The organism is Anaerofustis stercorihominis DSM 17244, from assembly GCF_000154825.1.
Lineage (GTDB): Bacteria > Bacillota > Clostridia > Eubacteriales > Anaerofustaceae > Anaerofustis > Anaerofustis stercorihominis.
In genome coordinates this window covers 1202896-1260566 of the sequence record NZ_DS560019.1, presented here as the reverse complement: position 1 = coordinate 1260566, position 57671 = coordinate 1202896, and the positions used below count along the sequence as shown (strand labels likewise).

Sequence of the window (57671 nt, the reverse complement as noted above, 5' to 3'; positions counted from 1 at the left end):
CTCAGCTTTAAGTACGCCGTCTATCACGATCCCAAAATGTTCGATAGATGTACCTTGAGACAATATAACGGTAGAATTTTTATATGTTTTTTGAACGAAATAAGATTTAAAATATGTATTATTCAAACATAAGTCGGCAAACTCTCTATCTCTGTATCCCATATTTTTAGAATTATTTATCTGCATTTCCGAAACCTCCCGATTTATAGAAAATATTTATATATAAATATTATAATACTTCATCAAGGAAATCACAAAGGTCATCGTAATCTCTTTCACCGTTAAAGCGCTTTATTTCTTCTCCGTTTTTAAATACCGCTACAACCGGTATCCCAGAAATGTTTAAAGACTTTATAATATCGGAATTTTCATCGACATTAACAAAACGGATTCCAAACAAATCTTTAAATTCTTCTTCCAAAGCTTCTTCCAAAATAGGATGAAGCGCCTTACAGTGAGTACCTCTTTCAGCCCCGAAAAGAACCAAAACAGGTTTAGATTTAATATTCAGCACTTTATCATACCATTCACTTATACTGTTAACGGGCTTAAATAAATCAGTATCGACTGTAAAAATCTTTTCTTTATTGTAAACGACGCCTTCGTCATCGGTAGCGACACAAAGTGCAACGTCTTGATAATAAGGAAGAGTCCCTTCTATATCAATAATTTTCTTTGCCCCCAGTTTGCCTGCTCCGGGAACACGATAAGTGGTATTATCAATAGGCTTAATTTCAACTTCTTTAGGTCTTGGTTCCTGTGGCACATACTCATAAGGATAACGATAAGCTCTGTAAATCATATTATTTTTTGTCCCTCTTCATTATGAGTATAATAAGGAGATATCCATTCCCATACGATTTCATGATCTTTCGTCACTTCTATGAGCCTTCCGTCACTTCCTTCGTCTATAAGTGTATTCCCGTTTGGAAGTCTTTGTGCACTGGATACATACGGACTATAAAATTTACTTGCATCCGTAGGAATAGCATGACCAAGTTCTTTAGGAGTTACCTGCCATTCAATCTCCAATGTTACAGGGTTAAATTCTATGACCCTGCTGTAATCTCTGATAGCATTCTTAGAACCGTTTTTAGACCCCGGGTTCGGAACTCCGTAACCGGCCCAGCCGCCATTATCGAATACCAAAAGATTTCCTTCTCCGGGCAATCCCTTAGGTATCATATGCAAATGATGCTGACCTATTATCCAGCCCAGCTTTTTAAGTTCAGGAGTTTCATTAAAATCAGGACCTATCCTCCATACTATATGACTGCTTTTCTTATCTATTATGGCTAAAATATTTGCTTCACGGCAGTCAAATATAATATTGTCCGGATCAAATCTCTCATCACCCCCGTCGAACTATTTATTCGGTCCCAAATAGCTCATGCAGTTTACATGAAGATAATCACCGACTCCGCCGTCCGGAGTACGCATATTTGGGTCTCTCGACAAAATATTTTTAGCAGCTTCATCAAAACCAAGTTCATCAAAATGCTCGCTTACAGACCATTTCCATAAAATATTACCTTCCCAGTCTACTTCTATCATTGCATCATCAAGTAATTTTTTATCGCTTATTAACGGATTTTTAATAGTTTGATGAACGAGGATCAAAGTATTGCCTTCCAAAGCCTTAGCTTCCATTCCGGGAACATAATATCCCACGGGATTACCCTCCCTTTGATAGTCGTGATGCTGTCTCGCCATCCATCTATGGTCTCTTCCGGGGTCATTGATTTCTTCAAACTTATCAAATTCCCAAACTATATTCCCATCATAATCGATTTCGATCAAGTTTACACCGTCCTGCATACCATAATCGGGATGGCGATATCCACTGAGTCCCATTACATATCCGCCGGGTAATAGCTTTGGCGGCATTGCATGCATATTCCATCTTCTTATTTCATTTCCGTTCATATCAAACAATAATACCCCGTCATTTATCAACGGTACTATAGTATATCCGTTAAAACACTTTTTTGGATTATAAACCGTGACCCCATGAGGGAAAACTAGTGGCTGTCCCATAATTTCATTCCTCCGTTATATATTTAATTATTTTTTTTCACAAGTTTGCCGTCTTTAAAGAAAGCACTGGAAACAGTCTTTTCCATTCCCAACAATTTAAAAAGCAAGGACTGTCTCGTTACGTCCTGACGGTAAACTTTATATGTATTTTTAAGCTCTTCTTCAAGCTTTGTAACTTCATCTATTTGACTGGTTTCATAAGGATTATAAAATACAAAAGCAATATCTCCCGATTTGTCAGTCAATATATTATCAAGCTGACGTTTTTCACTGATATAACGCTCGCTTGCAGTAGCCGCTACAGCACCGTCCGCCGCAGATGTAACGACCTGACGAAGGAAAGTTTGCGTGCAATCCCCCACCGCATATATTCCCGCTACATTTGTTTCTTTCTTGTCATTGACAGGTATATATCCTTTAGGATCTAATTTTACTATGTCTTTGATAATATCGGTTTGAGGTACCATACCTACGAATGAAAATAATCCGTCCGTCTTAAATTCCGTTGTTTCTCTGGTTACAACATTTTTGATGACCACACTCTCCACATGTTCATTACCTTTGATTTCCTGAAGAGTCGAATTCCATACAAAATCAATTTTAGGATTTTTAAAAGCTTCGTTGGCTGCAATTTCATTGCAGTCAAGATGTCCCTCTTCATGTAGTACTATGACCGTGACCTTATTGGCAAACTCCGTTAAATAACAAGATTCTTCTATCGCCTGATCTCCGGCACCTAAAACAAATATTTCTTTTCCTTTGAAAAATTCCGCGTCACATGTTGCGCAGTATGCTACCCCATGTCCAACGAACTCTTCTTCTCCCGGAATTCCCAGCACTCTTGGCTTTGTCCCTACATCCAATATCACACATTCACACCCAAAATCACCTCTACGTTTTGTATGTACGGTAAAAGTGCCGTCATCTTCCTTTGTTATACTCGTAACAGTAGTACGTTTAAAAGAATTTGTCGGAAATGAACTTGCATGTTCTTTGAATTTTTCCATCAGTCCCGCTCCGCTGTCTGTTACAGTCCCAGGATAATTTCTTATCTCTAATGTATCTTTAACTCTTCCGCCGTAACTCCCTTTTTCAATCACTAAGGTTTTTCTTTCCGCTCTTCCTGCATATATAGCCGCAGAAAGCCCCGCAGGACCGCCTCCTATGATTATTACATCATACATATCTTTCATATCTAACCACTCCTTTACTTTTGTTAAACCGATATAGTATTTTTTTTATTTATGATTTTTCTGCCAAATCCGAAACCGACCCATAATATGCAGATAACTGTAAGTATCAAACAATAGTATGAAGATACAAATATCTTAATGGGTGTAGTTATCGGCAGATAACTGCTTTTTGCCGAAAGCTGATTTATTACAGTCATCGCTCCCATAACAAATGCACTGTTAATAGGGATTATAGCTGTAATATTTGTCGACATCGCGGTAAGAAGTATACTTCTTCTGCTTGCAGGTATACCTGCTTTTTGACCGATTGTATCCGCAACGTCTTTAAACATAAGTATCGACGGAAGGACACATCCCGCAAGCAATATATTTACAACGCCGACCCCGACAGCGATTACGGTTTCAGCTCCCTTTGCGGATTTGACAAATTTTCTGGATAAAATATAATCACAGCATTTATCCATCATTTTACCTTCCACTGCGATGGATATAAGTCCGTACAATAAAATCGTTGATACTATAATATCTATAACCGATGATAATCCATCCGATAAAATCCCGCTTAACTGAGGGATAGAAGAATTGATATTTACTATATCCGAAATTTCAAATAATCCTGTACATATACCGACAATCAAACCCGTTAGTATCCCAAAGGATACACCAACAAATAAATCACTGGTTTTAAAACATATGATAAGTAATACCACTATGGGAAGTAACATCCATAAACCTCTTATATCGGACATATTTACAAGTTCGCTGATATTCCCGCTGTTTCCGCCCCCGCCTGTTATATAAAACATAACTGCAGATAAAACTCCCGCAATTATTATATAAACCAGTCTCTCTTTCATAGTTTCGATCAGCTTGGCACTCTCCCCTGTAACAGGATCATGCTGAGACATTATAGTCGTATGTATTACCTGAGAGCTTGGAGACAAAGCATCCCCGAAAAAAATACCGCTCATCATTGCTCCTGTAAGGACTGCGGGGTTAGCACCAAGAAGAACTCCCGCAGGATAAAATATCGGCACTACTGCCAATAAGGCAGCTATAGGAGCACCCGCACCCATGGATATGATCGAAGAAACGATAAAACAAAAAACAACAAAACCGCCTCCTTTTATACCAAGGTGAAGGCTCAGCCATATAAACCCTGCTCCGATTTTCCCTGTAACCAAAAGATTTGAAAAAATACCTATTACCATAAATATTAAAATCAATCTCGCATTTGAATACTTTGCCAATCCTCTTACTATACTGTTCCAGTACTCACTCTTTGTCTTACATATTAAAAATCCTATAAAAATAGAAATAACTGCAGCAACAATAAGTGCTTTCATGGAATAATAATGAAAAAAAATCATGATTACGGCGCTAAGCACAACGTACAAAACAATGGGCAACATCGCAAATTCCTCACAAACATAAAACTCCAATGAAGAATTTACGTCTTTATTTTTCATTCTAACCACCTCTGTGTTTATCTTAATAATATCACTTGCATTTAACTATTACCTGTCGGATATCCAACAGGTAATGGTATTTACAATCAAAAATTATTAAAACGTTTAGATTGATTTTATTAAACAATAGTATGTATATGAATAATCAAAAAAATAAGAAGTCGTCTACTATAGGAAATAAAAATATTTAATATTACAGGATTTATTAAAATAAGTAAAATAATTATTTCAGACACAAAAAAAGCACCTTATTTAGGTGCTTTTCAATGTTTGATTATTAATGTTCATTATCCAATGCTTCCATCGTTTTAGTATCTAAATTACCTGTTACACTTAATCCTTTTTTAGTCTGATAACTTTTTACCGCAGCAGTAGTCTTAGAATCAAATGTTCCGTTGGCAGTACCCTTTAAATACCCTGTCCTTATCAAAATTTCCTGATAATCTTTAATAACATCGCCTTTATGTCCTTGTTTATAAGTCAAAGTTTCACTATCAAGACTTCTTCTCGTTTGAGGTGTCATAGTTCCCGTAACAGGAAGACTTTTTGCTTTTTGATAATTTTCACAAGCCACTTTTGTTTCGGCAGTATAAGTACTGTTTGGCTCTTTTGTTAAATATCCCAAATAATATAAAATATAATTATATTTCTTTATATCTTCGCTGGATTTACCGGTCTTATAATCGACAACTTCGTTATCCAGTGTCTGCATCGTTGTTTTATCAAGTTTAGATGTTTCTTTGATCCCTCTGCTCGTTTGATACTCTTTTACAGCTTTTGTCGTCGTAGAATCAAAGGTGTTATTAGGAGTATCTGAAAGATAATCCAAATAATAAAGAATCAATTTATAACTTAAAATCTCATCTCCGCTTTCACCTTCAGAAAAGGTCTTGGAATAATCTTTATCCACACTGTCTAAATTTAAATCATCATCGTCCGCAATTTTACCTTCCAAATAATCGGATAAATTACCAGCAAAAGCATAATAAAGCGTCTTAGACGACAAATTAACGGAATATGATTCATTTAAGTATTTCTCGCTGCAAAATGATGCACTGAGAAGTATAAAAAACATAAATGCTATTAAATATATTAAAAATGATTTGATTTGTTTCATTTAATTACCTCAATATTTGGACAATTTTTTATAAATATGTTATGATTATAACATAATATAGTATTAAAACAAAATATTTTATTGGAGATTTAAATGAAAATTTTAATGACTAATAATGATATAAATCGCAGCATTAAGAGAATTGCCTATGAGATAGTGGAAAAAAACCATGGAGTGGAAGACCTTGTCGTGGTGGGTGTAAAAAACGGAGGAGTTTCTCTTGCAAAAATGCTCGCAAATCATTTAAGCAGTATGGAAGACACTATCGTACCCGTCACTTTTGCGGATATAACTCCTTTCAGAGACGATAAAAAAAAGACGGATAAAATAGAACAGCTGGATATTGACATAAACGACAAATTGGTAGTCATTGTAGATGACGTTCTGTTTACAGGAAGGACAACAAGGGCAGCCCTGGAATGTATTTTCAGTTTCGGAAGACCTAAAAAAATACAGCTGGCTATTTTAGTGGACAGAGGACACAGACAGATACCTATAAGAGCGGATTATGTAGGTAAAAATATCCCCACATCCATAAAAGAAAATGTCAATGTCGTAATAAACGGAGAAAATTCTTTTGTCGAAATAAATTAAGGAGTACACATGAGTTTCTGCAGCGATATAAAAAATAACTTGTGCCATATAACTTTAAATAATCTATACGAAAAAGAATGTGAATTATATGGATATCTTCACTGTATAAGTTCTCTTTCTTTAAAAGGAAGAGGAAGGCTTAATTTAATATTCGAAACCGAAAACCCTTCTGTCGCAAGAAGGATTTTTGCGCTTATCAAGGATGTATTTTCTATAAATATCGAAATCGCAGCAAAGAAAAACAACTTGAGAAAAGGACACTTCTTATATAATTTAATCGTAATGGACAGTGCGGATTCCATGAATATACTGGATTATTTTAATATAATAGATTTCAGCGCCGGATTTGAAATAAACAACACCATCAAAGAAGATATACTGCCTACAATAAGCGAAATAAGACATTATTTAAGAGGTGTATTCTTATCCTCCGGATATGTAAGTGACCCGAAGAAAAAAGGATACCAAATAGAATTTGTATTTAATAAATTCGAATATGCAAAAAACCTCATCAGCTTACTTAAAAATATAGATATCAATTTAAAATATATAAAAAGAAAAGAACAGTATGTAATATATACAAAAGACTCTGCTACCATAACAGAATTATTGGGTAATATAGGAGCACATAATGCGGTCCTTGAAATAGAAAGTACAAAAGTAATCAAGGAAATGAGAAACAATGTAAACAGAAGACTCAACTGTGAAACAGCTAATATGGATAAAACCGTAAATACAGCTTTAAAACAAATAAACGCAATAAATAAGATAAATGACAGATACGGAATGGATTATTTGGATGAACCTATTCTTACCTTGGCAAAAATGAGGCTTAATAACCCTGACGCATCTTTGAATGAACTATCGGGGATGTTCGATCCGCCTATTAGCCGCTCGACCATAAATAACTGGTTTAAAAAGATCCTGAAAATAGCGGATGGTATATAAAAAGTTTATAAATTTATATGAAAGGCAAGCTGGAACAATGGGAAATTTTAACACAGAATTATTACTTAAACATCTAACAAATCTTAAAAACAATCCTATTAAAGAAGAACAAACAAAAGCTTTTTATGATAATTTAAAAAAGAAATATTTTACTAAACTGGATAAGATAAAAAACTCTTCATTCAGCGAAAGAGAATTAATTGCAAAAGAGTTTTTCAAGGAACTACAAAAATTCAAAGAAGACTATAAGACATTTAAAGAAAATATTTATGAACATTACAATACGAATAAAATAGAACTGGTTTGGTACTATAATGAAATTTTAAATATTTTACATCCACTGTCAGAAAACAGAAGTACCGATAAATTATATATCGAAATAAATAATCTTTATAAAGATTTATTTGTAAAATATTATTATAACAACTTAGGTAACAGGATATATGAAGTAAGTCCCATATCAGTATATTACATAACGTTGAATGATACCGAGTGGCAAATCGAAATAGGAAAGGATATTGAGTTTGAACTAGCTGAAGATCCGGATAAATATATAGAAATAACGAGAGAAGAAGCCGAAACATTCGAAGAATTCTTTATGCAGGATTTAAATATATGGTACACAAGCAGTATAAGACAGGCTGTAACGTATGCCACATTTTATTATCATGGTATGAAAAGAAAAATATCAGGAAAACCGTATATATCCCATGCACTTGAAACGCTCCTTATAACATCTTCTCTTACGAGTGAGGAAAGTGTGCTCATAACAAGTGTACTTCACGGACTTATAAAAAATACAAGAACAGATATCATAGAAGTAAAGAAATACTTTGGACTTGATGTTGCTAAAAGATTATTATACCTAACTCAGATGGAAGATAACTTAAACAACGATAAAGAGTGTAGCGAAGCAAAAAAGAACATATTATACAAACTGGATAACGCAAGTATCGGTATTAAAATAATAATCTTATCCAATGAGCTCTCCAAACTCAGAGAAACAGACAGGGATTTTCAAATTTATAAAGACAGTATATGGCAGCATTTCAGCGAAACCGATAAAAAGAAACATAGGTGGTATCACGAAGAAGTATTAAGAAGATTATATGAATTAAGAGTAAGCCGTGCATATGAAGAATATCAAAAATTGATATACATACATCTTACCAATATATTTAATTAAAGCACTTACAAAAGTAAGTGCTTTTTTATTACATAACCGACTTTATTAAATTCTTGACAAATTCGCTTCCCGGATTATTTAGTATTTCTTCTTTTGTTCCGTACTGCTCGATCTTACCTTTATCCATTATAAGAATTTTGGTACCAAGCTTAAAAGCTTCCTTTATATCATGAGTAATAAAAACTATAGTTATGTCAGTTTTATTATATACTTTTAGGATTTCATCCTGAAGCTTCATTCTTGTTATCTCATCTACCGCACCGAAAGGTTCATCCATGAGAAGGATTTCCGGGCTTGCGGCAAGGGATCTCGCAATGCTGACTCTTTGAGCTTCCCCTCCCGATAATTCATCGGGGTATCTTTCTCTGAATGAATCCTCAAGCCCTACTATATCCATCCACTTTGCCACAGCTTTTTTTGTTCTTTCTTTGTCTTTCTTATTAAGTAAATTAGGTACGTAAGCAATATTTTTTTCAACGTTCATATTTGGGAATAATACACTGCCCTGAATCGCATATCCTATATTTCTTCTAAGCTTGATCTTATCTACGTCTTTGTTATTTATCCCATTTACAAATATATCTCCGCCGCTAGGTTCAATCAAACTGTTTATCATTTTAAGCATGGTGGTTTTTCCAGAACCGGAAGTACCTATCACGGTCAAAAACTCACCTTTTTCTATATTTAAATTAAAATCTTTTAAGACGGTATTATCGTCATAAGTTTTGGATACGTTTTTAAACTCTATGATATTGCTCATTTACTTGTCCTCCAAAATGTGATTTTCAATCAAAAATTCATGTGAAACGGTTTTAGCATCTTTTCCGTTACCCTCTACATCGTAATTCATCTTTGCCATTTTATTATCATCAAGAACACCTTCAAGTTTTTCAAGCACGGTTTTGATTTCAGGGTATTCATTTAAGACTTCATTTCTTATAACCATCATACACATAGCGGAAGAAAAGAAATTTTTATCATCTTCAAGAACAACGACATCGCTGACGCTAAGCTGCCCGTCAGTCGTAAATATATCCATTACATCTACTTTCTTATTGTTTATTGCTTTATATTTAAGTCCTATATCAAGATCTGTGGTTTTACTAAAATTAAATCCGTACTCTTTACATAAAGCATCATAACCGTCAACTCTTTCAAAGAAATCATATTCAGCGCCGAAATTTAACTTATTTGAAACTTTAGCAAGATCGGAATAAGTCTTTAAATCATATTTTTCCGCTAAATCTTTTCTTACAGCCAGCCCGAAAGTATCATTAAATCCGAAATTACAGACCCATGAAAAATCAAATTTTTTATTATATTCTTTATTTAGTTTATTAAACATTTTTTCATCGTAAAAACCATCATGCTTTAACACCATGTTCCAGCCGGTAGAGGTATACTCGGGATACATATCAAATTCTTTACTTTCCATACCCGGCTGAATATTTGAAGTACCGCCCCCAACTCCCTGAGTTAAGTTTACTTTTAAATCTGTTTCGCTTTCTATTACTTCTTTTAACATTTCACTTATGATATATTGTTCGGTCATAGGTTTTGAGGCAATATTTATAGTCTTTTGATTAAAAGTATTAAACATTGAAGCTGCGAAGCAAAGGACTATTAAAACAGCAGTTATAGTAAACAGCTTTCTGCTTTTAACTTTATTTTTTCTTTTGGTAATACTTTTTTCTATTATACCAAGGATAAAATCAATCAAAACAGCCAAGAGAGCTATAAGGAAACTTCCTATTACAGTCATAGCAGTATTGTTCGTTGTTATACCTCTGTAAATACTTACCCCAAGACCTCCCGCACCTATAAATGAAGCAATACCCGCTAAAGCTATGGTCATTGTAGCCATGTTTCTAAGTCCGGAAATAATAACAGGCATAGCAAGAGGAAGTTTTATTTTATATAGTATTTGAAAGTCGGTACTGCCCATACCTTTTGCGGCTTCCAAAAGTTTTTCATCTATGTTTACTATACCCGTATAAGTATTTCTTACCATAGGAAGAAGAGCATATATACTAAGAGCAATGATCGCGGTTGTATTTCCTATTCCCGATAAAGGGATCAAAAATCCGAGCAGTGATATTGAAGGGATAGTATATATAAAATTTACCAATGAAAGGACGAATTTTGAACTCTTTCTATATTCGCTTATAAGTATCCCCAGGAATAAACCGATGACTCCTGCGACAACTATTGCAGTCATGGAAATCTTTAAATGTTCAAGAAGTAAACCCAGAAAAAAATATTTTCTCTCCGCAAATAGATTTATTATCTCACTCATTCTTTACCACCTTTCAACTGCCTTAACGGGACAGTTTTCATAACAAAGACCGCAGTGAAGACAATTTTCATTTTTTATATTCATTATACCATTTAATTCATAAATTGCACTCTGAGGGCATAAATTAAAACATTTTTTGCAGTTTATACATGTTTCATTAATAAAATATCCCTTATCTTTTATTTTTTCTCCGCCAAAAGATAGAGTTTGTCTGTAAATCGGATGTTTTGATAAATCGAAATATTCTATTATACCTTTATCTATACAAAAAACATCCAGGATATTCCTGCTGTCTCCCGGATAAACTTCATTCATAGCCGGATTACATTCAAATATTTTATCAAGATAATATTTATTATCTCCTACCTTGTTTGCTTTGCCTTCCAGTCTGATAGATTCGAAATTTTTTGTAAGAGCCGTAACGGCAACATGATTATTTTCCATTAATTCTCTGTAGAAATCTTTTCCCCTTGCAGTTAAAAAATATAAACGTTCATCTTCTATAAGCATAATATCTATTATTCTGCATTTCGGATTTCCGCTATTATCTACACTTGAAAAAGAAACGTCTTTTATTTCACGAAGAATAAGTAATAATTCCTTTGCGTTCATAGTATCCTCCCCGTTGACTTTTTATTTTATAATGATATAATATTCCACAAAGCTTCTTTTGTAAAGTAAGCACTTTTTGGTAACTAAAGTATAAAATAGATACTATTGAAATAAATAAAGGAAATAATAAACATATTATTTAGAAAGGAAGTTAACAAATGAGTAAAGATTTACCGGCTTGTCCCGTTGAAACTACCCTTATGCTAATAGGAAACAAATGGAAAGTATTAATTATAAGAGACTTGATAAACGGAACGAAAAGATTTGGAGAATTAAAAAAATCAATAGGTACCATATCACAAAAAGTATTGACTTCCAATTTAAGAGATATGGAAGAAAGCGGACTTATAAAAAGAAAGGTGTATGCAGAGGTACCGCCGAGAGTCGAATATTCCCTTACCAAAACAGGTAAAAGTTTAAAATCGGTAATCGACTCGATGATAAAATGGGGTAATACATATAAACAAAGCGTTAATAAAGAATAAATAAAACTATTTTAATTATCGGGCTTTACTAAAGAAAAAATATATTATATACTTTATAAAGATTATTTTAAGGAGAAACATATGAAAATCGGATTAGTAGGACTACCAAACGTAGGAAAAAGCACATTATTCAATGCACTTACAAAAGCTAATGCGGGAGCGGAAAACTACCCTTTCTGTACGATAGAACCGAATGTAGGAGTGGTAAATGTTCCCGATTATAGAATAGATAATTTAAGCAAACTTTACGATACTTTAAAGACGATTTATGCTACCGTTGAGTTTGTGGATATTGCGGGACTGGTAAAAAATGCGGGAAAAGGAGAAGGACTCGGAAATCAGTTCTTGTCAAATATAAGAAATGTACATGCGATACTTCAGGTAGTAAGATGTTTTGATGATGGTAACATAACTCATGTAGACGGAAGCATAGATCCCGTCAGAGACGCTGAAACGATAAATTACGAACTTATATTCTCTGACTTGGAACTTGTATACAAAAGGATTTCGACAGTTCAAAAAGCGGCTAAAAGCGGCAGAAAAGAAGAAAAACTTATGCTTGCAGCTTTAGAAAAAGCAAAGAAACTTCTTGAAGAAGGAAAGTTTATAAATCTTGATGAATTCGATGAAAATGAAAGCGAATACTTAAAGACACAGGATTTACTTACAACAAAACCTATCATGTACGCAGCAAACGTGAGCGAAGACGATTTACTTGAAGATAATGAGTATGTCAAAGCATTAAAAGAATACGTAAAGGGTGTAAATCCCAATATAGAAGTAATAAAAGTATGTGCAAAAATTGAAGCAGAATTAAGCGAGCTTGATGACGACGAAAAGAAAATGTTCCTTGAAGACCTTGGTATAAAGGAATCAGGACTTGACCAAATAATAAAAGAAGGATATAAAATCCTAGACCTTATCACATTCCTAACAGCCGGTAAACAGGAAGTAAAAGGATGGCAGATAAAAAAAGGAACAAAAGCTCCGGGAGCTGCAGGAAAAATCCATTCCGACTTCGAAAGAGGATTTATCAGAGCGGAAGTTACAAAATACGATAAACTCATGGAAGCAGGAAGCGACGTAAAAGCAAAAGAGCTTGCTTATACAAGAGTGGAAGGAAAAGATTACGTCGTTGAAGACGGAGATGTGATTTTCTTTAGATTTAATGTATAATTAAAAGAACCTATAAATAGGTTCTTTTTTAATGCCAAACAATACGGGGCACTACGCCTCACTTCGTGAGATTCCGCGCCCCTAAACAGCAAAAAAGACCATAAAGGTCTTTTTATTTTAAAAATTTCCTAAGTAATTTTTCATGTCTTTTCGTATAAGGCTGATATCTCATAGGTAAATCAATAAAATTACTCTTTTCGACTATACTTTTTTCATGAGTAAAAGTATCAAATCCGGTTTTCCCGTGATAACTTCCCATTCCGCTTGTCCCTACTCCGCCAAATCCCATTTGTTCCGTTGCCAGATGGATTATCGTATCATTTACACATCCTCCGCCGAAACTTACGTTATTCAATATATAATTCTTTAAATCGTCATCATCGGTAAAAATGTACAAAGCAAGAGGAGTAGGATTTATTTTTATTATATCGATTATATCTTCTCTGTTATTGAATGTCATTACGGGAAGTATCGGACCGAATATTTCTTCTTTCATGGAGGAGCTGTCCATTGTTACATTATCAATGACCGTCGGTTCTATCTTAAGCCTATCTTCATCGCAGAACCCGCCTATTATGACATCTTCATTTTCAATAAGTCCCCTGAGTCTTATAAAATGCTTCTCGTTTATTATTTTTCCGTAGTCTTTGTTACCAATAGGGTCTTTGCCAAACTGAATGAGGATCTCTTCCTTAAGGTATTTTATAAATTCCTCCTTCATATCCTCTTTTACAAGGACATAATCCGGAGCGACACATGTCTGACCGAGATTTAGATATTTACCGAAGACTATCCTCTTTGCGGCAAGTTTAAGGTCAGTGCTGCTGTCGACGATACAAGGGCTTTTTCCTCCAAGCTCCAAAGTCACGGGAGTTAAATTTTTACTCGCCTTTTCCATTACCAGCTTTCCTACACTGACACTTCCCGTAAAGAAAATATAATCATATTTCAAGTCAAGCAAATAACTGTTTACATCTCTGCCTCCCAAAGCTACGGTAACGACTTCTACAGGAAGATACTTTTCCAGCAGCTTCTTGATTATTTCGGAAGTATACTTGGAATACGCACTCGGCTTTACAACAGCAACGTTCCCGGCACTAATAGCATCCACGAGAGGAGATATAGTAAGCATAAAAGGATAGTTCCACGGGCTCATTATAAGTACAAGCCCATAAGGAGATTTTACCTTGTAGCTTTTACTTTTAAACTGAGAAAGAGGAGTCTTTACTCTTTCCTTTTTGGAAAACTTTCTTATGTGTTTTATCATATAGTTTATTTCACTTAAAACGAGCCCTATCTCACACATGTAGCTTTCAAATGAACTCTTTCCCAAATCCTTTTTAAGTGCGGAGGATATTTCCTCTTCCATTTCTATTATCCCGTTTCGAAGATATTTTAACATATCTATCCTATAATCAATATCCAAAGTCTTTCCTCTATTAAAAAAATCTCTTTGGAGCAATATTTTTTCTTTGATATCCATAATATATTTCCTTTAAATTTAATAAATCAATTATATTCTTTTATACGATTATTTACAATAAAAAAGAGATGTATAATACATCTCTTTAATAAAACTATTTGATTTTTACCATAACAGCATTTGAGGCATCTGATTTGAGTTTCTTACCCACTGCTTTTACTTTATAATAATAAGTCTTCTTTGATTTAAGTTTTGTATCTTTATAGCTTAAATTATTTGTAGTCTTTATTAGTTTATATTTTCCATTTGCCGATTTTCTGTAAATCTTATATTTATCCGCACCGCTTACTTTTTTATAACTTATAGCTGCTGTTTTCTTTTTTGTGCTTTTTACTTTTACACTTGGATATTTTAATTTTATCGCTTTAAACTTTATTTTATGCTTATTGGCATATTTTTGTGCTGTGGAATTATATAAACCATAAATCTTCATACTCCCTTTGCTATAATAAAAACACATATCTCCGATCTTTACATTAGGACTGTTAATAACGACCTTTTTTAGCTTATCATATATAAAATTATAAGCTCTGATTTTTGAAACATTTCTTCCTATTATCAATTCTTTTAAATATATATTGTCTTCAGCAGCAGATTCATCGATTATCTTAACACTATTTGGAACCGCAAATTTTTTAGCTTTTTTACCTATAGGATAACATAATAACACAGTCTTATTCTTATTATATAAAACTCCGTCCTTAGCTGAATAGGTCTTACTTCCTTTTTGAACGGAAATTGAATTCAATTTTTCCGAAAAAAGTACAAAGTAATATTCTTCCGCTAATAAACTTTTTGATAATGTTACTTTCTGTAAATAACTGCTAGATATATCGCTAACCTCTTTAACGGTTGACGGCATTACATAAGTCTTGTCTCTTTTATTACACGGATATATTATCAATACCGTTTTTGCTTTATTATAAAGCACACCATTTTGAGAAGAATATTTTTTGTTTTCGGATGATACATTTATCTTTTTTAAATTTTTTCCGATAGTAAAATCATAATCATCATAATTCGGTAAACTTTTTACACTTGACGATATATTTAAAGTAGAAATATAGTCATTTATAAAATTATCAATACTTTCTACACCATTAGGAACAGTATAATCATAAACTTTAAGTTTTTGAGGTATCCCGACCAATGATTTTAAATCTTTTGTGAAAAGAATGCCGTCCTTTACCAAATATTTTGCATTATTATTATCTACTTTGATCGAAGCTAAACTATTAAGCTGGCAAAACATACCCGAATCTATGTATTCTATACTTTTGGGTATGGATATGGATTTTATTTTTACTCCATATTTCTGAGACTTGAACATACCGTCTATGTACTTTACGGTGTACCCGCCTAAAGTTTCGGGAACAGTTATACTGCTTGAAGTACCCACATATGCGGTTACGGTAGCTCCGTCACTGTTTATGAAATATTTAAAATCATTTTCAATACCCAATGTACCTTTTTTATTTGATTTGTCATTTTTTGTATCTATTGATTTTGTAGTTTTTCTATCTGCTTTATTTGATTTGGTTAATTTTACATTTTCTTTAATATCAGTATCATCTTTTGTATTCGCCAAAATATTCGTCCCCGGTCCTACGGACAAAACTATCATCAAGGATACTAAAAGAAGCGAACAGCTTTTTATAAATTTCTTTTTCATATCAATTATCTCCTCTAAAATATGTAATTTCGATCATGTTATTTGATTTTTACTTTAACTGCTTTGGAAGCATCGGATTTAAGCTTATTTCCTATAGATTTTACTTTATAATAATAAGTCTTCTTTGATTTAAGCCCCTTATCTTTATAACTCGATTTATTTGTAGTCTTTATTAGTTTATATTTACCCTTGGCTGTTTTCCTGTAAATATTATATTTTTTTGCACCGCTCACTTTTTTATAACTTATTACTGCGGTTTTCTTTTTAGTGCTTTTTACCTTTACCGTAGGATATTTTAACTTGATTGCTTTGAAATAATAATTGTTTTTCTTGGCATACTTCTGTGTAGTTGAATTAAGCAGTCCGTAAAATTTGATTTTACCTTTGTTACCGTCAAAACAAAGATAACCAAATTTAACATTCGGACTGTGTACTATGACTTTCTTTAAACTACCTTCACTCAAATTGTCTTCACCGATTTTAGTCACATTCCTGCTTATTACCAATTCCTGCAAATATTTATTTGACATAGAACCAATAACTACTTTTTTTACACTGCTTGGTATAGTATATTTTTTAGACTTTTTACCCGCAGGATAATAAATAAGGGTATCTCTTTCTTTATTGAAAAGGACTCCGTTCTTGGAATAATAATTTTTAGATTTTTTTGATACCGAGACGGATTTTAATTTTTCTAAACTATTGAAAAAATAATAATATCCTTTTCCCAAGTTATCAGGCAGTGTGATGTTTTCGAGGTAATCATTAATAATAAAGGATAATTTATTTACCGTATTAGGTATCTTATAAGATTTATCTTTTTTAAAATTAGGATATACGATCAAATATGTCTTTGATTTATTGTATAAAACACCTCCGTAAGACGAATAGAACTTATTTGAAGAACTTACATTTATTTTTTCAAGACTGCCGAAAAAAGTAAAATCATCATCTTCATTTTCATAAGGCAAATATCTTACGGACGCAGGGATATTTAATACTTTCACATAAACATTATTAAAATTTTCAACACTTTCTACACCTGAGGGCACATTAAAAGTAGTTATTTTTTTACCTGAAGCAATACCCACCAAACTTTTCATATCTTTTGTATATAAAACTCCGCCTTTAGATATATATCTTTGGTTACCTGAGTCTACGGTAATATTTGTAAGTCCATAGAGCTGATCGAATATACTTGAATCTATATATACTAAATTCTTCGGTATGGATAAACTCTTTATATATAAGTCTTCTCTTTCCACTTCAAATGAATTATCTATAAATTTTACAGGGTACCCGCCCAAAGTATTTGGTATATTCAGACTGCCGGAAGAACCGACATATGCGGTCACCGTAGCACTGTTGTTATTTACTATATATCTAAAACCACTTTCGATTGCAGATACATTTTTTTTGCTTTCGGCTTTCTTTGATTTTTCTGTTTTGCTTTTGTCTGATTGGACAGATTTGTTTTCTTTTATGATTTTACTGTCATGACTTTCCTTGGCAAAAGAGCTCGTCCCTCCCATACAAGAAAAAAAGAAGGTCATGCACAAAAATAAACAAATCGCCTTCATTTTACTTAAATGTTTCATATTAAATTCCTCCTATAAAAATATGTATATAAGGATTATACCACACAAATGTAATCTTTTACATGCTTTTAATAAAAAAGAAGCAGTTTATCCTACTGCTTCTTACTTTTATGCTTCCTGAGGTAAAATTACTTCATTTTCCTTGGTTATATCATCGTCACTATCCGTCGTTATTTCTGATGTCCCATCACTGATCAAGTTATTTTCCTCTTCGTTTGGTGCTGATGTATCTATATCGGCTTTGTCGTTATCCGATTTTTTATTTTCCTTTTTATCATCTATTGTTTCACAAATGATAATCTCTTTATTATCAGTATCTTCTTTTGAGGATTTAGAACTGTCTTCTTTTGATTTCTTTTTCTTTCTGCCCTTTTTCCTTGGGTTTTCTGTATCAGAAACAATTTCTTCATTGTTTTCTTCTTCATTTTTTATTACATTTTCAGATTTTTCCTTCACTGACAATGATTTATTTTTTTTATCTTTTTCTTCCTTATCCTTAAGTTTCTCACGTTCCTTTTTCTTCCCTCTGTTCTCTTTTTCTTTTACTTCTTTTAAAGCCCTTTTTTCTTCTTTTTTATTTAAGCGTTCCTGTTTTTTATTTTTATAAGCTTCTATCTGCTTAGATGTAACGGATAAATGTTTCTTTATAAGCTTTTCATCATCTTCTTTATCGTAGCCAACAAAACCATCCAAAAGAGCATTTTTTAGATATATCCTATTATAAATAAAAGCAAAGATGATATTTGAAATAAAAGTAACGCCCAAAAATCCGTAAAGAGTACGAGCCGATGTTATTATAGGAAATTTACTTACTATATAATTCAAAACCATATGGAATATAAACATTATTCCCGTCCACAAAAAGTCAGCCCTGTATAAAGGGACAAAAGGTCCGAAAAACAACGTGGTAAAACTAAATCCCGCCTTGCATACCTTTACTCTGTCTTCCTTATTTTTTAGTCTGATTTTCATGTAACGTTCCTCCAACATTGTTTTCCCACCTTATAATATCATAAATTTGTCGTAATTTGCAGAAAAAATTGGATTTATACTCAATAAATCAAAATCATCCATAAAAGCTTGTTTACTTTAATATATATGTATCAAAATCAAAAAAATCATTAAGGCAGAAAAATATATAAATTATTTATAAACCAAATATTAAACCAACTATATATTACGATTATCATTCATATAGGTTAAAACTTTATTAAATTTGATTTAAGGGATAATTAAAAATCATTTATACAATCCATTTTATCAAACTTGATTTTTTCCTTTATGATTAAAATTATAAAACTTAGGATATTTAATACAATATAATTTCTATTAAGAAAATATTAAATTTTCATTTATATTCTTTACAAATAAAAAAAGACTATTTACATAGTCTTTTAATCGAAGAGTAATGATATGAATTCCTCATTTTTAATATTTGTTATATAATCATCGAGCTTGATGGTTTCGAGAAGAGATTTTATATCATCTTCTCTGTAATTAAACCCTTTTATCATATCCTCAAGTTCATCTGTCTCTTTAACGGAAAAATAATCCCCGCTTATCTTTATATCTTCAATGATACCGCTTTTGACATCGAGCATTACTTCGATAAGCCCCGAACTTTCAAATTTCTTTTTATTTTTTATGGAGAATTTAGGAGAATATCCGTAATTGAATTCCCAAGTACCGTACTTATCCTTGACAAGCTTTTCGATATTTTCATAGTCCTTATCGGTAAGCCTGTATTCTTCCATATCCATTTCGCTGAATATTTCATCTAAAATAAAATCTTTGAACTGGTAAATATCCATTTTGATATCAAGGACATCTTTGATATTTAGAACCCTGCTCTTTACCGATTTTATCGCCTTTGACTCTATCTTCATTTGACTGACGTTAAGAGAATTGACAAGAGATTCAACATCGACATTAAACATTAAAGTACCGTGATGAAGGACTTTATTCTTATTGAGCCCCTGAGCATTGCCGCTTATTTTTTTCCCGTCTACCAATATATCGTTCCTTCCGCTCAGATAAGCATCTACGCCGAGTTTTTTTAGTGCATTTATGATAGGAAGAGTATATTTCTTAAAATCGATTTCATTCTCGTCTTCTTTCTTTGTTGTTATGAAAGAAAAATTGAGGTTTCCTTCGTCGTGGTATACCGCACCGCCTCCGGTATTACGCCTTGCAACTATTATATCGTTTTCCTTTACATATTTGGAATTTATCTCTTCTATGGTATTTTGGTGTTTACCTACGATTATAGAAGGAGAATGTATGTAGAAAAATACGTAATCATCCTTAAAATCATCATTGTTCATTACGTAATTTTCAAAAGCCATGTTGTAATATGGTATATTCCACCTGGTCTTTATATACTTCATATACTATAAAACCTCTCCCGAAAACAATATATTGGTATATATCTCGTCATCGTATCCTTTTTTAGTATAGATGGTGATATTGCCCAGACAAGTATCATATCTCGCAAATTTATTAACCACACCGTTCGTCTCTATCATAGTATATTTAATAAGTGAATTCAAAACATCTTCCAAAAATTCATCGTTATACTTTTCAAGCTGAATGAAGATATCCTGACTGCAGCCTAAAATACCCAGCTTTTTATTTGCCATAAATATACCTTGTAAATAATCATCTTTCATTTTATACCTCCCCGGAAAACAATATAATAATATTCTTTCCCAAGATACTATTTTTTACTATTTAATTCTTCTAAAATTTTTCTTACGTTTTTTTGTGCGTCTTCCTGAATTTCAATGATTTTTGCACCTCTGCTTTTTGCAACCATCCTAAGGTCTCCTGCTATAGCGGTATGCATTGAAGCACCTATCACAAGGAATACATCACCGTTTTTCATACTGTCCACGAGTTCGTAAGCCTTTTGATAATTCGGTGCGGGGTCTCCGTACAAAACAGGCTTATTGTAGAGCGTATAAGCTATATCCATTTCATCGTCATCGGGAAGTCCTCCGTGTAGTTCCAAAGGATCGCTCCCTGCCAATCTGTGAAGCCCGTCAATATTCATTGTAATGATAGGTATATCATATTCTTTAAGTGCATAATGTGCATCATTTGGTTTTGCACCGTTCATATTGTTTTTTAATTCTTTTATCGTTTCATTATATTCTTTGGGATTGGAAATTGCAAAAGATCTGAACAACTTTTCCCTTACTTCCGGTCTTTCCATAAAAGTAGGGATATTGCTTTGCTTTGAAATGCCCGCTCCAGTAAATGCTATGATCATATTTATCATTCCTTTTTATTTTTTATTATAACATTATAAACCTTAGATAATATAATTTCAATAAATTGTATTTTATTTATAGTAATTGAATATAAATTCCTTTTGTTGTTTAATACAAATATATTTTAATAACTAAGAACATATAAAAAACTTAAATAAATAGTTAATTTTAACATCTACAAATTATCTTTAATAAATAACATATTTTTGATATAATAAATTAAAATAATAAGGAGACTAATATTAATGTCGAAGTATGTTTTAGAAAAAAAACTATTTCCAATCACGAAATACCCGGGGGGAAAAGAAAAAGAATTAACACATATTATCCCACATCTTCCCGATAAAATAAATAATTATTATGAACCTTTTGTAGGCGGAGGAGCTGTTTACTTTACTATAAAAGCTAATAAATATTTTATCAATGATAAATCAGATGAACTAATTTTATTATATAAAATGATAAAAACACAAAACAAAGAATTTATAGATAAGCTTGAAGCCATAGAGTATAACTGGCAAATTATAAGTAATATTGTAGATTTTCATAAAGAAGAATTAATAAATTTATACAAAAATTATAAAAATAATTTTTTAAATGAGCAACAACTTTCTGAGGAAATAACACAATTTGTATTATCAAACAAAGACGAGTTTAATGGTTTATTAGATAGAAGTTTCAATTATCAAATAGATAATTTTATAAATGAATTATTTAGAAATATAAAAAACAAAATGGTAAGAATGAACAAAATGGAAAAAGCTAAAGGAGATATTTCACATAATGATTTGATTTCTAATATTGAATGTTCTTTCAAATCTGCTTTTTATATGCATTTTAGATATTTAATAAATAATAAAAACTTACTAAATTTATCAGATGGCTTCTCCAGTGCTATTTATTTTTTCATACGTCAAACATGTTATTCATCAATGTTTAGATATAATAAGTCAGGTAAATTTAATGTACCATATGGAGGTATATCATATAATAGAAAATCTTTTAAAAATAAAATTAATTATTTTAAAGATAAAAATCTTATAAATCATTTAAATAAAACTATTATAGAAAATAAAGATTTCTACGATTTTATGAATAAATATGTCCCAAATGAAAATGATTTTATTTTTTTAGACCCTCCTTATGACACTGAATTCAGCACATATGCCAGAAATGAATTTAACAAAAGTGATCAAAAAAGACTTTCTGATTATTTAATTAACGAATGTAAAGCCAACTGGATGCTGATAATTAAAAATACTGAATATATTTCTGATTTATATAAAAAAGGAATTAAAACAGCTAATAATCAACAATTAAGTATATTTATGTTTGATAAAAAATATTTGGTAAGTTTTCAAGATAGAAATAATAAAGAAGCAAAACACTTACTTATTACAAATTATAAATTAAACGGAGAATAAAATGGATGAAATAAAGAAAAAAGCAATTCAACAAATCATTGATTCCAGCATAAAGAATTTTGTTGAAGGATTTGAATTACGCTATACCAGCGAAGTAAATGACCCTAAAGGCGTTATTAACAGAAAAAAGAACAACTGTTTTGTAGCTGAATTAGGAAAAGAGTTTATGTTTTACAGTGCATTTGTACGAAGTTTTGATAGTTCATTTGGTAAAGTATTAGAAAACATGGGTAACAGCATAGCCAAATTATCATATGATGTTAGAGGTAATATAGAATCTTTTTTACTTCCGCAACAATCTCAGCACATGGATTATATAGTTTTAGAATATGAAAGGCATACTAAGCCTCAAATATTAGATTATGATAATTTTTATTGTATCATACCCAGTGATATAAGAAGTTTTAAAAAATCACATGTAACAGACCATTATTTTTATAATAAGGAAAAGAAAGAACATTATTTGATTGAATTAAAATCAGGAGGAGATTTAGATAATAAAAAATCAAAAACAGAAAAATTAGCTCTACTTCAAGAATATTTTATATTAAAAAATTCATTAATAGATAAGCCCGATGAAAAAATAAAATTATTTTTAGCAACTGCATATAATATGTATGGAGAAGGTAATGAATGGAAACAGGAGAGAGTTAAACAATATTTTGCGGAAGAGGAATTACTCATTGGCAAAGATTATTGGAATTTTGTTTGCGACGATACCGAAGGCTTTAATGTAATATTTGAACAATATAAAGAAAGTGCTAATTACATAAAAAATGCATTATCAAGAATTAAACAATTATATTTTTGATAAAAAAACGAATCTAAATATTATATTAGATTCGTTTTTTACTTATTAAAATTCAATACTTATGGAAATATAAAGTTAAAAAGTTATACTTTAGTAATTTTTTAAAGTAGTGTATAATATATCTATATTTTATTTTAGGAGAACGGTTATGATCAAATATGGGATTTTAAGCACGGCATCAATTGTTCCGAGATTTGTAAAAGGAGTCAGAGAAAGCGGGAACGGTGAAGTCACAGCAATAGCTTCGAGAGGAGAAGCAAAAGCGAAACAAAAGGCGGAAGAATTAAACATCGAAAAATACTACGGAAGCTACGAAGAATTATATGAAGATAAAGATGTAGATGTTATTTATATCGCAACGATAAACTTCCTTCATTATCAAAATATAAAAGACGCTTTGAATGCGGGAAAGCATGTAGTATGCGAAAAGCCTATGGTTCTTAAAAAAGAAGAAGCCATTGAATTATTCGGATTAGCTAAAGAAAAAGGATTATTTTTGGTTGAAGCACAAAAGGAAATCTTCCTTCCTATAACCAATATGGTAAAAGACATAATCAAAAACAAGGAAATAGGAGATGTGGGACTTCTCGATTTTTCAACTTCATTCCCGGGAGACTACAATGCGTGGACACTCGATTTATCAAAGGGAGGCGGAGTGTTCTTCACGAATGCGGTATACTGCATAGAATACCTTGAATATATTTTCGGTAAACCTATTTCATTATATTCCGGGATGAGGCTTAAAAGCAAAGAGTTCGGCGGAGATAAAGAGTGTATACTAAACTTCAAGATAGACAACGAGGCACTGGCAACAAGCAAGATTTCCGGATATGTAAAGTTACTTAACAAATTATTTATCTACGGCAGCGAAGGATACATAGAAATGGATAACTTCTACAGAGCGGACAAAATGACTATACACTACTACGACGACAGAGTAGTAAAAGAAGTTTCCTATCCGATGTCATGTGAAATGACATTTGAAGTAAAGCACTTTAACGAATGTATAGAAAAAGGAATGCCGGAAAGCGATATAATGACAAAAGATATGACGATACATTCCGTGGAAATATTGGAAGAGATACAAAATTCATGGAAGTGCTGATATTTAAAATTTTAAAAAGCCCTTTAAAGGGCTTTTTTTATTTTTAAATATATTAAATAAAAATATTTTATTAATTATTATAATACAAACTTATCATTATTTTAAATAATAAATTATGTCAACTGATAAAAATAAAAAATATTCAAATAATAAAGATTATTCGCTCATAATACCTGCAAGGCTTTGAAATAAATATATGATTGAAGTTAGGAATACTCGCAAATTTTTCTTTGAAAAATCCGCTCATATTACCTGATGTGTTTCACACATATGAATTTTACATATGTAAAATTCACAAGACTTATTCGAAGTCTTCAGGTAATAAATAAAAACTCAATATTGTGTTAAAATATAGTAAGTAAATGTGATATTATAGACATACCGAGGTGAGATGATGTATTATAAAATAGCTAATGAACTTGAAGAGATAGAAAGCTTGGATAATGTGGGGGAAAAAGAGGACGTAGTGATCTTACTTACCCTGGAACAGTGGCACGAAGCCTGCCGTGATAAAGGCATACCGACGTACTATGCCGATTTTGACAATATCAACTTTTCAAAATCCGAAGTATACAGAGATGTCATAGTCGGGACTTTCTTTATACCTAAAATGGGAAAAGACTTAAAGCAGGGTAAGTTCGGGTATTATATAAAAGATCATAGGATATATTTTATCGACAGCGACAATGTGGTAAAGCCCATAATAGAAAGCATAAAAGAAAAGAGAGAATGGAAAAATCCTTCCGTATCCCATTTTTTATACGACTTTTTGGATATACTCATAAGCGGGGACCTTAATTATCTGGAGCATTTCGAAACGAACATAAACGAGATCGAAGACAGGGTATTAACGGGAGATTTGAAGAATTTCAACTATTTTATCGTAAATATGAAAAGACAGCTCCTTGTTTTGAGCAATTATTATGACCAGCTTATAGAAATGGGTATGGTCTTCGAAGAGAACGAAGAAGACATATTTATAAACGGATATAAGGGACTATTTAGGATATTTACCAATAAAGTCGTAAGGCTCAACGGCAAAGTGGATATGCTCATGGAGTATACTAGACATCTCAGAGACCTTTATCAGGCACAGGCGGATATAAAACAGAACAGGACCATGCAGACCCTTACCATAATCACCGCAGTGTTTTCTCCCCTTGCTCTTATTGCGGGGTGGTATGGTATGAACTTTAAATTTATGCCGGAGCTTACGTGGAAGTACGGATATTTGGGGGTCATCCTTTTGAGTCTTTCGGTAGTGGGTTTCAGTTTTTATTTGATGAGGAAGTATTTTAAGTAAGAGGAAGAATTAAAATAATATGAATGATATAAAGGATTTTGATTACAACGTAATAATAAACAGAAAAAATATTAAAAGTATCTATATAAGAGTAGACAAAGATTTGAATGTGATAATCAATGCCAACAAGAAGTTAAGTACACAGGGTGTTTATAATGTATTAAGGCTCAAAGACGACTGGATAAGAAAACAGATAAAGAAAATGGAAAAGCGGTATGCATCGGTGGATAGCTATGAAGGGCAGACCATAAGCATTCTAGGGAAGAGATATGAAATGGAGGTCGTAAAGTCCGATAAAGATGATATAGAAGTTACGTCTGACAAATTCATCTTATATTCCAAAGAAGATGACATGGGATATCAAACCAAACTCATAAATGATTATCTAAAAACAGTTTTCAGTGATATACTTAATAATAAACTCCTCCAAGAATGTAAAGAAATAGCGGAAGAGGTGGGTATCAGGAGAAAATTCTCTTTAAGGATAAGGCTGATGAAGACGAGGTTCGGCAGCTACTCGGTAAAGACCGAGAGTATATGCTTAAATCTGTGCCTTGTAAAATACTCCAATGAGGTAATAAAGAGTGTGTTGCTGCACGAAATATGTCATTTGAGACATTTAAATCATCAAAAGGGGTTTTACAGGACGTTACATAAGATGTTCCCCGATTACGACAGGTATGCCGACGAGCTGAGAAGTGATTTTGTATTCAAAGATACGTGGTTTTTGGTATAATGTAAAAAAATGAAAGAACAAATATAAGAAAAGGAGACGGATTTATGAACAAAACAGTGGGATTTATAGGATTCGGTAATATGGCGAAAGCCATGGCGGGAGGTATGATAGAGGGAGGTGTGACGGATAAAAAAAATATAATCGTCAGTGCTTCCACGGATAAAACTCTCAAAAATGCACAAGATACATATGGGATAAATGTCACGATGGACAACAAGGAAGTGGCAAAGAAAAGCGATATTTTATTCCTTGCGGTAAAGCCTAACGTGTATCATATAGTCATAAACGAAATAAAGGACTGCATAAGTAACGATACTTTGATAGTGACAATAGCGGCGGGTCAGACCATGGAAAACGTGGAAAAGATGTTTGGTAAGAAAATAAGGCTCATTAGGACGATGCCCAACACTCCCGCAATGGTAATGGCGGGTATGAGCCTTATATGTCCCAGCGGGAACGCCACTTTTGAGGATCTGGAAGATGTACTAAGGATATTCAACAGCTTCGGTAAGAGCGAAGTCGTGGAAGAAGCTTTGATAGATACCGCGGGAAGCTTAAGCGGCTGCGGACCTGCTTTTGTGTATGTATTCATCGAAGCTTTGGCGGATGCGGCGGTGGAAAGCGGAGTGAAGAGAGAAATGGCTTACAAGCTTGCGTCACAAACTGTCATGGGTTCCGCAAAGATGGTCCTTGAAACTAAGGAACATCCCGCAAAGCTCAAGGATAACGTATGTTCTCCGGGAGGAACGACCATAAAAGGAGTGAATTCTCTTGAATATTCCGGCTTTAGAGGAGATGTCATAGACGCACTTCTTTCCAGTATCGAAAAGTCAAAGGAAATGAGCGGAAATAAATAAAAAATATTTTATAATTAAGGCTTATGATGTTGACAAAAATAATTCTATATGATAATATAGTTAAGCTTAATGAATCCCGAGAGGTACCGAAGTGGTCATAACGGGGCGGTCTTGAAAACCGTTAGGGTGCAAGCCCACGTGGGTTCGAATCCCACCCTCTCGGCCATTAAGATTAAATTGAATATCTTTTTTTTTATTCGGATTACGGAGAAGTACTCAAGTTGGCCGAAGAGGTGCCCCTGCTAAGGGTATAGGTCGTGTAAGCGGCGCGAGGGTTCAAATCCCTCCTTCTCCGCCATTATGCATTTTCACATCTTACTTATTGTAAGATGTTTTTTTATTTATATTGCTTTTTATGTTTATGTCTTTATTTTATTCTATTTTCCTATGATCGGGATTTTAAATATGTTTTGTTTGTATATACTTTTGCTTTTAAAGGGAGGCAGTTTTTATCAAAGGCAGGGAGCATATATCGTTTCTTTATTTTAAGCGGAAGGGGAAGTATGTTTGACTGCGGGTAAGGGGCGCGGAATCTCGCGAAGCGAGGCGTAGTGCCCCGTGTTACAAATAAAAAAGGACTAACCTAAGTCCTTTTTATTTATATAACAGTTTCCAAGTATTCTTCCCTACAATACCATCAACTGTAATTTCCGATTTTTTTTGAAACCTTTTAACCGCATTTTCTGTCGATGACCCAAAGATACCATCTGCTGATATTTTATATCCCTTCTTTATCAATCTATTTTGTGCTTTCTTAACATACGCTCCCCTGCTTCCTTTTGCAATGATCGGATAATAAGCCGGGCTTCCGCCAAAAGTTCTTACGGAACGATAATAATTAGTGTAATAATAGAAAAATTTAGAAGGTCTTGAATCTATATGAACAAAATTTGCATTTGGATAACATCCTATTCCTTTTATACCTATAGCTTCAGCATATTTTGCTATAGTTTTTACATTTACTCCGCTGATGTAAATATCAAAAGCTCTGCCCTTTGTGTGATAGCTCCCGCTTGCTCCACCTATTTTTCTATTATAGGACACAGTCCTGTAACCCGAATTTATATGGACGGCTTTTTTAAAATGCACTCTTATTTTCTCAAGCTTTTTAGCATGGTCTATGTCAATAAATATTTTATCGGTCCCGTCATGACAGGCGAATTCCTTTATTTTAAAATGGGGAGCACCGGGAACTTTCTTCTCACCATCTCTTGATTTGTAATATGTAATTACATTCATTATTTCTCCTCCTATACAGGAATATTATTTCTATTTATAGTATGAAAAAATAATTAATTGTGTTCAAAATAAAAAGCACCCTAAGGTGCTTTAAGTCAGAGATTAATATAGGATTTATTCTTTATCTTTTTTTATATATGCTATGCCGATAGCCCCCGGACCTGAGTAAGTACCAACGGTTGGACCTATCGAAATTATTTCTCTTTCTTTTATATCAATATGTTCCGACATAAAACTTTCAAAGTCTTTTATCGCTTTATGTGCATGAGAATGACCAAATGAAACCGGATATGAAGTATCAATATCATCTTTTACTTTCTCCAACATAAATTTATAAGAAAGTTTTTTGCCTCTTACTTTTCCTGCCTGAACTAGTTCTCCATCAACAGCCTCTAAAATAGGATTGATATTTAGCATAGTTCCTACAACTCCGGTAGCCTTTGAAATTCGTCCACCATATACTAAATATTTAAGTGTATTTAAGCATACATAAAGCTTTAAATTTTTAATCATATGCTCTATTTTAATAACTATTTCAGAAGCACTTTTCCCTTCATCTCTCAATTTACATGCTTCGTTTATTAATAAATAAGTCCCGAAACTGGCAATCCTTGAATCAATTAAGTGAATTTTATCTTCGCTCACTTCCATTTTTGCATTAAATGCAGACTGAAGCGTTCCGCTTAGTTTTGAAGATACAATAATAGCAACGACATCGTAACCCTAATCTACATATTCCTTAAATACTTTTTCAAAACTCTTTGGACTCGGCTGGGATGTTGTAGGCATATCATCCCCCGCTAAAATGAGTTTTTCATAGAACTCTTCATTATTTATCGTAACACTGTCTAAATATTCATCATCGTCAAACCTTACACTCAAAGGCACTACGGTTATATCTAACTTTTCGATTTGCTCCTTACTTAAATCACATGTACTGTCAACAACAATTTTTACCATTTAATCTACCTTCTTTCTGCTTTTAAAGAATTTTTCCAATTCAACAACAGCTTCCATTAATATTTTTCTTTTTTCCTCAGGGAAAAACTCAAGCATTTCTTTTACCATATTTTCATGGAATTTTGCATGATTTTCTTCTACTTCTTTACCTGAATCAGTAGTATAAATATTTATTACTCTCTTATCATGTATATCCCTTTCTCTAAGCAAATATCCCTTTCTTTCCAGGCTATTGACGCTTATAGTAAGAGTACCCGGAGTTATATCGAGAGTTTTGGCAATATTTGAAGAAGTATTTTTCCCTTGTTTTTCGTTTTTTACAACAGCTTCGATGACGTGCATTTCTCTGATAGAGAGATTTTTAAATTTTCCTTTTTTTAAAGCACCTTCCTCTACCTTCAGAATCTCATTAAAACTTTCTACCAGAAATTCATTTAATATTCTTTCCTCTTTATTCATTATCGCTCCCAATTACTTTGACTATCAAATTACCTAAATTATACTCTGTTTTCATAATAAAATCAAATAAAGGAATTTTTGATAAAATTCTTTTTAATCCGTTTTTAATCTTTAATTAATTCATATCTTATCTTACACCTATACTATATAACATATACTAAGACAAAAGAACAATTGGAGGACGTTATGAACGAAAAAAAGCTTTACAAAAGCAGAGATGACAAATATATAGGAGGTGTATGCGGGGGGATCGGTGAATATTTTGAAATCGACTCAACAATTATCAGACTCGCAACGATCCTTTTATCATTTGCAACCAGCGGAGTATTAATTCTTATTTATATTTTACTATGTTTTTTAATTCCCTATGAACCTATAACTCCATATAACACAAATGAAAAACAATCTGCTAATTCATCTAACAATCAAAATTATCAAACAAAAAAAGATAACGATTATGAAACCCCGGTAAAAGAAAACAAGAGACAATATAACCTGGGTATTTTTCTTGTTATAATCGGCGTAGTATTATTTTTAAGTAAAATCCTTCCGCAATTCATATCAAGATTTATAGTACCTATAGGATTTTTAGTGGCAGGTATTTTGCTTATAACTTCAGCTTCACCTAAAAAGAAAAAAGAGGATAATTTAAATACCAAAAAAGAAAATTATAACCAAGAAACTTCTGATTCAAAAGAAAACCCAAGCCAAAAGGAAGAAACAAAATCAGAAGAAAATAAAGATGAAGAAATAAAACTTATAGAAACTTCAGATGAAATCATATTTATGGGTACAAGTGAAGAAAACCTGGAAGATATAAAAAATGAAGAAACTGCAGATTTACAAGGCGAATTTACTAAAGAAGAATTAATTAAAATGAAAGAAGAAGGTGATAAGAATGAATAAAAATTTAAAAATCATCTTAGGAGTATTATTTATAGCAATCGGTGCAGGATATATACTTGATTTACTTAATATACACATTATTTCATTTAACGGCTTCTTTAGAGCTTTAGAATTCATATGGCCATTATTCCTTGTAGTTATAGGTGTATATCTGCTTACATCAAGTAAAAAAGTAAGAACTGTCTTTATAAGTATATTTTTAGCTTTGCTTATAGCAGGAACATGTTATTTTACAGTTTCTTCTTATCATAATATATTTCATAACGATTCTACATTTAACTTTAACGATAATTATAATCACGATACGTTCAATTTCTTTGATTATTAATATAAAGACCTCTATGAGGTCTTTTTTACTGTAGACTAAAATCATAAAATACCTTATAATAGATACTAACAATATAAAAAGGAGTTTATTATGTTATTTGAATTTGACCTTAGGACCGACAATGAAAACTTTCACAATATTACTTCAGAAGTAAGAGAAGCAGTAGAAAGAAGTAAAGTTAAAAATGGTATATGCACGATTTATTGTCCTCATACAACTGCAGGAATAACAATAAATGAAGCAGCAGATCCAGATGTTGTAAGAGATATGTTATTTGCACTCGATAAGTTTTTCCCTGATATGAGAGAGTTCAGGCATTACGAAGGAAACAGCACCGCTCATATAAAATCCAGCGTAATAGGAACAAGCGAAAATGTAATAATAAAAGACGGACAGTTAGTTCTCGGGACTTGGCAGGGAATATATTTTACCGAGTTTGACGGACCGAGACACAGAAGATTTTTTGTAAATGTAATAAATGATAACGACGAATTTAAATTATAAAAGAGCAGTATATCTGCTCTTTTATTTTTACTATTTAATTAAAACTTTAAAACTAAATATTCAATTATTTATTTTTCTCTTATGATTTCAATATCATATCCGTCGGGATCCGTCACAAAGAAAAAGCTTGATTTATTTCCCCCTAGTCCCGAAAATTCTGTTACCTTATAGCCTTTTTCTTTAAGCTCTTTATGAGCGGCTTTCAAATCTTTTACATAAAATCCAAGATGTGCAAATCCATTACCGATTTCATATGGCTTTTTAGGGTCATAATTATAAGTAAGTTCCAATTCACATGTATCTGCCGCATCTTTTAAAAATACCAAACAAAAATCTCCGGGATAATCTTTTCTCCTCGTCTCTTTCATTCCAAGAGCTCCAACATAAAAATCCAAACTTTTTTTAAGGTCATATACTCTGAGAGAAGTATGTCCAAATCTAAAATCCATTGTATCGTCCTCCTTTATTATTATAAAATTATATCACAATTAAATTTTTTTAACAATTTAAAATAATACTTACATATAATAATATATACTCTACATTTTTATTGACATATTTCGATTGAAAGTGTAATATTTTTATAAAGAAAACAAGGGCTTAAGTCCTTTAAATTTTATACACAAGTTAGCTAGAACTAACACAAAAAGGAGATAATTATGAATACATTTATTGGAATAATGATACCATTTATAGGAACGACACTCGGTGCGGCAATGGTTTATCTTATGAGAGGAGATATAAAACCTTCTGTACAAAAAGCTCTTTTGGGGTTTGCGGCGGGAGTGATGATAGCAGCTTCGGTATGGTCACTATTGATACCTTCAATGGATATGTCGGCTGATATGAACAAATTGGCTTTTATTCCCGCTGCAGTGGGTTTTGCCCTTGGGATACTATTTCTTCTTAGCTTAGATAAAATAATACCTCATATGCATCTTGACAATGAAGTCGAAGGCGTAAGCAGTAAACTGAAAAAAACGACTATGCTTATTTTAGCGGTCACTCTTCATAATATTCCCGAGGGCATGGCAGTAGGAGTGGTATTTGCCGGATTTATGACGGGAAATACAGATATAACTTTTCTTGGAGCACTTTCACTTTCTATAGGTATAGCTATTCAAAATTTTCCGGAAGGAGCTATAATTTCAATGCCTTTAAAGAATGAAGGTATAAGCAAAACGAAATCTTTTATATATGGGACTTTATCGGGAATAGTTGAACCAATAGCAGCGTTTCTAACTATACTGTTATCATCCGTTATAGTGCCTCTCCTACCCTACTTATTATCATTTGCGGCAGGAGCAATGATATATGTCGTGGTAGAGGAATTGATCCCCGAAGCAAACGAAGGAGAGCATTCAAATATAGCCACAATCGGATTTGCTGTAGGATTTCTTATAATGATGATTTTAGAGTTGCACTCGGATAAAATAAAACAGATAATATTATATTAAAAAGTAACAAAAAATAAATCTGTACTTATCAAACACTGAAAAATCATATAGAACAAGAAAAATTTATTTACCGTATAGAGTAATGTAGATTTAACCAATGGCGGAGTAAAAAAAACTAAAAAAGCAGGAAAAATACTAAAAAAGGAAATGATTTTAATAGCTGTTATACTTCTTACTAAAAAAAAGTAATACACACTCTATATAATATTTTAACCGAAATGGACAGACTATGGCTTGTCGTTATATTAAGTTGGAAATTAAATGAAAGACATTACGAAAGCACTTCAGAAACTTAATAAATCATAAACCCCAGAGAAATACGGAGAAGAATAAGTAAAAATATGGAGGTGTTCATTAGATATACTTACGCAAAAACTAGACGAAAAAGATGAAAAAAACCGATTTATGAAATAAAGAATATATCAAAAGAGGAGCTTTCAAGACATGAAAGCGTAAAAACTACCATAGCAAGAGTAATTCCATATTACTAAGAATTATGGAGAACGATACAATCAATGGCAAAAGAGGTTTCATAGCCGCACACGGCAATTCCATAAGAGTTCTTTTAAAATATTTTATAATGTAAATAAAGATAAAATAGTCAATATAAATATACCAACAGGAATACCACTAGTATATGAGTTTGATGAAAATAATAATGCAGTGAACCATTATTATTTATGGACTAAAAGTATAATAAAAAATGAATAAAGTCACAAATCAAGGAAAAATAAAAGCATAAACTATTGTAACCTTAATATATTCTTTGATAAAATGTAATTATATAATTTAAAGAGGTACAATAATGAAAAGAATATTTATAGTAAATATCGATAATGTAGGAAATCTAAATTTAAATACCTTAAATAAGATAGAAAATGCGGGAATTATATATGTAGAAAATAATAACAAAAAAATTATATTTCCCTTTAATAAAAGAATAGAATACATTGATATAAATAATTATGAAGAACTGATAGATAGATTTTCAAATAAAAATAATATCTGCTTGATATTTGATACTCTTAACAAAAATAAATTACTGGATAGTCTTATCGAAAATAAAAATATTGAAATAGATATAGACGATAACATAACAAATATATTATATAATGACTTGGATAGCTATAAAGTAATCAATGCAGGAAAGACATCTTTGGACAAACCTGACTGTGAAAGCATTAATATATTTATAAATATAAACGATAAAAAAGATTTAAAGAAGGTAAAAGAGCATTTAATCAAATATTTTAGTAAAAAAATTGAAATTTATGTAATAAGAAAAGAAAAACTCGACAAAATAAGGTTAAATGACTTAAATAACGGGGATGAAGCCCTATTTCCAATAACATTAATAATCAAAAAGCAAGATTTTCTTTTAACCAAAGGAAGCTTAAAGTCGTTTATGGATCTAATAGCTTATCTAAGAAGCGATAAGGGGTGTCCGTGGGACAGAAAACAAACACATGACAGCCTAAAAAAACATCTCCTGGAAGAAACATATGAATTAATAGATGCCATTGACAGAAATAACACAGAAGACTTAAAAGAAGAACTGGGAGACTTACTTCTTCAAATAGCCCTTCACTGTCAAATAGAAATAGAAAACGATTCATTTGATGAAAGAGATGTTATAGACAGTATAAGTTCAAAAATAATAAGAAGACATCCTTATGTATTCGACAATACGATTTTAGAAGGCGAAGACACAAGTAAAGTATGGAACGAAGTAAAAAAAGAAGAAAAATCTTATTCTAATTTTTCACAAACAATGGAAAGTGTACCTAAAGTATTCCCGGCTTTATTATATGCAAATAAAATTCAGTCAAGGGCAAAAAATGCAAACTTTGATTTTGAAAATTATAATCAAGCAATAGATAAGATTTACGAAGAACTCAATGAATTAAAAAATGAAATAAACAATGATGAAGACAAATTATTCATGGAAGCCGGAGATTTACTATTCAGTGTTGTAAATACTTTAAGGTTGCTTGACATAAACAGCGAAGAAGCTTTAAAAGCGTCAACGAATAAGTTTATATCGAGGTTTTCGATGATGGAAAAGCTGATTGAAGGCGATAATAACGATATTACGGGTTTAAAAGCTGAAATTTTGGAAAAATATTGGGAAAAGGCTAAATTACTATTGAAATAAATATTTTTTTGGTAAAATATAATCTAGAGTTGGAAAGTTGTTAAGTCAACAAATATAAATTTGGAGGAATTATAATGAATAAATCAGAATTAGTAAGCGCTTTAAGCGAAAAAACTGGTCTTACAAAAAAAGAATGTGATAACTGTTTGGGAGCATTCATCGAAACTATTACAGAAACACTTCAAAAACAAGACAAAGTATCTTTAGTAGGTTTCGGTACATTCGAAGTTAAGGAAAGAGCTGAAAGACAAGGTATCAATCCTCAAACTAAAGAAAAAATTACTATCCCAGCTAGCAATGCACCAGTTTTCAAAGCAGGTAAAGCTTTAAAAGATTCTTTAAACTAATATTAAATTTATAATTATGATGAAAAAAAGATACCTTTATGAAGGTATTTTTTTATTGCCCTTTGTGATATAATAATTAAGTTGATGAACTGGGAGTGATATAATGGAAAAATATGATGCTATTATACTAAACTTAGACGGCAGTAAGAAATTCTTTGAAATAGGTTCCTTTTCTGCTTTTATAGAAAACGATATAACTTTTGAGGCTATATGTGCGGGAGGTCTCGGCGTTATTAATGCATCATTTTTAGCTATGCAGGATATTGATAATATGGTTAAATTCTGGACGCTGGCTATAAATACAGATTTATTCAAAGTGATAGAGTTAATAGCAAATATATACGAAACCACATGGTCAACATTAAACGACAGACAGTTCATAAAAGAGTTTACAAAGTTTTTAGCTACAGATGAAAGACTAAATGACTTAAAGAACTCTCTTAAAAAATATATAAAAGAAAATAAAGTAAGAAATTCAAATACAACTTTATTTTTAAACAGCATCAATCTAAGTACGCTCGATTATGAAGTAATAAATATAAACGAAATACCTTTGGGACAGTTCCATTCATATATACTGCTTTTGATATGCTTTCCGGAAATATCAAGGTTTAAGAAAAAAAACAGCTTGGTTATAAACACCCATGCTGATTTAATAAATATATTGGTGGATAACGGTTATCAAAACATACTCTCAAGCGAAGAAACCATAGAGCCTTTAAGTTTTAGAAATATAAATATAATAAAAAGCAGTGATTTTCTTGAAATAGAAAGCAGTTATAACAGTGCTAAGATGAAAAAACATATAAACACCGGCTACTTGGATACATTAAAAGCAATAAATAAAGTCAGCGGGAAAATATATTACATTGATTATATAAACGATGAAGAATATGATAAATTCACTTTACATCTAGGAGAAAAATTGAGCAGAAGCAAAAATTATCTTATTAAAATATTGCTTGAAGCTAATCATTTAAATAAACAAATCATATTAGAAAAATTAGATAATTTAATAAAATACTCGGAATTCAGAAAAGAAAAAAATTTAGAATTATCCTTAATAGAAAACCTGGGAAATATACTTGGAATAGAAAAAAATAAAAAGTATACTTTTACAGAGTTTAAAAACGTCATAGAAGATATAGTAAAAAGACAAACAGCTATACAAATAAAGAAAGTTCAGGATAAAGAAGTATTATCGAGACTTATAAAAAGAAACGAAGATTTGGTAAGCATAGACAAAGAAACGTTTATGGAATATTTCTTGATTTTAATAAGCGCAAAACCGCAGAATTATGCAAAACTTAGTATTGTTTTTAATAAAATCAACAATAAAATGCTGCTTGGTATAGTAACTTTAATATATTTATTCAACTAAAAAAGCAAGGTGGGTACCCCTTGCTTTTATTTATTTCTTATTTGTTCAAAAAAATCTTTTAAAATCACAGAACACTTATCTTCTTCTATACCTGCGTATACCTCAATACTTTTAGCCCTATTATCCTCTAAGAGGTTATATTTGCTACCACAGGCACCGTAATCCATATCCATCGCACCATATACTACTTTGTCTATTTTAGCGTTTATAATGGCTCCTGCACACATAGGACATGGTTCAAGTGTCACATATATACTGCATCCGCTTAAATTATAGCTATCAAGAATGCTGCATGCTTCTCTTATTGCTAATATCTCGGCATGAGCAGTAGGGTCATTATTTTTAATAACTTCATTATGAGCCTTTGATATTATTTTATCGTCTTTAACGATCAAAGCCCCTACGGGAACATCTTTTCCGCTTTTTAAAGCTTCTTGGACCGCTAAAAGCATATATGTATTCATTAATCTGAAAGTAAGCTCCTCAATTTTTGATTTTTTTCTATTAATAATAATAACGGAAGTCCTACGGCATAGAGACTTACCGCTTGTCCTATAGATACGCTTGTAAATCCGGCAACAAAAGGAATTGAAGCCATTTGGTACAGTATAAAACCTACAAAAAGTCCATTGAATAAAATACTTGGAATTCCAACCAAATATTTATTTTTAATCTTACTTGCGGTAAAAGCCGCCAAAAGAGTAGCAATAGAACCAAAAGCTATATCTATTATTCCGAAAGGACTGGATAAATTCGCAAGTATGCACCCTACGAATAATCCGGGGATTGCAGAAGGTGTAAAATACACCAGCACGTTTAGTGCTTCCGAAATTCTAACTTGATTTTCTCCGAAGGCTATCGGAGAAATAAGCATTGTGCTTACAATGTATAAAGCCGCAATTATAGCAGCTTTAGTCAAAAATTTTACTTTACTGTTTGTCATCACATCTCCTATCCACCGCAAAAAAACTCTTTAAAATAAAGAGACTGCAGCTTGTTATTTTATATGATAATAACAGTATGACAGCCTTAGGTACCCCTAAAGGGTATATGAAATACCATGAGACACGACGTTTCATATACCAGTAAAACCAAGAGAAAAAATTCTCTTGGTTTTGCCTCCCATACAAATTGTTATTATTAACTTATTTATTCAACGGTAACGGATTTTGCCAAGTTTCTTGGTTTATCAACGTCACAGTTTCTTGCGACGGCAAGATAATATGCCAATGTCTGAAGATAAACTACAGTCGGTACGACAGTCAAGTCATCTATGACATTATCAATATACATTACCTTATTTGCTTCTTTTTCGATATTTGTGTTATGTTCCTTAGCAAAGCCTACTATATATGCTCCCCTAGCAACAACTTCTTTTATATTGCTTAACATTTTTTCAAATAAAGCATCCTGAGTACAAATAGCAATAATCAAAGTTCCTTCTTCCACCAATGCTATAGGACCATGCTTAAGCTCCCCTGCCTGATATGCTTCAGAGTGAACATATGAAATTTCTTTCATCTTTAGAGAACCTTCCAAAGATAAGAAATAGTCAAGTCCTCTTCCTAAGAAAAATACATCATGAACTTTAAAGTGATCATAAGCTATTTTCTTTATTTCTTCTTCTTTTGCAAGTACATTTTCCACATTTTTATCGATATCCATCAATCCTTTTGCTACTTCTTCAAAATGTTCATCGCTTAGATTTCCGGTTAACTTACCAAATAACAATGCAATCAAATACATACTTACTACCTGAGTAGAATATGCTTTTGTCGAAGCAACTGCGATTTCAGGACCTGCCCATGTATAAAGGACATCGCTTGCTTCTCTGGAAACCGTACTTCCAACAACATTTGTTACGGCTAGGACTCTTGCCCCCTGACCTTTTGCAAGTCTCATTGCAGCTAAAGTATCTGCCGTTTCTCCCGACTGTGAAATAGAAATAAGAAGTGTATGTTCGTCTATGATAGGATTACGATATCTAAATTCACTGGCTATATCTACTTCAACCGGAATTCTTGCATATTTTTCTATTACGTTTTTACCAACGTTACCTGCATAGTAAGCAGTACCGCAGGCTACGATATAAATCTTGTTGATTTTATCCAAATCTTCTTTTGTAATGGTTATATCATCAAGTTTTACTTCATGTTTTTCTACATCTAACCTTCCTCTTAAAGTATCTCTGATAGCTCTTGGCTGTTCATGGATTTCTTTAAGCATAAAATGTTCATAACCGCCTTTTTCCGCTCCGGCAGCATCCCAGTTTACTTTAAGGATTTGTTTTCCGACTTGTTTACCGTCTTCATCGTAAATAGTTACATTGTCCTTTGTGATAACCGCGATTTCATCATCGTCAAGAAGATAAATGTCTCTTGTATGTTTAAGTACCGCAGGAATATCACTTGCTATAAAGTTTTCCCCTTCGCCTTTACCTATTATCAAAGGACTGTCTTTTCTTACTGCAATAAGTTCATCGGGATTATCTTTGCACATTACTGCTAGAGCATAAGAACCCGACTAATTTTTTAGTTGCTTCCTTTACTGTTGAAAGTAAATCTCCGTTATATAAACTTTCTATTAAATGTGCTGCCACTTCCGTATCAGTATCAGAAATAAATCTATACCCCTTTTCTACCAATTCTTCTTTTAAGTCAATATAGTTTTCTATGATACCATTATGAACTATAACGATTTTACCGTTGTGACTTGCATGCGGATGAGAATTTATATCCGATGGTTCACCGTGAGTCGCCCATCTTGTATGCCCTATACCTACATGTCCTTCCACATCGTTCTTTTTAAGGCTTTCTTTTAAGTTATCAAGTCTGCCTTTATGTTTTCTTATATTTATTTTCCCGTCTTCGAATACTGCAATCCCAGCTGAATCATATCCTCTGTATTCTAATTTCGCAAGACCGTCAACCAAAATATCGCTCGCTTTTTTATCTCCTATATAACCTACTATTCCGCACATATTATATTTTCTCCTTAAGTTTTTTATTTCTTAAAGTTTAAGCTTAACTTTGTCCCAAGAATTACTCCTCGGTTTTTTTAAGCTTTAAGGAACACTTTCATCCCAAAGGGCATCCGCCGAAAAAATCGATAAACCCTTTTCCTCGTCAACCTTTTAATATATATTTAGGAATTCGGTTCGGGCGCTTTAACTATAAATTCCTATTTATTAACCTCCTCATTCTAATACATTATATCAAAAGAAAATGAAAAGTGGAACCAAATTAATCATTTTCTAATTTTCAGAAAATTACTTTAATTTATAATAAAAAACTTTACTTTTCGTAACATAATATTTTACATATTGTGACATCACTTCGAGCCTTAAAAATATTACAAAAACCATCGAAATAAGTAATGTGTGCTGTAAAAATAGCATAAAACATTATATAAAATTAAATATATATAATAATACCATATATGTTACAAAAAGTAAGCATATTGTAACATCATACTGTTGACAGACTTTATTTAATATCTTCAATATTAAAAAATCATTGAAATCTTAAATCTAAAATGAACAAAAGGAGATTTCCAATGAAAAAAAACTTACTTTCTTTTTTACTTGCTATTATTTTTCTTGTAAGTACACAAACAAGTATATTTGCTGCAGAAAATAATTATTTAAACAAAAGTAAAACCGCTGAAGAACTAAAAAATGATCAAACAACAATAACACTATCTTTGGAAGCAAGTGAAGAAAAAACTTACAGCGATGTTGTATTTGTTCTTGATAAATCCACTAGTACAAATGTAAGAAACGAAGCATTAAAAATGCTTCAGGAGCTAAATAAAAGGACTGAAAAACACAAAATAAAAGTAGGAATAGTTATTTTTAATAAACAATCAAATACAGTTTTGGAATTAACAGAATTGAACGATGATAATTTAAACGATATTAAAAGTGCAATGAACACAAAAATTTCCAGCGGTACTAATTTAGAAGCAGGAATAAGAGCAGGAAAAAAAATGCTTGATAGTGACAATAAAGTAGAAAATAAAAATAAACATCTTGTTATTGTCAGTGACGGAGTTACATATCTATGGTCAGATGAACCTAAAACGGTTTTTAATGAAAATGATGATAATGGTGAAGAAAATATTTATTGCGGTCCAGAGATAGGTCAATTAAAGAAAAATCATAAGGATATAGAATCATATCTAAATGAACTAAAAAATTGTAAATCATGGATGGATAAATATAAAGAGAGTTACGAAACAACTATTAACTCATATTCGGATATATATGATGGACAAACTTTATATAAATATGACCCCCAAAAAGATTATAGTAAAAAATATGTTCCCGCAGAAAGCAGAGAAAAAAGCGGTTACAGTACAGATATTGCTATGTATACTGCAGCGAAGGAATACGAAAAGTCAGTAAATAACGGTTATAACTGTTTTGTATATGGAAGCACAGAACAATTATCAAATCACCCATATGGACTTAACTTCATGCTCGGATTATCAAGTTTAGGCGGAATTTCAACAAAATATGATGATGATTCAAGCGGTGTTGAAGGTATGTTTGATAATGTTAAAAGTGATATACTATATACTATTGAAAAAGGAAAGATTACCGATGTAATCGGTAAAGATTTTGATTTAATACAAAACAGTTTTAAATTATATATTGGAAATAAAGAATTAAAAAGCACTATAAACGACAAAAAAGAAATATGTTTTGGTGATAAAGACGAAAATGGTATATACCCTTATGTAATTGAATATATAAAGAAACCGGAAAAGTTTATATTAAATATTAATACTCCTGTAATAAAAGGAGAAAAATTAGAACTTAAATATCAGATAAAACTTGTAAACAAATCAGAAAAAGAAGGAGAGTATATCGCATATACAAATGAGGAGGCTTATATTGATTATACCTCAACTGGCGGGAAAGAGAAAAAAGAATACTTTGAGAAACCGCTTATCAAATATACAGTAAATAAAACAAAACCTAAAAACGAAAATAAAAATCAGAATAAAGAACTCCCGCCAAAAGAAAAAATTACTAGTTCTCCCCAAACGGGAGATCAAAGCCGAAACGGAATGTATCCGATAATAATGCTGATAAGTTTAGCCGGTTTAGGTAGTATCTTATACAAATTAAAAAAGAGCTTCTAGGATGAAAAATAGCACTTAAAACAAGTGCTATTTTTTTATGATATTATTCAAAACCTAAACAATTAAATATCATCAGGTACCTTAATATTTTTCTTGACAAATTAAAAAGGTACCTGTATAATCTAAATATAAGAAGGTACCTTTTCAAAATGGTTCCTAATTTCAGGAGGCAATAAAAATGAACAGAGATTTATATGAACAATTTTCTAAAATACAATGGTTAATGCACAGATATTATCATAAAAATATGAATAGATTTTCGGCAGTATCAGACCCGCACAGAGGACAAGGAAGAGTGTTAAAAATGCTCCAATTAAAACATGACATATCTCAAAAAGAACTGTCATATTTACTGGATATAAGGTCACAGTCCATAGGTGAATTATTATCAAAACTGGAAAAAGGCGGTTTTATTGAAAGAACCCCATCAGAAGAAGATAAAAGAGTAATGTTGATCCATTTGACCGAGAAAGGAAAAGAAGCAGGAGAAAATCAATTTGAAATAAATGAGATATTTTCAGATCTGAATGAAGAAGAACAAAACAACCTGGAAGATTACCTCAACAGAATAATCAAAAGAATGGAGGCATATATAAATTATGACGAAAATGACAAAAAAGCAGGCCGAAACAGAAGACACTTTGAACGTCATTTTGAAAGAAGAACGAGAAGAAACGATAGAGAAAAATAATGAAAACAGAACAATCGAGGCTATAAAAGCCGGATTTATAGGCGTAATAGGAAATTTAACATTATTTATATTAAAATTGATCGCATCATTTTTAAGCGGAAGTATGGCAATACTGACAGAAGGAATAGACAATTTAATTGACTGCATAAGCTCGATTACCTCGGTGATAGGTTTTTACGCATCGGATATGGAAGGCGAAAAAACTCATCCCTACGGTCATGGCAGAATGGAATATTTAAGCGGACTTTTTATTTCAATAATGATTATTGCAACAGGGATACTATTATTAAAAAAATCCATAACAAATATAATAAATCCCGTAAAGCTTAATATAATTCCCATGCTGTTTATAGTAAGCACTATATCAATAATAGTTAAAATAGCATTGGTATCATATACAAAACATAAAAATGCAGGTATTAAATCATCTGCTTTAAACGCAAATATAAAGAATTATTCCTCAGATATATTAGCCACATCGGTAACACTTATATCATTTATATTATCCCCTTTTACTATCCTTCCCATAGACGGGATTTTGGGACTTATAATAAGCATAATAATATTTTACAGCGGTATTCCTTCCTTCAGCGAAAATATGGTATTACTGCTTGGTAAAGGAGCAAGTGAAGAAGATGAGAAGAAAATAGAGAATATAATAATGAAATATCCTATATTCGATAAACTTAAAGATTTTGAAGTCCATGATTATGGACCTGAACATAAGATTGCAATTATTCAAATTTCATTAAAAGAAAGCTTTGATAACAAAGAATTAAAATATGACATTGATAAAATCAAAGAAGAAATTAAAAGTAAATTTAAATTTGAACCCTATATTTATGTAGATGTAGATGAAATTATAAAAATAAAAGAAAAGACATATTTGATATAGAGAGGAAAACATGAAAAATTCTGCCTGCAGTTATTTACAAAGTATTTATAACCTTAAAATAAAAAGTGATAAAGTGCATGCTATAGATATCGCAAAATATATGAACTATTCAAAAGCAAGTGTAAGTCGTGCGGTTAAAAATCTAAAAAAAGATGATTATATTAAAGTTGATGAAGACGGGAATATAAATCTAACATCTAAAGGATATGAAATAGCAAAATCAATAGAAGATAAATATTCATTTTTCTATAGTATACTCATAGAAATGGGAATAGATACGAATATCGCTGACAGCGACGCTTCCAGCTTTGCTTATAATATCAGCTGTACGACTTTCAATAAACTAAAAAGAAATTTTTTAAAAGCGATAATCATTTCGCTTTTATTTTTTTATAAATAAAGTGATATAATTATTATAAATTATTAAATCGGCGGAGAAAAAAATGAACAATAAAGAATATGAAATGATAAAAATAGAAAATGTTCTTGAAAGGCTTTCAAAGTCAAAGTTTAGGGCAAGTTTTCATTTGAAAGATAAAGATTTAGATTATATTGACAAAAAAGGATTAGATATAATAAATAATCATACAAGAGACTTTATTTATAAAAGATTATCCCCTGCCGTAATACCAAATGACGGAAAGCAGACTCCGACAAAAAATCATCCAGTATTCATTGCCCAGCATGCAACCGCAACTTGCTGCAGAAAATGCCTATATAAATGGCATAATATAAGTATGAATAAAGAACTGTCAAATGAAGAACAATGTTATATAATAAAAGTAATAATGACGTGGATAGAACGAGAAATGAAGCCTTGATAAACAGTGTCTACACCTATAAATATTATATTTAATCAAATAAAAAACACCGCTTAGCGGTGTTTTAATTATTCTTCGATGTCTAAAACAACTCTCTTTTCTTCTTTGGTTGCAGCAGCTTTTAACACGCTTCTTATAGCTTTTGCAATTCTGCCTTGTTTACCGATAACTTTGCCCATATCATCTTTTGATACTTTAAGTTTGATTACTGTAAGGTTTTCCTTTTCAACTTGTCTTACTTCAACTTCGTCGGGATTATCTACCAAAGCCTTTGCAATTGTTTCTATTAATTCAACCATATCGGTCTCCTAACTATTTTGTAATACCGTTTTGTTTGAAAAGTTTAGCAACAGTATCTGTAGGTTTAGCGCCTTTGTTTAACCATTCTTTAGCTTTTTCAGCGTCGATTTCTACGCTTTTTTCGCCTACAGGTTTATAGTGTCCCAGTAAAGCAATGCTCTTACCGTCTCTTGCTGTTCTTTCGTCTGCTACTACTATTCTGTAGTAAGGTTGTTTTTTTGCACCCATTCTTTTTAATCTGATTTTTACTGCCATGTTTTTTCTCCTTTTATTTATACTATTATGATTTTTATATATAAAGAAATTAAATTTCTTTTTGACCTATTTTACATAAAGGGAAGTTTCATCCCCGGGAATTTCATCTTGCCGGAATTCAGCTGCTTCATCATCTTTTTGCTTTGTTCAAAACCGGTAAGGAGCTTATTTACATCACTTACTTTTGTTCCGCTTCCCGCAGCGATCCTTTTCCTTCTGCTTGCATTTATTATATTTGGGTTTTGTCTTTCTTTAATGGTCATAGACTGGATAATAGCTTTTTGCTTTATTAAGTCCTTTTCACTTATTGCCATGCCTTTTAGCTTTCCCGCTTCCGGAAGCATGGATAACAAGCCTTCTATCCCGCCCATTTTGTTCATGCTTTCCATTTGATCCAAGAAGTCTTCCAAAGTAAAAGAATTTTTTCTCATCTTTTCTTCCATTTTTTTAGCTTCTTTTTCATCATAAATGGTTTCTGCTTTTTCTATCAAAGACAGAACATCTCCCATTCCGAGAATTCTGGAAGCTACTCTATCGGGATGGAAAGGCTCAAAGTCTTCCATTTTTTCACCAAATGCAGAAAACTTTATAGGTTTCTTGGTTATATAAGTAACACTTAGGGCTGCCCCGCCTCTTGCGTCGGAATCAAGCTTAGAAAGAATAAATCCGGTTATTTCCAAACTTTCATCAAATGCTTTTGCTGCGTCAACCGCCTGCTGTCCCATTAAAGAATCAATAACGAATAATGTTTCATTTGGATTTATAGCTTTTTTAACTTTTACGGCTTCTTCCATCATTTCGCTGTCTACATGCTGTCTTCCGGCTGTATCGACGATTATAATATCGGCACCGATTTTCTTTCCGTACTCAACACCCTTTTTCGCGATTTTTCCCGCGTCTTTCTTGTCAAGTGTAAATACTTCAATATCAAGCCCTTCACCAAGAACCTTTAATTGATCGACGGCCGCAGCTCTATGGATATCGCAAGCAACGAATACTACTTTTTTATTCTTTTTGTTTTTAAAGAAGTTACCCATTTTACCGATACTCGTAGTTTTACCGCTACCTTGTACCCCTACAACCATTATTATCGTAGGACCGTTATCGGCAAGATTTATATCTCTGCTCTCTCCCCCAAGCAAAGCGACAAGTTCGTTATTAACTATCTTTATTACTTGCTGACCGGGAGTCAAAGATTTTAGTACCTCTTCTCCCATACATTTTTCTTTTAAATTATTTGCAAATGTCTTTACAACCTTATAGTTAACATCAGCTTCCAAAAGCGACATCCTGATTTCTCTTAAAGCCGCATCTATATCTTTCTCGGTAAGTTTACCTTTTCCCCTGAGTTTTTTAAAGGTCGCCTGCAGTTTATCTCCTAAAGCTTCAAACAAGGCTTACACCTCCTTATAGGTTTTCTCTTATCTCTTTTATTAAAGATAAGGACTCTTTATCTTCACATAATCCTTCTAATTTATCGATTAGTTCAATGTTTCGTTCATATTTTTCTAGTAAATTCAATTTATCATCATATTCCGAAATTATCTTTTCGGCTCTCTTCAAAGTATCATAAACACCCTGACGAGAAATATTTAACATACTCGCAATCTCACTCAGTGAAATATCATCATTGTAGTAATATTCCAATACCTTTAATTGCTTATCCGTAAGAAGAGATGAGTAAATATCTATTAAATATGACATTTTAAAATACTTTTCCATACTTCTCTCCTTATATTGACTAAGTGATTATAACAGAAGGAAAAAGGATTGTCAAGGGATTTTACTTGACAAATCTATGAACTATTTTAAAAATTCGATTATTATTTTATCACCTTTTATTCTCCAATCAGAAATACAAGTACTGAAAGAATTTTCAGAAGTAATTATTCCATTATCTCTATATATTTTTGTAATTCCACCTAGATATTTTCGTTCCCAATTTATATTCAGTATTTCTTCTTTTTTATTTATATAAACTTTTAATTTATTAGATTTTGGAGGAATAGTTTCTAGAATTACGGAAGGAATAGGCAGTATTCGAGCACGTATATCATTTTTAGATATCAGCTTCTCAACATGTATACTGTCAGATATATTTTCTGTTAGTTCTTTTTCTCTACTAATTAAATTATCTATAGATATTTTACTAAAAACAGGTTTATATAGCATTCCTAATTCATTATCAATACAATTATCTATTAACCTTTTTCCGTTTATTAATATTATAGGTCTAAAACTATCTTTTAAGGCTTCTTCTTTTGCATTCTTAGTAAAATCTGATGTTGTTATAAATAATCTCTTAGTACCGGAAGGCATAACTCCACGTAATTCTCTTATTTTTTTCACATCTACTTTATTTTTAGGATTGTTCCTCTTAGCCTGAACATAGTATTTAACATCGTCTTCATTACTAAATCCACCTAACCCACGCCTTTTCCCTATTAAATCAATTCCACCATCTCTTGTTCTACGAGTTACTGTAACTTCATCTAAACCATTTGTAGTTAAAAATGGCTTTAAAAATTTTTCAAAATCAAAAGCATTTTTAAAATAAGTATAAAATTTAAAAATCAATTCCTCATAATCTTTATCATTCAAATCAATAACATTCATAATATATCCTCAATTATTTTTATTACATTATAACATACATAAATATAGATTTTCATTATATATACAAAAAAACAACCCCCAACTTCCGTCGGGGGTTAATTTTTTAATTATAATATTTAGAGGTAAACATATTTTATGTTTAATTAAACGCTTATTTCTTCATGTCGAATAAGTCTTCTTTTTCACCGCATCCCCAATCATCTAAAGCGATTTGAAGATCAGGTTTGTCTTTAGCATATTCTTTTAGTGGAATTCCTGCCATTGCTCCGTCGATTGCTTGTCTAAGAGCTCTTGCACCAGCTGTAGCACCGTTTCTATGTCCGTGAACGGCTCCGCCGGCAGCGATCATAACATCTGTACCTACTTCGTAAATAGTATCAGGAACTACACCTTGATACATTCCGCCGCTTGGTGCAGGTAAACAATCTTTAATATTGTGGAATTTCATCTTAAGATCTCTGCATGTTCTTAAGTAAGAGTCTCTAAGTACAGGAATCTTACCGTAGTAGTTAGTTGTGATAGCCATATCAGCACCTGCTAATCTTGCTAATTTACCCCAAAGTAGTGCTACTGCAACACCTGTGTCAGGAGAGTAAGACTGTGCAGCAGCATAGTCAGGGTGAGACATAACTGGAATCTGAATATTTGGATCTTCAGCTAATTGTCTAAGAGCAGAGAAACCTGCTGTGTATGTATTAATCATTAACGCATTTGCACCTGCGTCAATTGCTCTGTAAGCTAAATCTTTGATTTTAAAGCTGTCTTCTGTTAAATTAACTGTATAAAGTTTCTTTTCACCTGTTTGTTCAAAAGCTCTCTTACCTGCATCTGTAATAGCTTGAACTCTTTTTTCAATAGGACACCATGCAGGATCTGCAACAAGAAGTTCATCGTCTTTGATTACATCAATACCACCTAGGTATGCATCATATGCCATTATTCCACCTTGTTCAGGAGTCCAGCCTGTATCAGGTTTGATCATAGCACATGTAAGAGGTCTTTCAGGAATATCAAGGATATCTCTTACACCTTGGATACCGAACTTAGGACCTTGGAAATGGTCTGTATATTCTTTTGGGAATTCAAGGTCTAATAATTTAAGTCTTGCAGCTGAAATATTACCTATAGCTGTTGTAAAAATCATTGGGAAGTTAGTACCGATGTTTTCCCATGGGAAAGCAAGTCTAACTATCATATCTCTGTATTGAATTCCATCAGGAAGTTCTCTGTCATAAGCTGGTGTTTCATATATACCTATAACTTTTGCAGCATGTCTTTCAACAATATCATCTGTTTCAAAAGGAACATCGATCCATGTACCTGTAGCTTGCTCTGCAGCGATTGATTCTGCAAATTTAGCAAGGTCAAGTTCCATAGGATTTGTGCCTTTACCTCTCATATAATATGTAGCTACGATATGTTTGCTCATATCCAAACTTTCACTACATTGGAACATCATAGGGTTATACTTTTGTTTCATTTTTAAAATCCTCCTCAAAACTTAATAATGTTTAACCATCTACCCTTATCATAAAGACTATGAATTCGTAAAACATAATCCTGTCTTTACGCTTATATGATAACATGGTAATTATGTTTTGTCAACTAAATAATTTATATTTTACATAAATATGTGAAATATTTATCATTGCTTAATGATTTTAACATAAAAATTAAATTTTCATTAATATTATAAGAAACTGGTTTTAATTGGCAAAAATAGTGGTATTATAGCTAAAGGAAGTAATTTTAATATAAATTAAAAATATAAAAATATTAGACCTTTTTATTACATATATTAAATAATAAGAGATTATTAATGAGAGGAATAAATACATTGACAAAAAACAAAAAGAAACATAATGATGATTTTTCAAATAAGGGTAATAAAATCAATTTTTTTATTAAAAAGAACAGATATTACTTAATAATCATGATCCTTGTAATAGGAATTATAAGCGTTGTAACATTTAATATAAAACATTTCAGCAAATATACAAATACGGAAAGTAATATTTCATCAAAAAATAAGGTGGAAAATAAAAGTATAGACTATAAAACCATAAAGCCGAATGAAGCCGGAGATGTCATGGTAATCATGTATCATAGTATCGACAACAAAGCTAAACATTTCCCATGGCACAGAAACAAAAAAGAGTTTAAAGAAGACCTTGAATATATGTATAAAAACGGATATGTTCTAATATCAATGAAAGAGTATTTAAGTAATGATATAAATATCCCGGCAGGTAAAACACCTATACTCCTTACATTTGATGACGGATTAAAAAGCTGTTTTTCACTAATTAAAAATAAAGAAGGAAAACTGGTTGTAAATAATGATACATTGATCGGTATATTGGAAGAATTTAAATCCGAACACCCAGACTTTGGTTCCGGAGGAGTATTATACATTACGGAGAACCCATTTGAATATGATGCATACTACAATAATAAGACCGAAGGTGATTATCAGGATAAATTCAGGGTCCTCACTGACTTGGGATATGAAATCGGGAACCATACTTATCATCATTATAATATGAATAACTTAAATAAAAATGAAATCATGGAAGAAATCGGTAAGGTAAATAATCTGGTATATAAAAATAATAATAAAATCCCTACATCATATCTCGCATACCCATATGGAGATAAGCCAAAAGAAGAAAATTTAAAAGCAGTTAAAAACGGAGAATATAAAGGTGTGAAGTATAAAATGCAAAGTGCGGTCCTTGCAGCTCCGGAACCACCATATTTTACTAATCCTATAAATAAGGATTTTGATCCATACTATATAAGCAGAGCAATAGCAAACAGCGGTCAGCACATGGATATGTATTGGTATTTTAAATATTATAAAAAACACCCTGAAAAGAAATATATATCGGACGGAGATAATACAGTTTTATCAATCCCTGCTAATTATAAAAAGAATGTAAACTCTGAAAAAACAAAAAGTTTTAAAACAATTTTTTATGATACAAAGACATATGAAACCATCGAATGATAAATAGTTTATTTACAGTAAAAATTTATTAAAAAAATACCAAATATTACTTGACATAAACAATTTGTTATTATATAATAAATCAGCACTGTAAGTGGTCGCATAGCTCAGCTGGGAGAGCACCTGCCTTACAAGCAGGGGGTCATAGGTTCGAGCCCTATTGCGACCACCATTTAAAATTTAATAACAATGCGGCTCGGTAGTTCAGCTGGTTAGAATGCTAGCCTGTCACGCTAGAGGTCGAGGGTTCGAGTCCCTTCCGAGTCGCCATTAAAATGCCCAGGTAGCTCAGTAGGTAGAGCAGCGGACTGAAAATCCGCGTGTCGGTGGTTCGATCCCGCCCTTGGGCACCATCTATGCGAAAGTGGCTCAGTGGTAGAGCATCGCCTTGCCAAGGCGAGGGTCGCGAGTTCGAATCTCGTCTTTCGCTCCATTTTTTTTAGGCGGCATAGCCAAGTGGTAAGGCAAGGGTCTGCAACACCCGTATCCCCAGTTCAAGTCTGGGTGCCGCCTCCATTTTAAATTTAATATAGTTAAAAAGAGATTTTATGCCGAAGTGGCGGAACTGGCAGACGCACAGGACTTAAAATCCTGCGATCCTTACCGATCGTACCGGTTCGATTCCGGTCTTCGGCACCATCCTTTTATGTTAAGACCTTTAGGTCTTTTTTAGTTAAGGAACTTTTCAATCATATCCATCATATTTCCCGCATCGAAAGGTTTTATCAAATATCCGTTTATGCCCGCATCAAAGGCTTTGATTTTATCTTCTTTGAAAGCATTTGCGGATACAGCGATTATAGGGATATCTTGTGCCCTGTGATGACTTGACGAACGTATCGCCTTAGTTGCTTCTATACCGTCCATTACAGGCATCCTTATATCCATGAGTATCATATCGTAATATCCTATATCGGATTTTATAAACTTATCCACGGCTTCCTTGCCGTTTTCGGCAGTATCCACATTCATACCGCGCATTTCAAGGATAGATTTTGCTATTTCCTGATTAAGGATATTATCCTTTACCAGCAGTACGTTTCTGCCCTTTAACGATTTTGCGGATTTTTTATGTCTGTGTCTTATATGTTTTACATCTATATCAGTGAGATAATCGCATATCGTATGCTCGAATACAGGTTTTGAAATAAAGTGATTTACTCCAGCCCTTCTGCCTTCATCTTCGATGACACTCCAGTCGTAAGCGGTGATGATTATAATGGTAGTATCTTCTCCCACTATCCTCCTTATGTTTCCGGTGGTCTCTATACCATTCATATCAGGCATTTTCCAGTCTATGAAACATACATCGAAGAATTCATCGTTTTCATATTTCTTCTTTACTTCATCGACAGCCGCACTTCCGGAGTTTACCTTTACCGCCTCGGCACCTATATCATTCATTATTACTTCGATCTGTTTTGCGACTATTTCGTCATCATCCGCAATAAGAACATTCAAACCCTTTAAAAGTTCTTTCTTTTTTCTGTATTCGGCTTCTTCCTCAGACTCTATTATCCCAAGAGGAAGTGTTACGATGAATTTGCTTCCCCTTCCCTTTTCGCTTATTACCTCTATATTCCCTTCCATTATATCAACTATATTTTTAACGATGGTAAGTCCCAGACCGGTACCTACATTATTTCTTGCAACCCCTGCATTTTCCTGCTCGAAAGGTAAAAACAACTTATCTAAAAATCCTTTGCTCATCCCGCAGCCGCTGTCTTCAACTATGAATTCTATTAATGAAACGCCTCTTTCTCTCTTGACTTCCTTAAAGGAAAAATGTATAAAATCCCCCTTAGAGAAATATTTCAGCGAATTTGATAAAAGGTTCATAAATATCTGATTTAACTTTAATCTGTCTGCAATATAATATTTGTCCATATTTATATCGCTATAGACTTTATACTCAATACCTTTCTCTACCGCCTGATCGTATATTATCTCATTGATTTCATGTATCATCTCGGAAAAATCAAACCTTTCATCGTTTAACGTTACTTTTCCGCTTTCTATTTTAGACATATCCAGGATATCGTTTATTAAAGACAAAAGATATTTTGAAGAAGAATCTATTTTAGAAAAACAATCCAATACGCTGTTAGGCTTTTCTATCTTTAATTTTCCTATGGTACTCATTCCTATTATTGCATTCAAAGGTGTCCTTATATCATGAGACATCCTCGATAAAAAATCCGACTTCGCTTCGTTTGCGGTCCTCGCGGCATTTAAGGCATCTTTCAAAAGCTGTTCGGATCTTATCCTCTCGCTCCTTTGTTTATCCAAAGATTTTACGATACTTATACCGATGATATCTTCATTATAAATATTCTCTGCCCTTGTAAATGTATAAGATTTCCAGTGGTACTCGCCGTCTTCGCCAAGCTCCATAAGCTCCATGTATATTTCTTTTTTACCTGATTTAAACTGCTTTATAACATTTTGTCTGTCAAACTTTATCCGGTATTCTTCCTTATAATCAGGATGTACCATCAAATCGCACGACTTATCTATTAAGTCATCATAGCGTCCGCTTCTCGGGATATTCCTGTAATCTGATTCAACCTCTTCAAAAGAAGTTATAATCGAATAAGTATCGGCAGTCAGATTAAGGTTCAGTATTGCTTCGTTTGATGAAAATATAGCTGACCTAAGTAAGCTGTTTTCCAGCTTCTGTTCATTTTCCTTTTCAATGAGTGCATGCTTTTGTTTTGTTATATCGTTTATTACACACTGTATAACATCATTTCCCCCGACGTCGTTCAAAACATCCAAGTGAACGGATATCCATGCTTTTTCCTTATTATATTTAATTATCTCTCTTTCATAATCTATAACTCCCCCGTTATGAAGGACTTTACTTATATTATCTTCGGATTCTATAATCTTCTTATACAGAAGATTATAATAATTCCCGCTTTTTATATCCTTTTCATCTATACCGTATATCTGACCTATTTTATGATTTGCTATTATGATATTATGAGGATACTCACATTCAAGCTGTAATATCCCGCTGGGTACGGACTGATACAGCCTGTTCAATAACATTGCCTGATTTTTTATCGCCTCATTTGCACTGTCTATTTCAGACAGCTTATTCTCATATGCTTCATGAAGCAGGTCGTACTGTTCCTTCGAATATTCAACGGGAAACAGCTCCTCATCTTTAAGTTCATCGAAAGGTATGGAATTATGTATATGTACGGTCTTTAACTTTCTATCTTCTTCTTTAAATATAAAGGTTATCCTTTGGCTTGCAAACATTATATGCTCGGTATTATCCGAGGTATATAGATCGCTCACGCCTTCTACCATATGATAATCATCACCAAGGCGCATATACTGATAATCTTCGTTCTCCATAACGCATGGGAACATATCATTTTTTCCGCTAATAAACCAATTTGCTACATCCTCTTTCCCCTCTGCCTTTTGCATCCTTCCCCCGCCAAGCCATATGATGTCATCATCAAAGGTAGAAATCAGAAAATCAAGCCTGCTCTCAACGAAATAAGTCCTCAATATCTTCCTTGCAAAGGCAATAACCTCTTTTTTATTCAAACGCCCCATACTTTAACTCCTTTTTAATATAAAGCAATTATACAATAAAAGTACTCTTTTAGCTATGGATTAGCTTATTATTTAAGAATTAATCTCGATAATATAACAATAAAAAAACAGCAGAGAAATACTCTGCTGTCTTATTTTATATAATATTATTCGAGTTCTATGAGTAACTGTCCCGCTTTTACGCTGTCCAATTCCTGTACGAGAACATCTTTTATGACACCTTCCGCAGGAGATACGACTTCGGTTTCCATCTTCATAGCTTCCACGACGCATACCGCTTGGTTCTTTTCTACTTTGTCGCCTATTGCCACGTTTACCTTGATAACCGAACCCGGTATAGGAGAGCCGATATGCTTGTCATTATTGCTGTCAGCCATTTCAACAGCCTGACTCATTACCTGAGAACGTATCGCATTAGGGTCTTCAACGTATAATGCACGTCTGAAACCGTCCACTTCGAATACCATACGTCTGTTGCCGTCCGCATGGGTCCTTCCCGTCCTTACAAGTTTTATTACATGGGATTTACCTTCGCCGAAGAATACTTCGGTTTCTTCACCTTTTGATAGTCCGCTGAAGAATGCGTCCGAAGACATATAAGTAAGATCCCCGTAAGTTTCTTTGAACCTTAGATATTCTTTATATACTTTAGGATATAAAGCGGCGGATAACACTTGTTTGTTATTTAGATCCATATTGAATTCTTCTTTGTATTCCGCTTTTATCTTATCAAAATCTTCATCCGGAAGAAGAAGACCCGGTCTCTTATCAACAAACTCTGCCCCTTTAAGGACTACTTCTCTGAGTTTTTCATCAAACCCCCATTCAGGCTGACCTATCATTCCCTTGAAGAAATCCACGACGCTGTCAGGGAAAGCCAAGTCTTTTCCCTTTTCGTAGATGTTTTCTTTATCCAAATCATTTTGAAGCATGAATATAGCAAAGTCACCTACAACTTTTGAAGTCGGTGTTACTTTAATGATATCTCTTAAAAGTTCGTTTGCTTCTTTGTATTTCTCAAGCACATCCGTAAATCTGTGTCCAAGCCCAAAGCTTTCTACCTGAGATTTAAGGTTGGAATACTGTCCTCCCGGTACTTCATATTTGTAAATCTGTGTAGTACCGGTCTTAAGTCCGGATTCAAATCCCGTATAGTATTTTCTTGCTTTTTCGTAGTAGTCACTGATTACTTGGATATCATCAACATTGATATTGCTTTCTCTAGGAGTATGTTCAACAGCCGCCACTATAGAATCAAGAGAAGGCTGAGATGTGGTTCCGCTCATTGATGAAACGGCTGCATCTACGATATCCACTCCCGCAGCACTTGCCATAAGCATACTTGATACACCGTTTCCGGCAGTATCGTGTGTATGGAAATGGATAGGGATACTTATTTCGTCTTTCAGTGCTTTCGCAAGTCTCATCGCAGCGGCAGGTTTAAGCAGTCCGGACATATCTTTTATCGCTAAGATATGTGCACCCATCGCTTCAACTTCTTTTGCCTTTTTAACATAATAGTCAAGAGTATATTTTGTTTTGTTTTTATCAAGTATATCTCCGGAATAACAAATCGCTACTTCCGCAACCTTACCGAGCTTCAATACTTCTTCAACGGAAGGCTTTATTTGGTCTAGCCAGTTTAGAGAGTCGAATACTCTGAATACATCTATACCGCTTTCGGCACTTTGCTTGATAAAGGCTTTTATTACATTGTCCGGATAATTCTTATATCCAACAGCATTAGAACCCCTAAGGAGCATTTGGAATAAGATATTCGGTATCATTTCTCTGAGAAGTTCAAGTCTCGACCATGGAGATTCTTTCAAGAAACGATAAGATGTATCGAATGTAGCCCCTCCCCATAATTCCAAAGCGTATATATCTTTTTCATATCTGCTTACGCTTTCGGCTATCTTAAGGAAATCATTTGTCCTCATTCTCGTTGCAAACAGTGACTGCTGAGCGTCACGCATTGTCGTATCCATGAATAAAAGCTGCTTTTGGTCTTTTATCCACTGAACGAGTCCTTCGGGACCTTTTTCGTCCAATATTTGCTTAGTTCCGCTCAAGTTCGGCATATCCTTATAGATAGGAACTTCTATTTTAGGCAATATTTCTCTGTCACTGCTGTTTTTTGCAAGAGTCGTCTTAGCCAAATATTCGAGAAGTTTAACTGTCTGATTGTCAAATGCTGAAATATTGAACAGTTCGGGATGATCTTCAATGAAGTTGGTATTGCAAATACCCTTTTTGAAGTCCTCATGTTCCAAAACGTTTATAAGGAAGTCTTTATTTGTAGAAACACCTTCGATTTCATGTTCCTTTAAAGTCCTTATCATCTTCTTTCTCGCCTTGTCAAAGTCTCTTGCATATGTAGTGGTCTTAACGAGAAGACTGTCGAAATAAGGAGTTATTTCGGAACCAACAAATCCATTGCCGCCGTCAAGTCTTACCCCGGGACCGGAACCTGTCTTGTAGACATCTATTTTACCTGTGTCGGGCATGAAGTTATTGAGTACATTTTCTGTAGTTACCCTGCACTCTATAGCGGCTCCGCTCATCTTGATATCTTCCTGAGATTTTATGTTTATTTCTTCATCGGTAAGTTTATATCCTTCGGCAATGAGTATCTGAGCCTGTACAAGGTCAACATTGGTTACAAGTTCCGTAACAGTATGTTCAACTTGTATCCTCGGATTAACTTCCATGAAATAATGCTTTTCATTTTCATCAACGAGGAATTCCACAGTACCCGCATTCGTATACCCTACATGTTTTGCAAGGTTCACGCTTTCTTCGCAGATAGCTTTTCTCGTTTCTTCGCTTATAGACTGTGATGGAGAAAATTCTATTATCTTTTGATGTCTTCTTTGAATTGAACAGTCCCTTTCAAATAAATGTACTATATGACCGTATTCATCGGCTAAAATCTGAGCTTCAACGTGTCTCGGAGCCCTTACGTATTTTTCTATAAATACTTCCCCGTTATTGAAGGCTTTTTTTGCTTCTCTTACGGCAGACTCAAATTGATTTCTTAAATCATCTTCTCTTTCGCATACCCTCATACCTCTTCCGCCGCCGCCTGCGCTGGCTTTTATGATAACCGGGTATCCGATTTTGGAACTGATTTCTTTTGCCTCTTCAACGGTCTCTACTTTTACCCCGTCAAGTACGCTAACGCCCGCTTCAATAGCTGCTTCCTTGGCATTTACCTTATTTCCCAACAGCTCTATTACATCGGAAGAG

The 57671-nt window shown here is 32.7% G+C and carries 52 protein-coding genes, 8 tRNA genes and 3 pseudogenes (2 of these 63 only partly in view); 32 read left to right on the top strand and 31 right to left on the bottom strand.

All coding sequences use genetic code 11. The annotated features are described in order from the left end of the window. The 6 genes and pseudogenes from ANASTE_RS10950 to ANASTE_RS10930 all read right to left on the bottom strand — a co-directional run. Window positions 1–186 carry the beginning of a Crp/Fnr family transcriptional regulator gene (locus ANASTE_RS10950; RefSeq protein WP_007051088.1) on the bottom strand. The gene continues 486 nt to the left of window position 1, outside the view, so the window shows 186 of its 672 coding nt (coding positions 1–186); it begins with the start codon at window positions 184–186; its stop codon lies beyond the left edge, outside the window. 43 nt (window positions 187–229) lie between these two features. Next, a complete protein-coding gene (locus tag ANASTE_RS12265) occupies window positions 230–514 on the bottom strand; it encodes a thioredoxin family protein (protein WP_242648119.1) in 285 nt (94 codons plus the stop codon). Between the two features lie 87 nt (window positions 515–601). Then, window positions 602–2037: pseudogene (locus ANASTE_RS10945) on the bottom strand (aryl-sulfate sulfotransferase); the annotation flags it as partial. Between the two features lie 23 nt (window positions 2038–2060). Further along, window positions 2061–3230, bottom strand: coding sequence for an NAD(P)/FAD-dependent oxidoreductase (locus ANASTE_RS10940; RefSeq protein ID WP_007051084.1), 1170 nt, complete (start codon window positions 3228–3230; stop codon window positions 2061–2063). 23 nt (window positions 3231–3253) lie between these two features. After that, window positions 3254–4699, bottom strand: coding sequence for a Na+/H+ antiporter NhaC family protein (locus tag ANASTE_RS10935; RefSeq protein ID WP_007051083.1), 1446 nt, complete (start codon window positions 4697–4699; stop codon window positions 3254–3256). A 277-nt stretch (window positions 4700–4976) separates the two neighbouring features. Next, window positions 4977–5816 carry a peptidoglycan-binding domain-containing protein gene (locus tag ANASTE_RS10930; protein WP_007051082.1) on the bottom strand — a complete coding sequence of 280 codons (840 nt, stop codon included), beginning with the start codon at window positions 5814–5816 and terminating at the stop codon, window positions 4977–4979. Between the two features lie 93 nt (window positions 5817–5909). Between ANASTE_RS10930 and pyrR the strand changes: the two genes are divergently transcribed. The 3 genes from pyrR to ANASTE_RS10915 are packed head-to-tail and all read left to right on the top strand — an operon-like array spanning window position 5910 to window position 8544. Next, window positions 5910–6410: a bifunctional pyr operon transcriptional regulator/uracil phosphoribosyltransferase PyrR gene (gene pyrR / locus ANASTE_RS10925; protein ID WP_007051081.1), complete on the top strand. Its 501-nt coding sequence runs from the start codon at window positions 5910–5912 to the stop codon at window positions 6408–6410. Between the two features lie 9 nt (window positions 6411–6419). Beyond that, the gene (gene whiA, locus ANASTE_RS10920; protein ID WP_007051080.1) at window positions 6420–7358 is read left to right on the top strand and encodes a DNA-binding protein WhiA; all 939 of its coding nucleotides are present in this window, start codon (window positions 6420–6422) and stop codon (window positions 7356–7358) included. Between the two features lie 37 nt (window positions 7359–7395). Then, entirely contained in the window at window positions 7396–8544 is a 1149-nt protein-coding gene (locus ANASTE_RS10915) for an HD domain-containing protein (protein ID WP_187361984.1), read from the top strand. A gap of 28 nt (window positions 8545–8572) precedes the next feature. Here the strand turns inward: ANASTE_RS10915 and ANASTE_RS10910 are convergent, their stop codons facing one another. Genes ANASTE_RS10910 through ANASTE_RS10900 form a run of 3 tightly spaced genes read right to left on the bottom strand, consistent with a single transcriptional unit; the run spans window position 8573 to window position 11452 of the window. Next, window positions 8573–9304 (bottom strand): ATP-binding cassette domain-containing protein, encoded by a 732-nt coding sequence (locus ANASTE_RS10910; protein ID WP_007051078.1) that lies wholly within the window; start codon window positions 9302–9304, stop codon window positions 8573–8575. Continuing rightward, window positions 9305–10840 carry an ABC transporter permease/substrate-binding protein gene (locus ANASTE_RS10905; RefSeq protein ID WP_007051077.1) on the bottom strand — a complete coding sequence of 512 codons (1536 nt, stop codon included), beginning with the start codon at window positions 10838–10840 and terminating at the stop codon, window positions 9305–9307. It abuts the gene before it with no gap. A 3-nt stretch (window positions 10841–10843) separates the two neighbouring features. Next, on the bottom strand, window positions 10844–11452 hold the full coding sequence (locus ANASTE_RS10900; RefSeq protein ID WP_007051076.1) for a 4Fe-4S binding protein: 609 nt from the start codon (window positions 11450–11452) through the stop codon (window positions 10844–10846). A 158-nt stretch (window positions 11453–11610) separates the two neighbouring features. Between ANASTE_RS10900 and ANASTE_RS10895 the strand changes: the two genes are divergently transcribed. Together ANASTE_RS10895 and ychF are read left to right on the top strand one after the other, a co-directional pair. Continuing rightward, complete coding sequence (locus tag ANASTE_RS10895) at window positions 11611–11937, top strand: winged helix-turn-helix transcriptional regulator (RefSeq protein ID WP_007051075.1); 327 nt, start codon at window positions 11611–11613, stop codon at window positions 11935–11937. An 81-nt stretch (window positions 11938–12018) separates the two neighbouring features. Continuing rightward, window positions 12019–13113 carry a redox-regulated ATPase YchF gene (gene ychF, locus ANASTE_RS10890; RefSeq protein ID WP_007051074.1) on the top strand — a complete coding sequence of 365 codons (1095 nt, stop codon included), beginning with the start codon at window positions 12019–12021 and terminating at the stop codon, window positions 13111–13113. A gap of 112 nt (window positions 13114–13225) precedes the next feature. Here the strand turns inward: ychF and ANASTE_RS10885 are convergent, their stop codons facing one another. The 7 genes from ANASTE_RS10885 to ANASTE_RS10855 all read right to left on the bottom strand — a co-directional run bounded on the left by ANASTE_RS10885 (window position 13226) and on the right by ANASTE_RS10855 (window position 21146). After that, a complete protein-coding gene (locus ANASTE_RS10885) occupies window positions 13226–14596 on the bottom strand; it encodes an aldehyde dehydrogenase (protein WP_007051073.1) in 1371 nt (456 codons plus the stop codon). A gap of 94 nt (window positions 14597–14690) precedes the next feature. Next, the gene (locus ANASTE_RS10880; protein ID WP_039945606.1) at window positions 14691–16268 is read right to left on the bottom strand and encodes a leucine-rich repeat protein; all 1578 of its coding nucleotides are present in this window, start codon (window positions 16266–16268) and stop codon (window positions 14691–14693) included. Window positions 16269–16306: 38 nt separating this feature from the next. Then, window positions 16307–17866: a leucine-rich repeat protein gene (locus ANASTE_RS10875; RefSeq protein WP_039945605.1), complete on the bottom strand. Its 1560-nt coding sequence runs from the start codon at window positions 17864–17866 to the stop codon at window positions 16307–16309. 108 nt (window positions 17867–17974) lie between these two features. Further along, window positions 17975–18838 carry a hypothetical protein gene (locus ANASTE_RS11595; protein WP_052294616.1) on the bottom strand — a complete coding sequence of 288 codons (864 nt, stop codon included), beginning with the start codon at window positions 18836–18838 and terminating at the stop codon, window positions 17975–17977. A 422-nt stretch (window positions 18839–19260) separates the two neighbouring features. Continuing rightward, window positions 19261–20253 carry a lipoate--protein ligase gene (locus tag ANASTE_RS10865; protein WP_039945604.1) on the bottom strand — a complete coding sequence of 331 codons (993 nt, stop codon included), beginning with the start codon at window positions 20251–20253 and terminating at the stop codon, window positions 19261–19263. A 3-nt stretch (window positions 20254–20256) separates the two neighbouring features. Continuing rightward, entirely contained in the window at window positions 20257–20535 is a 279-nt protein-coding gene (locus ANASTE_RS10860; protein WP_007051068.1) for a hypothetical protein, read from the bottom strand. 47 nt (window positions 20536–20582) lie between these two features. After that, window positions 20583–21146, bottom strand: coding sequence for a Sir2 family NAD-dependent protein deacetylase (locus ANASTE_RS10855; RefSeq protein WP_198004112.1), 564 nt, complete (start codon window positions 21144–21146; stop codon window positions 20583–20585). A gap of 237 nt (window positions 21147–21383) precedes the next feature. Between ANASTE_RS10855 and ANASTE_RS10850 the strand changes: the two genes are divergently transcribed. The 8 genes from ANASTE_RS10850 (at window position 21384) to ANASTE_RS10815 (ending at window position 27672) form a co-directional block, all read left to right on the top strand. After that, window positions 21384–22562: a DNA adenine methylase gene (locus tag ANASTE_RS10850; protein WP_007051066.1), complete on the top strand. Its 1179-nt coding sequence runs from the start codon at window positions 21384–21386 to the stop codon at window positions 22560–22562. A gap of 1 nt (window position 22563) precedes the next feature. Continuing rightward, on the top strand, window positions 22564–23373 hold the full coding sequence (locus ANASTE_RS10845) for a TdeIII family type II restriction endonuclease (RefSeq protein WP_007051065.1): 810 nt from the start codon (window positions 22564–22566) through the stop codon (window positions 23371–23373). A gap of 148 nt (window positions 23374–23521) precedes the next feature. Continuing rightward, on the top strand, window positions 23522–24478 hold the full coding sequence (locus tag ANASTE_RS10840; protein WP_007051064.1) for a Gfo/Idh/MocA family protein: 957 nt from the start codon (window positions 23522–23524) through the stop codon (window positions 24476–24478). 394 nt (window positions 24479–24872) lie between these two features. Continuing rightward, the gene (locus ANASTE_RS10835) at window positions 24873–25781 is read left to right on the top strand and encodes a magnesium transporter CorA family protein (RefSeq protein WP_039945603.1); all 909 of its coding nucleotides are present in this window, start codon (window positions 24873–24875) and stop codon (window positions 25779–25781) included. 19 nt (window positions 25782–25800) lie between these two features. Then, the gene (locus ANASTE_RS10830) at window positions 25801–26517 is read left to right on the top strand and encodes a M48 family metallopeptidase (RefSeq protein ID WP_007051062.1); all 717 of its coding nucleotides are present in this window, start codon (window positions 25801–25803) and stop codon (window positions 26515–26517) included. Window positions 26518–26561: 44 nt separating this feature from the next. After that, entirely contained in the window at window positions 26562–27374 is an 813-nt protein-coding gene (gene proC / locus ANASTE_RS10825) for a pyrroline-5-carboxylate reductase (protein ID WP_007051061.1), read from the top strand. A gap of 77 nt (window positions 27375–27451) precedes the next feature. Next, a tRNA-Ser gene (locus tag ANASTE_RS10820) sits at window positions 27452–27540 on the top strand. A gap of 40 nt (window positions 27541–27580) precedes the next feature. Next, window positions 27581–27672, top strand: a tRNA-Ser gene (locus ANASTE_RS10815). Window positions 27673–27968: 296 nt separating this feature from the next. Here the strand turns inward: ANASTE_RS10815 and ANASTE_RS12135 are convergent. The 3 genes and pseudogenes from ANASTE_RS12135 to ANASTE_RS10800 form a co-directional block, all read right to left on the bottom strand. Further along, window positions 27969–28613 (bottom strand): D-Ala-D-Ala carboxypeptidase family metallohydrolase, encoded by a 645-nt coding sequence (locus ANASTE_RS12135; RefSeq protein WP_007051060.1) that lies wholly within the window; start codon window positions 28611–28613, stop codon window positions 27969–27971. A 114-nt stretch (window positions 28614–28727) separates the two neighbouring features. After that, window positions 28728–29573, bottom strand: a pseudogene (locus tag ANASTE_RS11585) (DegV family protein). Beyond that, window positions 29574–30032: a MarR family winged helix-turn-helix transcriptional regulator gene (locus ANASTE_RS10800; protein ID WP_007051057.1), complete on the bottom strand. Its 459-nt coding sequence runs from the start codon at window positions 30030–30032 to the stop codon at window positions 29574–29576. It abuts the pseudogene before it with no gap. Between the two features lie 186 nt (window positions 30033–30218). Here ANASTE_RS10800 and ANASTE_RS11810 point away from each other — a divergent pair, with 186 nt between their 5' ends. The 3 genes from ANASTE_RS11810 to ANASTE_RS10785 all read left to right on the top strand — a co-directional run bounded on the left by ANASTE_RS11810 (window position 30219) and on the right by ANASTE_RS10785 (window position 31770). After that, window positions 30219–30938 carry a PspC domain-containing protein gene (locus tag ANASTE_RS11810; protein WP_007051056.1) on the top strand — a complete coding sequence of 240 codons (720 nt, stop codon included), beginning with the start codon at window positions 30219–30221 and terminating at the stop codon, window positions 30936–30938. Further along, entirely contained in the window at window positions 30931–31266 is a 336-nt protein-coding gene (locus tag ANASTE_RS10790; RefSeq protein WP_007051055.1) for a LiaF transmembrane domain-containing protein, read from the top strand. Before ANASTE_RS11810 ends, ANASTE_RS10790 begins: the two co-directional genes overlap by 8 nt. Before the next feature lie 90 nt (window positions 31267–31356). Beyond that, window positions 31357–31770, top strand: coding sequence for a secondary thiamine-phosphate synthase enzyme YjbQ (locus tag ANASTE_RS10785; protein WP_007051054.1), 414 nt, complete (start codon window positions 31357–31359; stop codon window positions 31768–31770). 68 nt (window positions 31771–31838) lie between these two features. Here the strand turns inward: ANASTE_RS10785 and ANASTE_RS10780 are convergent, their stop codons facing one another. Then, a complete protein-coding gene (locus ANASTE_RS10780; RefSeq protein ID WP_007051053.1) occupies window positions 31839–32219 on the bottom strand; it encodes a VOC family protein in 381 nt (126 codons plus the stop codon). A gap of 210 nt (window positions 32220–32429) precedes the next feature. On the opposite strand from ANASTE_RS10780, the gene ANASTE_RS10775 reads away from it, so the two are divergent. From ANASTE_RS10775 to ANASTE_RS10760, 4 genes are all read left to right on the top strand, one after another. Further along, on the top strand, window positions 32430–33227 hold the full coding sequence (locus tag ANASTE_RS10775; RefSeq protein WP_007051052.1) for a ZIP family metal transporter: 798 nt from the start codon (window positions 32430–32432) through the stop codon (window positions 33225–33227). A gap of 805 nt (window positions 33228–34032) precedes the next feature. Then, window positions 34033–35382, top strand: coding sequence for a nucleoside triphosphate pyrophosphohydrolase (gene mazG / locus ANASTE_RS11575; protein WP_007051051.1), 1350 nt, complete (start codon window positions 34033–34035; stop codon window positions 35380–35382). A 74-nt stretch (window positions 35383–35456) separates the two neighbouring features. Continuing rightward, the gene (locus ANASTE_RS10765; protein ID WP_007051050.1) at window positions 35457–35729 is read left to right on the top strand and encodes an HU family DNA-binding protein; all 273 of its coding nucleotides are present in this window, start codon (window positions 35457–35459) and stop codon (window positions 35727–35729) included. Window positions 35730–35832: 103 nt separating this feature from the next. Beyond that, window positions 35833–37110, top strand: a complete 1278-nt coding sequence (locus ANASTE_RS10760; protein ID WP_007051049.1) for a hypothetical protein — start codon at window positions 35833–35835, stop codon at window positions 37108–37110. 26 nt (window positions 37111–37136) lie between these two features. On the opposite strand, the gene ANASTE_RS10755 is transcribed toward ANASTE_RS10760, so the two are convergent. From ANASTE_RS10755 to glmS, 3 genes and pseudogenes are all read right to left on the bottom strand, one after another. Continuing rightward, window positions 37137–37574, bottom strand: a complete 438-nt coding sequence (locus tag ANASTE_RS10755; RefSeq protein WP_007051048.1) for a nucleoside deaminase — start codon at window positions 37572–37574, stop codon at window positions 37137–37139. After that, entirely contained in the window at window positions 37574–38053 is a 480-nt protein-coding gene (locus ANASTE_RS10750; RefSeq protein WP_007051047.1) for a QueT transporter family protein, read from the bottom strand. Before ANASTE_RS10750 ends, ANASTE_RS10755 begins: the two co-directional genes overlap by 1 nt. Before the next feature lie 206 nt (window positions 38054–38259). Then, window positions 38260–40090 (bottom strand): annotated as a pseudogene (gene glmS / locus ANASTE_RS10745) (glutamine--fructose-6-phosphate transaminase (isomerizing)). Window positions 40091–40665: 575 nt separating this feature from the next. Here glmS and ANASTE_RS10740 point away from each other — a divergent pair. The 5 genes from ANASTE_RS10740 (at window position 40666) to ANASTE_RS10720 (ending at window position 44665) form a co-directional block, all read left to right on the top strand. Beyond that, complete coding sequence (locus ANASTE_RS10740) at window positions 40666–42258, top strand: vWA domain-containing protein (RefSeq protein WP_039945602.1); 1593 nt, start codon at window positions 40666–40668, stop codon at window positions 42256–42258. A gap of 178 nt (window positions 42259–42436) precedes the next feature. After that, window positions 42437–42949, top strand: coding sequence for a MarR family winged helix-turn-helix transcriptional regulator (locus ANASTE_RS10735; protein ID WP_007051043.1), 513 nt, complete (start codon window positions 42437–42439; stop codon window positions 42947–42949). After that, a complete protein-coding gene (locus ANASTE_RS10730; protein WP_083781773.1) occupies window positions 42858–43844 on the top strand; it encodes a cation diffusion facilitator family transporter in 987 nt (328 codons plus the stop codon). Before ANASTE_RS10735 ends, ANASTE_RS10730 begins: the two co-directional genes overlap by 92 nt. A gap of 10 nt (window positions 43845–43854) precedes the next feature. Further along, window positions 43855–44244, top strand: coding sequence for a metal-dependent transcriptional regulator (locus ANASTE_RS10725; protein ID WP_007051041.1), 390 nt, complete (start codon window positions 43855–43857; stop codon window positions 44242–44244). Between the two features lie 43 nt (window positions 44245–44287). Continuing rightward, window positions 44288–44665 carry a DUF4186 domain-containing protein gene (locus ANASTE_RS10720; protein ID WP_007051040.1) on the top strand — a complete coding sequence of 126 codons (378 nt, stop codon included), beginning with the start codon at window positions 44288–44290 and terminating at the stop codon, window positions 44663–44665. Between the two features lie 68 nt (window positions 44666–44733). On the opposite strand, the gene ANASTE_RS10715 is transcribed toward ANASTE_RS10720, so the two are convergent. From ANASTE_RS10715 to ANASTE_RS10690, 6 genes are all read right to left on the bottom strand, one after another. Beyond that, on the bottom strand, window positions 44734–44964 hold the full coding sequence (locus tag ANASTE_RS10715; protein WP_007051039.1) for a KH domain-containing protein: 231 nt from the start codon (window positions 44962–44964) through the stop codon (window positions 44734–44736). A 13-nt stretch (window positions 44965–44977) separates the two neighbouring features. Continuing rightward, on the bottom strand, window positions 44978–45220 hold the full coding sequence (gene rpsP, locus ANASTE_RS10710) for a 30S ribosomal protein S16 (RefSeq protein ID WP_007051038.1): 243 nt from the start codon (window positions 45218–45220) through the stop codon (window positions 44978–44980). Between the two features lie 71 nt (window positions 45221–45291). Then, entirely contained in the window at window positions 45292–46614 is a 1323-nt protein-coding gene (ffh, locus tag ANASTE_RS10705) for a signal recognition particle protein (RefSeq protein ID WP_007051037.1), read from the bottom strand. 13 nt (window positions 46615–46627) lie between these two features. Continuing rightward, window positions 46628–46942, bottom strand: coding sequence for a YlxM family DNA-binding protein (gene ylxM, locus ANASTE_RS10700; protein ID WP_007051036.1), 315 nt, complete (start codon window positions 46940–46942; stop codon window positions 46628–46630). 81 nt (window positions 46943–47023) lie between these two features. Next, window positions 47024–47836: a restriction endonuclease gene (locus tag ANASTE_RS10695; RefSeq protein ID WP_007051035.1), complete on the bottom strand. Its 813-nt coding sequence runs from the start codon at window positions 47834–47836 to the stop codon at window positions 47024–47026. A gap of 151 nt (window positions 47837–47987) precedes the next feature. Continuing rightward, a complete protein-coding gene (locus ANASTE_RS10690; RefSeq protein ID WP_007051034.1) occupies window positions 47988–49316 on the bottom strand; it encodes a RuBisCO large subunit C-terminal-like domain-containing protein in 1329 nt (442 codons plus the stop codon). Between the two features lie 339 nt (window positions 49317–49655). Between ANASTE_RS10690 and ANASTE_RS10685 the strand changes: the two genes are divergently transcribed. From ANASTE_RS10685 to ANASTE_RS10655, 7 genes are all read left to right on the top strand, one after another. Continuing rightward, window positions 49656–50846 carry a polysaccharide deacetylase family protein gene (locus ANASTE_RS10685; protein ID WP_007051033.1) on the top strand — a complete coding sequence of 397 codons (1191 nt, stop codon included), beginning with the start codon at window positions 49656–49658 and terminating at the stop codon, window positions 50844–50846. Window positions 50847–50942: 96 nt separating this feature from the next. After that, window positions 50943–51018 (top strand) — tRNA-Val (locus tag ANASTE_RS10680). Window positions 51019–51039: 21 nt separating this feature from the next. After that, a tRNA-Asp gene (locus ANASTE_RS10675) sits at window positions 51040–51116 on the top strand. A 7-nt stretch (window positions 51117–51123) separates the two neighbouring features. Beyond that, window positions 51124–51199, top strand: a tRNA-Phe gene (locus ANASTE_RS10670). Window positions 51200–51204: 5 nt separating this feature from the next. Continuing rightward, window positions 51205–51279, top strand: a tRNA-Gly gene (locus ANASTE_RS10665). Between the two features lie 9 nt (window positions 51280–51288). Continuing rightward, window positions 51289–51362 (top strand) — tRNA-Cys (locus ANASTE_RS10660). Window positions 51363–51396: 34 nt separating this feature from the next. Next, a tRNA-Leu gene (locus tag ANASTE_RS10655) sits at window positions 51397–51485 on the top strand. A gap of 30 nt (window positions 51486–51515) precedes the next feature. Here the strand turns inward: ANASTE_RS10655 and ANASTE_RS10650 are convergent. Continuing rightward, window positions 51516–54422 (bottom strand): response regulator, encoded by a 2907-nt coding sequence (locus ANASTE_RS10650; RefSeq protein ID WP_007051032.1) that lies wholly within the window; start codon window positions 54420–54422, stop codon window positions 51516–51518. A 146-nt stretch (window positions 54423–54568) separates the two neighbouring features. Beyond that, window positions 54569–57671: the 3' portion of a pyruvate carboxylase gene (locus ANASTE_RS10645; protein WP_007051031.1), read on the bottom strand. Its footprint extends 323 nt past the window's final position; 3103 of the gene's 3426 nt are visible here — the last part of the coding sequence; the start codon falls outside the window, past its right edge — the gene reads right to left on this strand; it ends in the stop codon at window positions 54569–54571.

What these genes read in the sequence shown, in the direction of transcription:
- ANASTE_RS10940 (WP_007051084.1), bottom strand. Translation starts at nt 3,230, where the DNA reads ATGAAAGATATGTATGATGTAATAATCATAGGAGGCGGTCCTGCGGGG.
- ANASTE_RS10935 (WP_007051083.1), bottom strand. Translation starts at nt 4,699, where the DNA reads ATGAAAAATAAAGACGTAAATTCTTCATTGGAGTTTTATGTTTGTGAG.
- ANASTE_RS10930 (WP_007051082.1), bottom strand. Translation starts at nt 5,816, where the DNA reads ATGAAACAAATCAAATCATTTTTAATATATTTAATAGCATTTATGTTT.
- pyrR (WP_007051081.1), top strand. Translation starts at nt 5,910, where the DNA reads ATGAAAATTTTAATGACTAATAATGATATAAATCGCAGCATTAAGAGA.
- whiA (WP_007051080.1), top strand. Translation starts at nt 6,420, where the DNA reads ATGAGTTTCTGCAGCGATATAAAAAATAACTTGTGCCATATAACTTTA.
- ANASTE_RS10915 (WP_187361984.1), top strand. Translation starts at nt 7,396, where the DNA reads ATGGGAAATTTTAACACAGAATTATTACTTAAACATCTAACAAATCTT.
- ANASTE_RS10910 (WP_007051078.1), bottom strand. Translation starts at nt 9,304, where the DNA reads ATGAGCAATATCATAGAGTTTAAAAACGTATCCAAAACTTATGACGAT.
- ANASTE_RS10905 (WP_007051077.1), bottom strand. Translation starts at nt 10,840, where the DNA reads ATGAGTGAGATAATAAATCTATTTGCGGAGAGAAAATATTTTTTTCTG.
- ANASTE_RS10900 (WP_007051076.1), bottom strand. Translation starts at nt 11,452, where the DNA reads ATGAACGCAAAGGAATTATTACTTATTCTTCGTGAAATAAAAGACGTT.
- ANASTE_RS10895 (WP_007051075.1), top strand. Translation starts at nt 11,611, where the DNA reads ATGAGTAAAGATTTACCGGCTTGTCCCGTTGAAACTACCCTTATGCTA.
- ychF (WP_007051074.1), top strand. Translation starts at nt 12,019, where the DNA reads ATGAAAATCGGATTAGTAGGACTACCAAACGTAGGAAAAAGCACATTA.
- ANASTE_RS10885 (WP_007051073.1), bottom strand. Translation starts at nt 14,596, where the DNA reads ATGGATATCAAAGAAAAAATATTGCTCCAAAGAGATTTTTTTAATAGA.
- ANASTE_RS10880 (WP_039945606.1), bottom strand. Translation starts at nt 16,268, where the DNA reads ATGAAAAAGAAATTTATAAAAAGCTGTTCGCTTCTTTTAGTATCCTTG.
- ANASTE_RS10875 (WP_039945605.1), bottom strand. Translation starts at nt 17,866, where the DNA reads ATGAAACATTTAAGTAAAATGAAGGCGATTTGTTTATTTTTGTGCATG.
- ANASTE_RS11595 (WP_052294616.1), bottom strand. Translation starts at nt 18,838, where the DNA reads ATGAAAATCAGACTAAAAAATAAGGAAGACAGAGTAAAGGTATGCAAG.
- ANASTE_RS10865 (WP_039945604.1), bottom strand. Translation starts at nt 20,253, where the DNA reads ATGAAGTATATAAAGACCAGGTGGAATATACCATATTACAACATGGCT.
- ANASTE_RS10860 (WP_007051068.1), bottom strand. Translation starts at nt 20,535, where the DNA reads ATGAAAGATGATTATTTACAAGGTATATTTATGGCAAATAAAAAGCTG.
- ANASTE_RS10855 (WP_198004112.1), bottom strand. Translation starts at nt 21,146, where the DNA reads ATGATAAATATGATCATAGCATTTACTGGAGCGGGCATTTCAAAGCAA.
- ANASTE_RS10850 (WP_007051066.1), top strand. Translation starts at nt 21,384, where the DNA reads ATGTCGAAGTATGTTTTAGAAAAAAAACTATTTCCAATCACGAAATAC.
- ANASTE_RS10845 (WP_007051065.1), top strand. Translation starts at nt 22,564, where the DNA reads ATGGATGAAATAAAGAAAAAAGCAATTCAACAAATCATTGATTCCAGC.
- ANASTE_RS10840 (WP_007051064.1), top strand. Translation starts at nt 23,522, where the DNA reads ATGATCAAATATGGGATTTTAAGCACGGCATCAATTGTTCCGAGATTT.
- ANASTE_RS10835 (WP_039945603.1), top strand. Translation starts at nt 24,873, where the DNA reads ATGTATTATAAAATAGCTAATGAACTTGAAGAGATAGAAAGCTTGGAT.
- ANASTE_RS10830 (WP_007051062.1), top strand. Translation starts at nt 25,801, where the DNA reads ATGAATGATATAAAGGATTTTGATTACAACGTAATAATAAACAGAAAA.
- proC (WP_007051061.1), top strand. Translation starts at nt 26,562, where the DNA reads ATGAACAAAACAGTGGGATTTATAGGATTCGGTAATATGGCGAAAGCC.
- ANASTE_RS12135 (WP_007051060.1), bottom strand. Translation starts at nt 28,613, where the DNA reads ATGAATGTAATTACATATTACAAATCAAGAGATGGTGAGAAGAAAGTT.
- ANASTE_RS10800 (WP_007051057.1), bottom strand. Translation starts at nt 30,032, where the DNA reads ATGAATAAAGAGGAAAGAATATTAAATGAATTTCTGGTAGAAAGTTTT.
- ANASTE_RS11810 (WP_007051056.1), top strand. Translation starts at nt 30,219, where the DNA reads ATGAACGAAAAAAAGCTTTACAAAAGCAGAGATGACAAATATATAGGA.
- ANASTE_RS10790 (WP_007051055.1), top strand. Translation starts at nt 30,931, where the DNA reads ATGAATAAAAATTTAAAAATCATCTTAGGAGTATTATTTATAGCAATC.
- ANASTE_RS10785 (WP_007051054.1), top strand. Translation starts at nt 31,357, where the DNA reads ATGTTATTTGAATTTGACCTTAGGACCGACAATGAAAACTTTCACAAT.
- ANASTE_RS10780 (WP_007051053.1), bottom strand. Translation starts at nt 32,219, where the DNA reads ATGGATTTTAGATTTGGACATACTTCTCTCAGAGTATATGACCTTAAA.
- ANASTE_RS10775 (WP_007051052.1), top strand. Translation starts at nt 32,430, where the DNA reads ATGAATACATTTATTGGAATAATGATACCATTTATAGGAACGACACTC.
- mazG (WP_007051051.1), top strand. Translation starts at nt 34,033, where the DNA reads ATGAAAAGAATATTTATAGTAAATATCGATAATGTAGGAAATCTAAAT.
- ANASTE_RS10765 (WP_007051050.1), top strand. Translation starts at nt 35,457, where the DNA reads ATGAATAAATCAGAATTAGTAAGCGCTTTAAGCGAAAAAACTGGTCTT.
- ANASTE_RS10760 (WP_007051049.1), top strand. Translation starts at nt 35,833, where the DNA reads ATGGAAAAATATGATGCTATTATACTAAACTTAGACGGCAGTAAGAAA.
- ANASTE_RS10755 (WP_007051048.1), bottom strand. Translation starts at nt 37,574, where the DNA reads ATGAATACATATATGCTTTTAGCGGTCCAAGAAGCTTTAAAAAGCGGA.
- ANASTE_RS10750 (WP_007051047.1), bottom strand. Translation starts at nt 38,053, where the DNA reads ATGACAAACAGTAAAGTAAAATTTTTGACTAAAGCTGCTATAATTGCG.
- ANASTE_RS10740 (WP_039945602.1), top strand. Translation starts at nt 40,666, where the DNA reads ATGAAAAAAAACTTACTTTCTTTTTTACTTGCTATTATTTTTCTTGTA.
- ANASTE_RS10735 (WP_007051043.1), top strand. Translation starts at nt 42,437, where the DNA reads ATGAACAGAGATTTATATGAACAATTTTCTAAAATACAATGGTTAATG.
- ANASTE_RS10730 (WP_083781773.1), top strand. Translation starts at nt 42,858, where the DNA reads ATGACGAAAATGACAAAAAAGCAGGCCGAAACAGAAGACACTTTGAAC.
- ANASTE_RS10725 (WP_007051041.1), top strand. Translation starts at nt 43,855, where the DNA reads ATGAAAAATTCTGCCTGCAGTTATTTACAAAGTATTTATAACCTTAAA.
- ANASTE_RS10720 (WP_007051040.1), top strand. Translation starts at nt 44,288, where the DNA reads ATGAACAATAAAGAATATGAAATGATAAAAATAGAAAATGTTCTTGAA.
- ANASTE_RS10715 (WP_007051039.1), bottom strand. Translation starts at nt 44,964, where the DNA reads ATGGTTGAATTAATAGAAACAATTGCAAAGGCTTTGGTAGATAATCCC.
- rpsP (WP_007051038.1), bottom strand. Translation starts at nt 45,220, where the DNA reads ATGGCAGTAAAAATCAGATTAAAAAGAATGGGTGCAAAAAAACAACCT.
- ylxM (WP_007051036.1), bottom strand. Translation starts at nt 46,942, where the DNA reads ATGGAAAAGTATTTTAAAATGTCATATTTAATAGATATTTACTCATCT.
- ANASTE_RS10695 (WP_007051035.1), bottom strand. Translation starts at nt 47,836, where the DNA reads ATGAATGTTATTGATTTGAATGATAAAGATTATGAGGAATTGATTTTT.
- ANASTE_RS10690 (WP_007051034.1), bottom strand. Translation starts at nt 49,316, where the DNA reads ATGAAACAAAAGTATAACCCTATGATGTTCCAATGTAGTGAAAGTTTG.
- ANASTE_RS10685 (WP_007051033.1), top strand. Translation starts at nt 49,656, where the DNA reads ATGAGAGGAATAAATACATTGACAAAAAACAAAAAGAAACATAATGAT.
- ANASTE_RS10650 (WP_007051032.1), bottom strand. Translation starts at nt 54,422, where the DNA reads ATGGGGCGTTTGAATAAAAAAGAGGTTATTGCCTTTGCAAGGAAGATA.